This window comes from Burkholderia sp. AU39826 (assembly GCF_020419965.1).
GTDB classification, from domain to species: Bacteria; Pseudomonadota; Gammaproteobacteria; order Burkholderiales; family Burkholderiaceae; genus Burkholderia; species Burkholderia semiarida.
In genome coordinates, this window is sequence record NZ_JAIZQG010000005.1 from 1 (window position 1) to 57671 (window position 57671).

45 protein-coding genes, 2 pseudogenes and 1 riboswitch (1 of these 48 running past the window's edge) are annotated in these 57671 nt (G+C 60.6%); of the genes and pseudogenes, 22 read left to right on the forward strand and 25 right to left on the reverse strand.

Features of this window, described 5'->3' with window-relative positions; translation table 11 throughout:
- Positions 1-170: 170 nt before the first annotated feature.
- Positions 171-2933 carry a type VI secretion system Vgr family protein gene (locus LGM42_RS12660; RefSeq protein ID WP_226232332.1) on the reverse strand — a complete coding sequence of 921 codons (2763 nt, stop codon included), beginning with the start codon at positions 2931-2933 and terminating at the stop codon, positions 171-173.
- 814 nt (positions 2934-3747) lie between these two features.
- Between LGM42_RS12660 and LGM42_RS12665 the strand changes: the two genes are divergently transcribed.
- Both LGM42_RS12665 and LGM42_RS12670 read left to right on the forward strand, forming a co-directional pair.
- The gene (locus LGM42_RS12665; protein WP_226232333.1) at positions 3748-4560 is read left to right on the forward strand and encodes a hypothetical protein; all 813 of its coding nucleotides are present in this window, start codon (positions 3748-3750) and stop codon (positions 4558-4560) included.
- Between the two features lie 151 nt (positions 4561-4711).
- Positions 4712-4814: riboswitch (SAM-I-IV-variant riboswitch) on the forward strand.
- Positions 4815-4856: 42 nt separating this feature from the next.
- Positions 4857-5213, forward strand: a complete 357-nt coding sequence (locus tag LGM42_RS12670; protein WP_155644586.1) for a hypothetical protein — start codon at positions 4857-4859, stop codon at positions 5211-5213.
- Between the two features lie 433 nt (positions 5214-5646).
- Here the strand turns inward: LGM42_RS12670 and LGM42_RS12675 are convergent, their stop codons facing one another.
- Entirely contained in the window at positions 5647-7035 is a 1389-nt protein-coding gene (locus tag LGM42_RS12675) for a PD-(D/E)XK nuclease family protein (protein ID WP_226232334.1), read from the reverse strand.
- Positions 7036-7335: 300 nt separating this feature from the next.
- Between LGM42_RS12675 and LGM42_RS12680 the strand changes: the two genes are divergently transcribed.
- Positions 7336-8447, forward strand: a protein-coding gene (locus LGM42_RS12680; RefSeq protein ID WP_089465892.1) for an IS3 family transposase whose coding sequence is annotated in 2 segments (ribosomal slippage) — positions 7336-7585 and positions 7585-8447 — 1113 coding nt in all. Because the reading frame shifts where the segments join, the coding sequence is not laid out codon by codon here.
- A gap of 131 nt (positions 8448-8578) precedes the next feature.
- On the opposite strand, the gene LGM42_RS12685 is transcribed toward LGM42_RS12680, so the two are convergent.
- The 4 genes from LGM42_RS12685 to tcmP all read right to left on the reverse strand — a co-directional run bounded on the left by LGM42_RS12685 (position 8579) and on the right by tcmP (position 14402).
- Positions 8579-9190 carry a hypothetical protein gene (locus LGM42_RS12685; protein ID WP_226232335.1) on the reverse strand — a complete coding sequence of 204 codons (612 nt, stop codon included), beginning with the start codon at positions 9188-9190 and terminating at the stop codon, positions 8579-8581.
- Positions 9191-9730: 540 nt separating this feature from the next.
- On the reverse strand, positions 9731-11968 hold the full coding sequence (locus tag LGM42_RS12690; protein ID WP_226232336.1) for a hypothetical protein: 2238 nt from the start codon (positions 11966-11968) through the stop codon (positions 9731-9733).
- Entirely contained in the window at positions 11965-13143 is a 1179-nt protein-coding gene (locus LGM42_RS12695; RefSeq protein WP_226232337.1) for a hypothetical protein, read from the reverse strand. Before LGM42_RS12695 ends, LGM42_RS12690 begins: the two co-directional genes overlap by 4 nt.
- A gap of 419 nt (positions 13144-13562) precedes the next feature.
- Positions 13563-14402 (reverse strand): three-Cys-motif partner protein TcmP, encoded by an 840-nt coding sequence (tcmP, locus tag LGM42_RS12700; RefSeq protein WP_226232338.1) that lies wholly within the window; start codon positions 14400-14402, stop codon positions 13563-13565.
- A 119-nt stretch (positions 14403-14521) separates the two neighbouring features.
- Between tcmP and LGM42_RS12705 the strand changes: the two genes are divergently transcribed.
- On the forward strand, positions 14522-15787 hold the full coding sequence (locus LGM42_RS12705; RefSeq protein WP_226232339.1) for a three-Cys-motif partner protein TcmP: 1266 nt from the start codon (positions 14522-14524) through the stop codon (positions 15785-15787).
- On the opposite strand, the gene LGM42_RS12710 is transcribed toward LGM42_RS12705, so the two are convergent.
- On the reverse strand, positions 15780-16529 hold the full coding sequence (locus tag LGM42_RS12710; protein ID WP_226232340.1) for a DUF5131 family protein: 750 nt from the start codon (positions 16527-16529) through the stop codon (positions 15780-15782). The genes LGM42_RS12705 and LGM42_RS12710 overlap by 8 nt on opposite strands.
- 527 nt (positions 16530-17056) lie before the next feature.
- Between LGM42_RS12710 and LGM42_RS12715 the strand changes: the two genes are divergently transcribed.
- Complete coding sequence (locus LGM42_RS12715) at positions 17057-18196, forward strand: PIN domain-containing protein (protein ID WP_226232341.1); 1140 nt, start codon at positions 17057-17059, stop codon at positions 18194-18196.
- A 90-nt stretch (positions 18197-18286) separates the two neighbouring features.
- On the opposite strand, the gene LGM42_RS12720 is transcribed toward LGM42_RS12715, so the two are convergent.
- The 5 genes from LGM42_RS12720 to LGM42_RS12740 all read right to left on the reverse strand — a co-directional run bounded on the left by LGM42_RS12720 (position 18287) and on the right by LGM42_RS12740 (position 26277).
- Positions 18287-19732, reverse strand: coding sequence for a hypothetical protein (locus LGM42_RS12720; RefSeq protein WP_226232342.1), 1446 nt, complete (start codon positions 19730-19732; stop codon positions 18287-18289).
- Between the two features lie 248 nt (positions 19733-19980).
- A complete protein-coding gene (locus tag LGM42_RS12725; protein WP_226232343.1) occupies positions 19981-22608 on the reverse strand; it encodes a DEAD/DEAH box helicase in 2628 nt (875 codons plus the stop codon).
- Positions 22605-23567 carry a DUF1837 domain-containing protein gene (locus LGM42_RS12730; RefSeq protein ID WP_226232344.1) on the reverse strand — a complete coding sequence of 321 codons (963 nt, stop codon included), beginning with the start codon at positions 23565-23567 and terminating at the stop codon, positions 22605-22607. Before LGM42_RS12730 ends, LGM42_RS12725 begins: the two co-directional genes overlap by 4 nt.
- A gap of 341 nt (positions 23568-23908) precedes the next feature.
- Positions 23909-24244, reverse strand: a complete 336-nt coding sequence (locus LGM42_RS12735; protein ID WP_226232345.1) for a hypothetical protein — start codon at positions 24242-24244, stop codon at positions 23909-23911.
- A gap of 158 nt (positions 24245-24402) precedes the next feature.
- Complete coding sequence (locus tag LGM42_RS12740) at positions 24403-26277, reverse strand: peptidoglycan-binding protein (RefSeq protein ID WP_226232346.1); 1875 nt, start codon at positions 26275-26277, stop codon at positions 24403-24405.
- Positions 26278-26678: 401 nt separating this feature from the next.
- Here LGM42_RS12740 and LGM42_RS12745 point away from each other — a divergent pair.
- Positions 26679-26943: pseudogene (locus LGM42_RS12745) on the forward strand (c-type cytochrome); the annotation flags it as partial.
- A 112-nt stretch (positions 26944-27055) separates the two neighbouring features.
- On the opposite strand, the gene LGM42_RS33215 reads toward LGM42_RS12745, so the two are convergent.
- From LGM42_RS33215 to LGM42_RS12755, 3 genes are all read right to left on the reverse strand, one after another.
- On the reverse strand, positions 27056-27256 hold the full coding sequence (locus tag LGM42_RS33215; RefSeq protein ID WP_319001452.1) for a BPSL0761 family protein: 201 nt from the start codon (positions 27254-27256) through the stop codon (positions 27056-27058).
- The gene (locus tag LGM42_RS12750) at positions 27240-27575 is read right to left on the reverse strand and encodes a hypothetical protein (RefSeq protein ID WP_226232347.1); all 336 of its coding nucleotides are present in this window, start codon (positions 27573-27575) and stop codon (positions 27240-27242) included. The genes LGM42_RS33215 and LGM42_RS12750 overlap by 17 nt, the downstream gene beginning before the upstream one ends.
- 370 nt (positions 27576-27945) lie before the next feature.
- Positions 27946-28482, reverse strand: coding sequence for a DUF6471 domain-containing protein (locus LGM42_RS12755; RefSeq protein ID WP_226232348.1), 537 nt, complete (start codon positions 28480-28482; stop codon positions 27946-27948).
- Between the two features lie 918 nt (positions 28483-29400).
- On the opposite strand from LGM42_RS12755, the gene LGM42_RS12760 reads away from it, so the two are divergent.
- The 11 genes and pseudogenes from LGM42_RS12760 to LGM42_RS12810 all read left to right on the forward strand — a co-directional run bounded on the left by LGM42_RS12760 (position 29401) and on the right by LGM42_RS12810 (position 42529).
- On the forward strand, positions 29401-30732 hold the full coding sequence (locus tag LGM42_RS12760) for a hypothetical protein (RefSeq protein WP_226232349.1): 1332 nt from the start codon (positions 29401-29403) through the stop codon (positions 30730-30732).
- A 370-nt stretch (positions 30733-31102) separates the two neighbouring features.
- The gene (locus LGM42_RS12765; RefSeq protein WP_226232350.1) at positions 31103-32167 is read left to right on the forward strand and encodes a TnsD family Tn7-like transposition protein; all 1065 of its coding nucleotides are present in this window, start codon (positions 31103-31105) and stop codon (positions 32165-32167) included.
- A gap of 190 nt (positions 32168-32357) precedes the next feature.
- Positions 32358-32603 (forward strand): annotated as a pseudogene (locus tag LGM42_RS33345) (TniQ family protein); the annotation flags it as partial.
- A gap of 120 nt (positions 32604-32723) precedes the next feature.
- The gene (locus LGM42_RS12775) at positions 32724-33698 is read left to right on the forward strand and encodes a hypothetical protein (RefSeq protein ID WP_226232482.1); all 975 of its coding nucleotides are present in this window, start codon (positions 32724-32726) and stop codon (positions 33696-33698) included.
- A complete protein-coding gene (locus tag LGM42_RS12780) occupies positions 33695-34630 on the forward strand; it encodes a hypothetical protein (protein ID WP_226232351.1) in 936 nt (311 codons plus the stop codon). The genes LGM42_RS12775 and LGM42_RS12780 overlap by 4 nt, the downstream gene beginning before the upstream one ends.
- 129 nt (positions 34631-34759) lie before the next feature.
- Positions 34760-37108: a hypothetical protein gene (locus LGM42_RS12785; protein ID WP_226232352.1), complete on the forward strand. Its 2349-nt coding sequence runs from the start codon at positions 34760-34762 to the stop codon at positions 37106-37108.
- Between the two features lie 102 nt (positions 37109-37210).
- Positions 37211-37726 (forward strand): hypothetical protein, encoded by a 516-nt coding sequence (locus tag LGM42_RS12790; protein ID WP_226232353.1) that lies wholly within the window; start codon positions 37211-37213, stop codon positions 37724-37726.
- Between the two features lie 445 nt (positions 37727-38171).
- Positions 38172-39194 (forward strand): CBASS cGAMP-activated phospholipase, encoded by a 1023-nt coding sequence (locus tag LGM42_RS12795; RefSeq protein ID WP_226232354.1) that lies wholly within the window; start codon positions 38172-38174, stop codon positions 39192-39194.
- Positions 39194-40366, forward strand: a complete 1173-nt coding sequence (locus LGM42_RS12800; protein ID WP_226232355.1) for a CBASS cGAMP synthase — start codon at positions 39194-39196, stop codon at positions 40364-40366. The genes LGM42_RS12795 and LGM42_RS12800 overlap by 1 nt, the downstream gene beginning before the upstream one ends.
- A 7-nt stretch (positions 40367-40373) precedes the next feature.
- Complete coding sequence (locus LGM42_RS12805) at positions 40374-42044, forward strand: ThiF family adenylyltransferase (RefSeq protein WP_226232356.1); 1671 nt, start codon at positions 40374-40376, stop codon at positions 42042-42044.
- Positions 42035-42529: a Mov34/MPN/PAD-1 family protein gene (locus LGM42_RS12810; protein ID WP_226232357.1), complete on the forward strand. Its 495-nt coding sequence runs from the start codon at positions 42035-42037 to the stop codon at positions 42527-42529. Before LGM42_RS12805 ends, LGM42_RS12810 begins: the two co-directional genes overlap by 10 nt.
- 467 nt (positions 42530-42996) lie before the next feature.
- Here the strand turns inward: LGM42_RS12810 and glmS are convergent, their stop codons facing one another.
- Positions 42997-44826 carry a glutamine--fructose-6-phosphate transaminase (isomerizing) gene (gene glmS / locus LGM42_RS12815; RefSeq protein ID WP_226232358.1) on the reverse strand — a complete coding sequence of 610 codons (1830 nt, stop codon included), beginning with the start codon at positions 44824-44826 and terminating at the stop codon, positions 42997-42999.
- Between the two features lie 156 nt (positions 44827-44982).
- Between glmS and LGM42_RS12820 the strand changes: the two genes are divergently transcribed.
- Positions 44983-45474, forward strand: coding sequence for an Lrp/AsnC family transcriptional regulator (locus LGM42_RS12820; protein WP_226232359.1), 492 nt, complete (start codon positions 44983-44985; stop codon positions 45472-45474).
- Positions 45475-45542: 68 nt separating this feature from the next.
- Here LGM42_RS12820 and LGM42_RS12825 read toward each other — a convergent pair whose 3' ends face one another.
- Both LGM42_RS12825 and LGM42_RS12830 read right to left on the reverse strand, forming a co-directional pair.
- Positions 45543-46076: a methylated-DNA--[protein]-cysteine S-methyltransferase gene (locus LGM42_RS12825; RefSeq protein ID WP_226232360.1), complete on the reverse strand. Its 534-nt coding sequence runs from the start codon at positions 46074-46076 to the stop codon at positions 45543-45545.
- 50 nt (positions 46077-46126) lie between these two features.
- On the reverse strand, positions 46127-46315 hold the full coding sequence (locus tag LGM42_RS12830; protein ID WP_155634582.1) for a hypothetical protein: 189 nt from the start codon (positions 46313-46315) through the stop codon (positions 46127-46129).
- Between the two features lie 174 nt (positions 46316-46489).
- Here LGM42_RS12830 and LGM42_RS12835 point away from each other — a divergent pair, with 174 nt between their 5' ends.
- Entirely contained in the window at positions 46490-47782 is a 1293-nt protein-coding gene (locus tag LGM42_RS12835) for an MFS transporter (RefSeq protein ID WP_059640575.1), read from the forward strand.
- Positions 47783-47862: 80 nt separating this feature from the next.
- On the opposite strand, the gene LGM42_RS12840 is transcribed toward LGM42_RS12835, so the two are convergent.
- Entirely contained in the window at positions 47863-48966 is a 1104-nt protein-coding gene (locus LGM42_RS12840; RefSeq protein WP_226232361.1) for a LacI family DNA-binding transcriptional regulator, read from the reverse strand.
- 71 nt (positions 48967-49037) lie between these two features.
- Here LGM42_RS12840 and LGM42_RS12845 point away from each other — a divergent pair, with 71 nt between their 5' ends.
- On the forward strand, positions 49038-49874 hold the full coding sequence (locus tag LGM42_RS12845; protein WP_060316022.1) for an NAD-dependent epimerase/dehydratase family protein: 837 nt from the start codon (positions 49038-49040) through the stop codon (positions 49872-49874).
- Between the two features lie 28 nt (positions 49875-49902).
- On the opposite strand, the gene LGM42_RS12850 is transcribed toward LGM42_RS12845, so the two are convergent.
- Positions 49903-50223: a DUF1330 domain-containing protein gene (locus LGM42_RS12850; RefSeq protein ID WP_059579788.1), complete on the reverse strand. Its 321-nt coding sequence runs from the start codon at positions 50221-50223 to the stop codon at positions 49903-49905.
- Between the two features lie 176 nt (positions 50224-50399).
- Entirely contained in the window at positions 50400-50858 is a 459-nt protein-coding gene (locus tag LGM42_RS12855; RefSeq protein WP_059579790.1) for a MerR family transcriptional regulator, read from the reverse strand.
- 78 nt (positions 50859-50936) lie between these two features.
- Between LGM42_RS12855 and LGM42_RS12860 the strand changes: the two genes are divergently transcribed.
- Positions 50937-52169 (forward strand): NADH:flavin oxidoreductase/NADH oxidase family protein, encoded by a 1233-nt coding sequence (locus LGM42_RS12860; protein WP_104013151.1) that lies wholly within the window; start codon positions 50937-50939, stop codon positions 52167-52169.
- 94 nt (positions 52170-52263) lie between these two features.
- Here LGM42_RS12860 and LGM42_RS12865 read toward each other — a convergent pair whose 3' ends face one another.
- From LGM42_RS12865 to LGM42_RS12880, 4 genes are all read right to left on the reverse strand, one after another.
- Positions 52264-54381, reverse strand: a complete 2118-nt coding sequence (locus tag LGM42_RS12865; RefSeq protein WP_226232362.1) for a TonB-dependent receptor — start codon at positions 54379-54381, stop codon at positions 52264-52266.
- A 40-nt stretch (positions 54382-54421) separates the two neighbouring features.
- Positions 54422-55891: a PepSY-associated TM helix domain-containing protein gene (locus tag LGM42_RS12870; RefSeq protein ID WP_226232363.1), complete on the reverse strand. Its 1470-nt coding sequence runs from the start codon at positions 55889-55891 to the stop codon at positions 54422-54424.
- A 243-nt stretch (positions 55892-56134) separates the two neighbouring features.
- A complete protein-coding gene (locus LGM42_RS12875) occupies positions 56135-56620 on the reverse strand; it encodes a hypothetical protein (protein WP_226232364.1) in 486 nt (161 codons plus the stop codon).
- A 123-nt stretch (positions 56621-56743) separates the two neighbouring features.
- Positions 56744-57067, reverse strand: a complete 324-nt coding sequence (locus LGM42_RS12880; RefSeq protein ID WP_034205546.1) for a hypothetical protein — start codon at positions 57065-57067, stop codon at positions 56744-56746.
- Between the two features lie 589 nt (positions 57068-57656).
- Between LGM42_RS12880 and LGM42_RS12885 the strand changes: the two genes are divergently transcribed.
- Positions 57657-57671, forward strand: the start of a protein-coding gene (locus LGM42_RS12885; protein WP_059579804.1) for a LysE family translocator. The gene runs 618 nt beyond the window's last position; the window shows 15 of its 633 coding nt (coding positions 1-15); the start codon lies at positions 57657-57659; its stop codon lies beyond the right edge, outside the window.

The following is a 57671-nucleotide window of genomic DNA, read 5'->3' on the forward strand; positions in this document are numbered from 1 at the left end:
GCGTCCACCCCGCACCGCGGGCGGGCCGCCCGCCGACGATCTGCGGCGCCCCCGGGCGCGCCGCGGCCGCGTCGCGCACGTCGGCCTTCGCGGCGTGCTCGTTGGTGCGGATGTCCTCTTCCGGTCGAGGATCGAGAGATGACTGATTCATCCGGAATCCTGCGCTTTCGTTAAACATTCTTCTTGGTGAACTGCACCGCCAGCCTCTCGAACCGGTCGGTGTCGACCGCCGGCAGTTCCCCGGCCGTGTCGGTCGTCAAATTCGACAGCGTTCCCGAAGCCTTTCGAACCTGCCCTTCGAACCCCGGCGCCGCGTTGCCGTCCGTGGGGCGGATCAGCTTCGGGACGCGGCCGAGCGTATGTCGATCGAAGGCCGGCAGATCGGCGCTCATGCTGGCGGGGCCGTCCCACGCGTGACCGTTGGATTTCACGGTGAACTTGCCGGGGCATCCGAGTTCGATATCGCTCCCATGCAGCTTCAGATACGCGCCGCCCGCCGTGACGAATACGACTTCGTCGCTCGCCGTGCCGGCAAGCTTGCCGCCGGCCGCGGTCAACTGAATGCTTTTGCCGGACTCGATTTGCGTGTCGTCGTGCTGCGATTGAATGGCCACTTTCCCCTGATGCGCGATCGCCGATACGCCATTGCCGTGCGCGAACATCGCGACGCCATGCCCGGCATGCAGATTGATTCGCTCGCCGCTCGTGATTTGCACGTGTTGCTGTGCGATCTGATCGATGTTCTCGCCCGCATACGTGACGTGCGTTTTCGGCGTGACGTTCAGCGAACCCGCTTGCGCGCCGAACGCCATGAATGCGCGGGCGTCGCCGGTAGCGCCGGATTCGGAACTGCCGGGTTTCCAGTGACGGAACGCATCGGCGAGGGTGTCCTGGCCGGCCGTGTCGGGGGAATGCCCGCCATGCCGGCCGGCATGATCGCCGAGCGACTTGAACAGCGCCGTGCATTGATTGAGCAAATGGATCAGCTCGTCGCGATCGAGCTGACCGCCGGTTGCGTGCGAACGCGCATAGGTCGTCAACAGCATGCCTTGGGCGGCGCGCAACGCCGCGGCGGCGTCGGTGCGCAGCTCCGCGCCTTCGCCACGATCGTCCCCGTAGCCGTCGATGCGCGGCTGCGTCAGGTAGCCGAGATTCAACTGCGTGTGCGCATGTTCGCTTGCCAACTGCGCGGAGATCTGCGACGGCGTGTCGTCGAGGCGAAGCTGGTTGTGCCGGCGACCCCGGATTTCCCGCGTCTTGATGCCGGACACGTAGCGATTGCCTGGAAGCGCGCCGGTATCGCTGAAGGTCGCCGGCGGGTTCGCACCGTTGCTCAACACGCCGATGATCACCAGACGGTCCGGATCGCCCGACAGGCTCCCCAGCAGGACCTCCATGCCGACGCGCGGCAGGAACAGCGCGCCGAAGCATTCGCCCGCGAGACTCGCCGCGACGCGAATCGGCGCGCTGTCGCCGGCCAGGCCGTTCGTACCGGCGCCTTGCGTATGAGCGTGGTCCGCCGGATCGAGACCGTGAAGCTGCACACGCACGCGGCCGGCCTTGTCGCAAAACACCTGCTCGCCCTGCGTGCCGACGATCGTGCCGGTCAGCAGGTGAACCGGCGGCATGTCGATCGTCGGATCGTAGGCGGGCTTGAGCGGTACACCGCGTTGCACGCACGTGAAGCTGTTTTCGTAGCGCGTGTCCGTTTGTCCCGATGCATCGGGCGGCGGAACGGTTGGCGTCAGGTTGCGGCTTGCCGAGAACAGCCCGCTTGCGCGTCCCGACAGGTCTTTCGGCAGGTTGTTCCAGATGACGTGTCGAATCGACGTGACGACGAACCGACGGCGATCGATCGACTTCATATCCAGGTCAGGGTCGCCCGCGAGCGTGAATCCGTATCCGACCAGCATGTCGCGCACGGTGCCGATGCCTTCGAAGCGCGCGGCTTCGAACTGATGGGCCAGCATCCGGTCGTGCGCGATGCGTGCGTGATCGTTCCACGAGTCGCCGACGTGCGGGATGTCGATCGCGACGTCGGTCAGCAAACGCGCGAGATCGTTCCCCGACTCGCCCTGATCGATGTCGGTGAAGGCCTCGAAATCGTCCACGCGCGCGGTCTTGTAATCCCACGACGGGCGGCGGACCTTGCCCGCGGACAGACGCTGGTCGTACGCGAAGAGCGTCACGGTGTCGCGTTGCTCGACGCCGGCGTCGCGCGAGTGAAGGCGTACGGTGCCCGCCGGCGCGTCCGGAAGACGATGCGGATCGTCGCAGAACACGAGCGTGTGAATCGGCCGCTCGTCGGTCACGCCGCGTCTGCCGTCGACCGGGGCGGCCTTCGCAAAGACCGTGATGCCTTCCCGGCGCAGCAGGCGCCGGATGAAGCGTGCGTCGGATTCGTTGACCTGCCGCGTCAGCTCGCGTGCCGGATAGCGATCGGCCCGCAAGGTCGACAGGTCGAAATCGAACGCTCGCGCGAGCGCGGGGCTGCGCTGTTTCCACTCGTTCATCAGCGTCGCCAGAATGTCCGGCACGCTGCGCGAGCGGAACAGGCGCGCGTTCGTGCGACGATCCATCAGCGACAGGGCGTCGCATACATGCAACTGATAGACGGTCAGTTCGCCGTCGGATTGACCGGCCCGCACTTCGTGCACGATTGCGTTGATGGCCCGGATGTCGCCTCGATCGGTCGTCAGCCGGACCGATACGGGCAAACCGAGAAACAGCGCAGGCGGCAGATGATCGTAGGTGGATACGCAGGTCAATTGCCCTTCGATGCCCGACATGAGCCCCTCGCGGATATCGGCGTGATGGAGCGCCAGCAGATGACCGACTGCGCGTTGCGCCTGACCGAAATGAAGAGCGACCGGTCGCTTGTTCCGGTCGACCAGACCCGACGCAAAGTTTCGCAAAGTTGCTGCAATCGACATAACGACAATCTCGTTATTTTTTGTTCCGGATTCGGATGGGTTCGAATCCGCCTCTCAGGGTGACAAGGCGATGGTCTTTGGGATTTCGGTGCGAAGAATAGCAAGCTATTTCTATCTTTAACTGATATTTTTATTTTGAGATGGAAAATAAGTTCTTTTGAAACAATGGTTAATGTTTGTTTGGCTTGGGCGGGGATTTTGTTTGAATGAGAATATATCGATTCGACTATTCGGGATTGGTATTTGTCTCGACTCGTTTTCCAATATCGCTGAAGTAAGGATTTTTTGTCCGGACATGATTGAGTGGGAGTTTGAAAAATCGGAATTGTCCCGACTCAATGTGAGCAGCGACATGTCATGTCTTTGAGATCGATGCGAGCGGGCTTGCGCTCTGGCGCGCGATATGCCCACCCGTCGATCGAATGTTGAAAATGCAGGATGATTTGATCAGCGCCGCGCTTCACTACCGGTTGTCGAAGCGGGCGATGCGGGGATGCGTCGCCGGGCTATCGGTGGGCGAGTCGCGGCGCGAATGCGCGCGTGAATGGCGTGCCGGATCCGAACGTGTTTCGCGAGTCAGGCGATGGCGCGGGATGCGTTTGCGGATGCTCGACGGGCGCCGCCGCGCGCTTTGCGTCGGTTGTTGTCGCCAAGGCAACACGGTAGTGTTGCCCATTGACGTGCCGCCGGGCCGACAATGAATCTGTGGCAACGCGTGCCGGCATCGGCCAGTTTCAAATGGCGGATGCGTGGCCGATCATTCCATCCTATAGTGCTCGTCGTTGATTGATCTGGACGCGTTCGGGAGTTCGTCGTGTTTCACCGGAGATTCAAATTGGGCTGTTCACGCTTCGCGTGCATCGTCGCCGTGACGACAATGCTGGCGCCAGTCGCGGCGCATGCACAAGTGGAGGCTGGCGGCGCCGCGACGCACGTCGCGGCGGCTGTCGATCACGGCACGTCCGCGGCACGACCGATCGTCGGCGACGACCCGGTTGCCATCCGGGAAGCGTTGCAGAAGCTGCACGTCGATACGCTCCCCCCTTCGTTGCGTGACCGGATTCGCGGCGCGGTCTCCGGCGCCGCCGGCCGGCACGGCCCGGATCCCGACCTGGCGGCCGTCGGTCTGGATCGTGACGTGACATTCGTGGTGCCGGTGCGGTACGGGCTGAGATACCGGTCACGGCCGCACCTGCTGACGCTGGATGTCGACCTGTTCGATGCGGAGCGCGACGGCCGGGCAGGCATCCTGCTCAGAAGGGTGACGACGGGGCCGCGAGGGCGCGGGCTCGTGATTGCGCCGGAAGCGAAGGCAAAAGGGTACATCCAGCACGTCGACATCATCGAACTCGACGCCGGACAAGGCAAAAAGACCACGGTCAGGAGCCGCATGCGGCTTTCGGCCGCCGAGTACGCGCGGACGCAAGGCGACTTCGCACTCGTTTTTTCCGGGCGCCTGGTTCGGCCTTACCTGACCGAACAAACCGAACACGCCGATCCGAGTATCGAGGAGCCGACGGACATTTCGACGAGAATCTCCACGTTGCACATGGATCTCCGCGATATCTGGCTGGTGAGTCCGTCGAGCGGCGTCGTGGTGTCGAAGAAGCTGCGGTTGTCGAAGTAGCGGTTTCCGGCGGGCCGGTCATGCAGGCGCCCGGATAGGGAAGGGCCGGATCAGCGGAGCCATCCGGCCGAAGCGGCGCGTTCGGGGGCCGCTTGTTCAACGCCGGGTTTTCGGTATAATGGAACCACGTTCGGAATGTCGAACGTGAGAATTCAAGCATCCAGAGTCGGGTTTCCGACGCCAACCTGCCCTCCCGGGCAAGGTGGACGCCCTCGAGGCGATGCGGCCGATTGACGGCAACGAAACGGGAGCAGCATGGCTGGCACCGGTTCGATAACCATTCATCCGGAGCAACCATGAGCCAAGTTTCCTCCGCTTCCCATCCGACGGTCTGTGAAGACTGGTCGCGTTTTCTTCCCGGTTTCACGTTGACGCATACGGTTCATCTCGTTTCGAGACGGAATCCGGGCATTGTTTCGACCGCGGCTGCCGTACTCGAAGGTGAAACGGCGACGGTCGACCGGTGGGCCATCACCCGCTGTGGCGACGTGCTCGAGCAGAAGATCGTGCTCGGCGAGATGACGGAAGGGCAAGCGGTTCGGCTGCGTGAACGGCTTGCGGCGCTCGATGGCGTGCTCCGGACGAGGGTCGAGCATCATTTCGTTCGGGTGGGGGCGGCGGCCGCCGGACATGGGTCGAAGAGCGGCCATTAGACGATGCGTGCGAGTCGTGGCTTCATCTGCTGAGTTGCATTAGTTTTAGTTGCACGTCGCCATCAGTTCTGGTTTAACGCAGATTTCTTTGAAAAATCAACGGCTTCCTTGGCTTGCCCGGTCACACCCAAGCCGGTCGGTGTTTGCGTGCACGTCTTGAGTATCGGTACCCTCGTTTTTCCAATAGTTTCGGTTACGGCCGGCCTCGCAGAGAGCCTCGATATGTATGCGGTTCCGTTGCGGTCAAAAGGAAAATCCACCATCTGGAGGATTTTCTTATATATGACCTCTTTTCCTGGCGACGGACAGCTCGCTTCGGGCGCTCGCTCAGGGAAGGGGCGATGATGTGCTGAGTGCTGCTGTCGCTTTTGCTACTCGATAGCGTGCCGTTGCCGTACAAAAAAATGGTGACTTCGACGACCAGACTGGAAGGTCAACAGTCGGCGAGGATGTCCTTGAGCTTCCAATAGCGCTTACCCAGCTCTCGCACGAGCGAGTGTTCGTCATAGATAGCGACATCGAATCGTCGCGTTGCTGCATTGATATTTCGTCCGTCGATGGAGTCGGCATAGCCCGCCATCAATGCGTTATGGACGCCTTCCGCGTACTGCTTGGCAAGGTGGTATTGGTCGTACATCGTCAACACGCGATACTTTCTCTTGGTGTCGTCGCGGGCTTCGGCTACTTCGGCGCTTTCACCTTCCTTCGTCTTTCGGCCCCGCTCGGCGGAACTGGCATCAACGCGCCGCGCGCGAACGAAGATAGGCCACCAAGTGATGCCCTTGTCATCCTCTTCGACGAACTTGTCCCACTGCTTGTTGAAGATGTCGATGACATTGTCGTTTGCATAGAATCGGAATTCCTCGTTTGGAAACTCCTTCGCCAATTCGGCCTTCAGATACGAGAGACGGCGCAACCTCCCCACCTTTTTGATGAGTTCCGGATAGTGCTGCGCAAACAGCCACATCTGATTATCCGGGCTCTGGCCGCCGTCTTGCGGGAGCCGTTTGCCGTTGCCAAGTGCTTCCCGGTTCAGCTCAACGAGCCGGTCAAGTACCGGGCCATGCTGATGTATGAGCTTCGAAAGCATCTCGTCCAAGTGCTTTTCGGCCGGCGACTCGTAATCGTCAAGTTGACGCTGGCAATATGAAATCACAAGGCTCGCTGAGTGATTGCCTCGTTGCATTTGCGCCTCGGCCCGCTTAGCGCTACTTTCGAGCCAGCTATAGTCAAGATAGACCCAATGTTTCCACTCATCACTTTCAACTCCGATTGAGCGTCCCTTGTCGAGAGCGACTAAGGCGACGGACCATCCCTTGAAAGCCCCGTTACGGCACATCTCAATCACGGCGCTGCGATACGCTGCCAACTGCCGGTCGTTGTGAATTGACTTGTACTTGTTCTCGACGACGATTAGCGCCCGGTTTTGGGGGTCGAGAATCAGGATGTCGAGCCGTAGAAACTCAGTGATGGAAAACTCGCGCAGGACCACGGCGCCGTGAAAGCCAGACATGTTGATGCGCGCGGGCGTCCACTCGGCGAAGAACTTACTGCTTCGTGCGCTACCGATGATGTCGGATTTCTGCATGGACTTCCAAGCCGCGATGAGGAAGTCCTTGAGGATGGCGTCACCTTGCCCATGGCCCTCACGCGGATTGAGCAGCCACTGCAACATCTGCGAATGCTGGGTCTCTGAAGGCGTTAGGATGTCGAAAACATCATTCGCCCTTTTCAGCGCCTCAATGGCACGCCCGGTGTTGGGGTCGCCGACGAACTTCTGGAAATCCTCGTGCGAATACGACTCTGTCTTGCTGGCTTTCATCTGGTTAGAATCCCGAGGTCTGTCGCTGCAATTTTTTGCCGGCGCGCTGATGTTGCGACCGGCGCAGCGGGGTCGATGCTGACTGCTTTGTTTACATTCTGAAGCAACGGACAAACCCCATGTCGGTTGCGGTAGCCGCGATGCCTCCGGTAGCTACGGCGCCGTGTCGGAGTGCCTTTGTCAGCCCGCCCTGACATGGGCGAGGACGTGGGTGTTCTGGGTAGGTCGCACTGACCTGCCCTGGAATTTTCGGACCAGTTGAAACTTGAGAGAATGGCTTCCAACGGAGAAAGGGAAGTCATGAAGAAGAGTCGGTTTACCGAAGAACAGATGGTGACCATCCTGCGCGAGGCGGACAAGGCGCCGGTCGCTGAGGTTGCGAAGAAGCATGGGATTAGCGAGCAGACCATTTACAACTGGCGGCAGCATTTCGGCGGGCTGGAAGCTGCCGACGTGAAGCGGCTCAAGCAGCTCGAGCAAGAGAATGCGCGGCTGAAGAAGATGCTCGCCGAGCGAGATCTCGAGCTGGACGTGATGAGAGAGATCAACGCAAAAAAGTGGTGAGCGCGCCCGCCAGACGCCTGCAGGTCACGTACGCGAAGGCACGTGGCCTGTCGGAGCGACGTGCGTGCGCGCTGATGTCGGTTGCCCGATCGGCGCTGCATTACGAATCGACGCTGGCCGTGCGGGACGCGCCGGTGCTGGCAGCGATGAGCATCCTGTCGGCGCAATATCCGCGTTATGGTTACCGCCGTATTCAGATCTTTCTGGAGCGGCAGGGTCACCCGATGAGCGCCGACCGGGCCTGGCGGCTGTGGCGTCTTGCCGGGTTGCAGGTGCCGCGCAAGCGACCTCGTCGACGCGTGTCGGTCCATCGCCCTCGGCCGCAGCCAGCGACGACGGCACGACACGTCTGGGCGTACGACTTCGTATTCGACGCGTGCGCCAACGGCCAGCAGCTGAAGTGTCTGACGGTGATCGATGAGTACACGCGTGAATGCCTGGCAATCGACGTGGCCGGATCGATTCGTTCCGGACGTGTCATCGAAGTTCTGTCCCAACTGGTCAGCCTTCATGGTGCGCCTCGTTACTTGCGTTCGGACAACGGCCCGGAGTTCGTATCGCGGGCCATCCTGAAGTGGGCGGCACAAAACGGCATGGACATGGCGCTCAGCGATCCCGGCAAACCTTGGCAGAACGGCGCGGACGAGAGCTTCAACGGCAAGTTCCGAGATGAATGCCTGAGCCTTGAATGGTTTCGAACGCGCACGGAAGCGAAGGTTGTGATCGAGCAGTGGCGGCGTCACTACAATGCCATCCGGCCGCATTCGAGCCTGGCCTATCTGACGCCCAACGAGTTCAAGCAGCGGTATTGTTCAACTGAAGCAACCGAGGCCGTTCTCCAAGATTGAAATGGCCCGAAGAAATCAGGCAGGTCAGCACTCTTTTGGGCGAGCCACTCGGAGGCGGACGCTCGCTCAAGAAAAAGGGCAATGAAGTGATGAAGACTGCGATTGCGTTCGCGTCCCAAGGAGCCACTCGGTTATGAGCTCGACCTTGGCTCGCCGTCGCAGCGGTTTCTGACGTCGTAGCCAACCATGAACAGGGCCTTCTCAGCTAGAAGGAAATCAGATTTCCCAACAACCTGTTCGATGCAACGCGCTCCTAATCTCGCGAATTGCGCGCGCTGGAGATTGCTTATTGAGTGCAAGTTGGGGAAAGTGAGATGGGCGCAAGACGGGTCGCGTCGTCGTTTTGACTCTCGACTGGCAGGGAATCGAAATGCTTTCGGAACATGATGAGAAACGCGGCGCGCGATAAGTCCGAGAGCCGCGGTAACTCGCCCGTCGAAAATCAGCACATCTTGGGTTGGTGTGCCCCAGCCTGCAGAAAAATCTAATGCTGCGGCGGCAAAGATTTTTGTGGTTCCGGACGTCATTGGGATGTCGTCCCGAGCGAACAGACCGTCGAGAGGTGTCGTCGATGATGCGCGCAGAGCGCGCGTTGCAGATTGGATGCTTGAAATCAAATTTCCGCGCCGAGTTCGCTCGTCGAGCCAGTCGATGCGCGCCGCGTCTTCTCGGTCGCGCACGCCGCCCCAATCAAGAATTTTTCGGCAAACTACGTTCGTCAGGAGTTCATCTCGGCTTCTCATGGCGCATTGAAGCGCGGCGCCTAACTGCTCAAAGCTTCCTGCGGGGTGGCGTGTCCAGGAGTATCGATGGCCGGCTTCCCTCAAACTCGAGCACGACCAAACAGGCGAACCACCGTTTTGCTGGCGCCAAGCCCTGAAGACCGCCTCACCTTTTCCACGAAGGCTCGTTCGATAACAGTGAAAGTGGCCAGCGTGACAACTGTCTACCGGCTTCGAATCCGGTTCTGACGTTTCACATGAACAGAGCCACAAGCTCCGGATGGTTTCGATGGTCGCCGAAGACAGTCTATGGCCTCTTTCTCGATGCGTCTTGTCTGGACCGTCGACTGCCGCAACCCAACTGCTTCCGTACGGAAGCAGTCCTTTGATGGGTTCCCAATTCTGAATAGGGCCGTCCGTTTGACCTGGTGGGCCCTTCCATTCTTTCTCGAGTGCTTTCATCTCCACGTCACCCCGGTAGCTCTTCGCACCACTTGCCCGTGGTGGCTTGAATTCGTAAACGCTCATCGGTACATCACGATGCGACCGACAATACCTCGTTCAAAAGTCGTCGGGAAGGGTCTCGCTTGCCGGCATCACGTCGAATCCAAACAGCATGCGTAGCAGGCGAAGCTTGTGGGTGGTGCCTTCCAGCTTCGGCTGAATTCTAGCCTTCAGGTCATCAAGGTGCTGCTGCTGGAGGCGCAATTTGCGTGTGTACAGCGCGAACGCAAACTCACATGCTGCCTCGCCTTGTCGCCGGTTGTGCTGTTCGAAGATGTTGGCTAGCAGGTCCAGCATGAACTGGCTGGCGCTCGCTTCTCGCGAGTAGTCCAACTCGCTGGGTCGCGCGCAGCGCAAGAGTGCTGCCTGGATGGCGCCATCGTTGTACCGTGTAAAGTTTTCTGGATTGAGGATGACCTGCTGGAATGCGTCGGTGGCGAGCCGGTCACTTTCACTCGTAAATTTTTTCCCCTCTCTGGCATTCTGGAGAAGCGCGCCGGCCGTCGCCAGAACGGCAGCGTTTGTGTCTTGCTCCTCCTCGTAGAAGCCGTCCCAGTACGCGAAATCAGGGCGGAGTCGCATATCCTTAACGAGGTTATCGTCGAGCGGCATGAAGACCGCGTTCCCCAAGCCGTCCGCGGAGCCAGCGAGGCGCTCGAGGCGCGCAGCGAAATGGGCACCCAACTGCCATTGGATGTCTCGCAGCGCCTGTAACTCTTCCTGAAACGACTCGTCGATACCTTGTCCAACGGCGATGCCCGCAAATCGCTTGATTTTGATTTCGGCTCCTGTCGCCGAGTGTTCCAGATTCATCGGAAGTGCGGAGAGCTGGGCTGCGGTCTCCGTAATCTGGGCCCCAATGAAGTAGGTGCGCGCGCCCGAGTGGACGTCGCGTAAGTCACGGCTTATTGAAAGCAGGCGCGTGCCACGCCCGACCACCGCTGCAACGACCAAAATCGCGGCCTTACCATCCAGCTTGGCGTCACCAGACTCGATTTCGGCATCGCTTACCAGAGTGAGCGGAGTCGCTCGATGCATGACCTCCCGCAGCCTCGCAGCACAGTATTCCGCAATCTCGAGCGACGCTTCATCATCTTGATAGACGATGGCGCTTACCGATGCGGGGGTCTGCTGACTCACCAGCTTGTCGGCAAAATTCCTAAAGCCGGGGTTACCCATCAGCTTCCGCCCATCGAGATAAATGGGGCGGACTTTGGAGGTTGGAATCGGGCCGCGAGCTTGAACAGCGAGCGCGCCGTTTAGACCGTAGGCCTTACAGAAATCAGAGACATCTTGCAGCCGATGTTGCTTCTTTCGGAGCAGGACGGACTTCGGCAACAAGTCCTCTGGAGCGAAGCGCTCGCCGACGATTGGCAGGTCCTTCAGGTGTTTATGGTGCGGTCTCTCATCAAGGTTTGCCGGAGCCGGAAGTGCAAAGAGAGCATCCGTGGCGTCCTTCGCGTCGGCCAGCGTCAGAAGCGTGACGACCTCGGTTGCATCGCATTTCACCTTCTGTTTCCAGTCTCGCTCCAGATTCATCGACGATGATGCCGAGATGAGCGCGAACGACGTGCCATGAAGCGGCGCGTCGATTTTATCTATTCCTTCGTGCGAATGGAATGTGACTACGCGAGGCTTTGCAACGCCGAACAAGGTGCAGTACATCTCACGCAGCGCGTAGGCCACCGCAGCAATTCCCATCGTGTCGACGAAAATCACATCGAGTTTCGCCCCAACTTTCATGGCGCGATTGCAGAGCTTTTCGAGCAGAGCGAATGCGAGGAACTGGACTCCCTCAACTTCGGTCAACGCTTCTTCGGCACGCAAGAAGTGCGTCGAGCGCTTTTGAGACGGTTTGACGAAGGTGAAGCCCGGCGGCGCAACGACGGAGACGTGCTTGGCCGAAAACAGTTTTTTGAGACCCGCGTTGCGGATGGCCGCGGTCTGTCCGCGGAACAACTGTTCAAGGTCGGCAACCGGGTTAGTGAGCGCATCCACGTGCTTGATGGTCCCGTCGTGGCCAAATGAGCAGATACAAAGACAAACTTTGTTTGACGTACGGTTCGAAGCCTGGACGAGCAGCGATTGCTCGAACGCCTTCTTGACCTCAGCGGCTTCCTCTGTCTCGCAGATGATGGCGACCACGTCCGGCGGATTGATGCCTTGCAAGCCGACCTCAATGGCATCGGCCAAGTTCGCTACGTTGAATGTGCCAGGGGGTTTGAAGAGGAAATGGAAGTTTCGGACCGGCGAACTGCTTTCGAGTACCCAATCAAACGCAAAAAAGCCTTTCATCGCGACACCGCCGTCGTCATGGGAATAACAATGGAGTACGACGCGCCTGCGGTGTGGCTCAGCTCTCTCTGGTCTTCAAGCCAATGCGTTGGCTCGAATGCGCCAGTGGGTGTGTTCGAAAAATCCTGGACGAGGCAAATCCGTCCCGTGCGGAGTCGAAGATATGCGTTCAACTCGCTCAGTGTCTTGAGTACGTAGGTAAGCCCACCACCGCTCGCATTCGTGTCCTTCGTTGTCGCGTGCAGAGCGAAGCAGCGCTTAACGATGTCGACCTCTTCGTCAATGGAAAGAGCTCCTTTGGGCGGCGCACCGTATCGTGACATCCAGCGCCGGACGAGACCGGGCCCGGTGTCAAGCACCGTCAACTCTAAAAATGACGTGCGTTGGAGAGGGGAATCCCCGCCGGGCGCCGCCGCAGCGTGAGCCGCAGTATGCTCTGCGAGGTATTCGCCAAATACCGCGTCGTCGGAGACCACCTGCTCGTGTTGAGCATCTCGGTCATAGGAAATGAACTTCGCCATGAGCGCCCGTACGTTTCTTACATACGGTTTCCCCTCCTCGTCGACGGTGGCGTGCTCATCCGTGTTCTTGAACAACTCGTAAATCAATGTTCCAATCGCGGTGTTATCTTGCTCGGAAACCTTCCATTCCGCCGCAGGCGCGCATGCACTGATTATCTTTGAGGTGAGCGAGACAAAGTCCGCTCGCGAGCGCAACCCACCGGGATGCGGTCGGCTATAAAGCGGAAGGAGATATTCGTTCTTTGCCCGCGCGAAGCAACAGAGGAAGACCCCTCTGCCGCGCATCGTGTCGCGGAACTGACTCTCCTGCATGGCCTGGATTCTGCCGACGCCAAACGACAGTGCTTCCCGTGTCGATAATGGGTCTTCACGTCCCGGCACTTCGACCGAGCCTGCGAAATACGTGGACACCAGCCCGTGAGGTTCTTGCGCCAGGGCTTCCATCGGATTGCTATCGGCGTTTCCGTACAGTCGAAGCGCGGAATTCGCCTGCAGGCGCGACCAGGTCGCGACGTATTGCATCAGCGCCGATGGGACGCCAACTGCACCGCCATACCGAAGGGAGAGTGGAATCCGCAAAATCGAATCGCGGACCGCTTCATCGTACGCGGCTTCAATCTCGCGGAGGCTGACGGTCTGCTGGAACGAAATCATAGAGAAAATGTAGAACGCTCAGGGTTCAGGGTGCTGACAGCCGTCGGCTGGTAGAAGAATGCAGCCTTCGCCGCCAGTCCGATGACACGAGCATAGCGGACTTAGGAAGGCGGTAGAACGGCCATGGCCGTTGAGAGCATGTCTTTCGGCTCCCTCGGGCCGGTCAGCGAAACGCCATTCTAGCCTTCGCTTCAACAGGTTGCCTACCGAGGGCTGGCGAGGCGATGCGGGTGCATTTCCGGACCCGTTTGCCCGCTTCCAGTAGTAGTACGCGAACCCCAGCGCCCCGTCTGTCGATGCGGGGCACCTGAAACCCGACCACAGGTTGGACGACTGTGCCGTCAGGGCTCCACTGTGGAATCCTCTAGCGTCGGTCTCGTCCAAGCCACGGCGAACGATAGCATCCGTACGCCCAGTAATTACATTCCAGGCAGCGATTGCTGGCGCGAGGTCGGCAACGCAGCGTCATTCCAAAGCTTCGTAGCGAGCGGATGACGGGCAAGATGGATGAGGCGATATAGCGGCCCCTTGTTCATGTTGACGAATAGCGGCTTGGACTGGGCAACCTGCATCTTAGTCAGGTCCGTGACGAGCGATTCCCAATACTCAAGATACACGCTGACTTGTTCGCGCTTGGGAACCTCTTTCAGCCGCAAATTGTTGCGCCAACCCGGCGCGGCCGCATCCAATCTTGAACTGGCCAGATTGAAGTCGACACCGATGTTTCGCTGAACGTCCATTACGCTGAAGTGAATCAAGAGGTCGATGTTCGGCCGAGCGGCAAGCTTGCGGATAATCTCGAAGTCCAAGTGCTCGATGTTGAATGGGTCGAGGAAGGCGAAATGTAATCCCCTCGGAAGCGTCTCGAGCACCCAGTCAACGGTCTTGGATGCGGTGCCCGCGCATGCCTGCACTTTGGCGCCTGCGGCGCGAAGTCGCGAGCTACAAGCCTCCACGCTTTCAGCATCAGCATCGGCGATGTATATCTCGTTGAACGGCGCTCCACCGCGTTCCGACATACGCCAGGCAGATAACACGCCGCCATCAGAGATAACCCCCGATTCACGGTTCATGACTCGTCCTGGCCCCGAAAAAAGGTCGATAAACGAGGCATATGGCCATTTTGCGCGAGCTTTTCGGGCGGCGTCGACATAACGGGACAGCGCCACACGTTTGTCTTCCGACCAAGGACCAACCTTCATGACCGGCAGACCATCAGCCGGGTCGATGACAATCTCGTCGTCATTTTTTTTGACCATGCTTGTGTCCCGTATTTTGAGGGCTCAATGGGGATGTCAAATAGTATGCCGTTATTTCAAAATATCTACTAAAACCTGATAATCTTTCGAGAGACCAAGAGCCCCGCATTACACCAGGAATGGCAAAGACAGAAGACAAGTATTTCTGGCAGGTCGGACATCCGCCGCCGCTTCTTGACCAGCACAGCGCCGTTAAGCACGCGATTGTCGAGGAGTATGTTCAGCAATACATCGAAACCCTGATGAGTTTGCCGACCATGCCCAAACTAACTTTGACGTTGGTCGACGGGTTTGCCGGCGGTGGGGAATACCTCAACGAACAGGCCAAATCAGTTGATGGCACGCCTCTGCTCATGATGCGGGGGGCGCACCTGGCGCGAGCCGCCCTCAATGTCGGTCGGCGCACGCTGCGCGAAGTGGACACTGAGTTTTTCTTCGTGGAAAAAAAGAGGGAATCTGCAGAGTTTCTGTGTCAGCACTTGGAAAGGCGGCGAGCGGAGGGTGCCATCGCGCAACAGGACTTCGAGCGGTCGAAAGTGCTGAACGGTGGATTTCTCGGCGAGCTGCCGAGAATCGTCGAGCGCATCAAAGCACGCCGAGGCGGAGGCCGGGCGATTTTTCTGCTCGACCAGTACAGCTACAACGCCGTTCCGATGGACAAGCTTCGGTGGCTGATGACCGAACTGCCGAACGCAGAAGTCATCATGACTTTCAACGTCGACTCGCTCCTCACTTACATCAGCGACAGAGAGGCAAATCGGAAGGCTGTGCGCGGCATCGGGATTGAGCAGTACATCCCGTGGGAACAACTGGGGCAAATTAAGGCAGAGTCTGGACGAGTGGCGCTCCAACGTTACGTCGCGCATGGCATCAAAGCCGAAACAGGTGCACCGTACATGACGCTGTTCTTTGTTCGGCCCGACTCGGCCAATCCGTGGAGCTACTGGCTCGTGCACTTGTCGCAGCAATACAAGGCCCACGACGTAATGAAGTCGCTGCACTGGGCGCACTCGAGCGAGTTCGGGCACGAGCTTGAGCCGGGACTCTTCATGCTGGGCTACGACCCGAAACGGGACGAGCAATATACCGGTCAGTCTATCCTCTTCGATGCTGGTGGGGCAGAGCTCTGCATCGAGACATTGAAGGAAGACCTCGGCCGCGTTCTGTCAGGCCGGCAGCAGCCGCTCACCGTTCGGCAACTGCTCACCGACCACATTTCCAACACTATCGCAGACGAAACTCGGCTGCAAATGGTTATCCAGGGCTTGCACGCCTCAGGAAGTATTGTGGTGTCGAATAAAGACGACAGAGTGCGACGGCCGTCAAAGCACTACAAGCCCTCCGACATCGTCGAATACTCACCGCAGCGAAACTTCTTCACGTAAGCCGCACGTGGTCGGGCATATCGTCCCAGGTGCGTCCTTCGAGGAGCCGCCCATTTGCGCCCTTGGAGCGACGTACGCCATCGCTGCCCCATGTACCCCACTGCTTGAAGAAGAACTTCACGCCTTGCTCCTCGCACTGGACCTTTACGTTCTGCACCCACTCTTCGAGCATCGGGCGCGCCTTCGCACCGGATTCTCCGCCGACGATGACCCAGTCGATGTTCTCGAGATTCAGTGTTCCGAGGTCCTCAAGCAGCGGCTCGACGGACAGAAAGCGCACACCGCCTTGCACCGCGCGCAGCTCATCGATGCGAGGTACCCCATACCGGCGGTCCTCCACGGTCACACCGAGCCAGGCGTTTGCCGGAATATCACGACGGCTGCAGTAGCTCGCGAGGCGCTCAGCGCGCTTCGTGAGAATCTGGAACGTGTGCTGAGGGCACGCCCGAATCGCGTCGAATACCTGCGTGATGTAGGCATCAGGAACCGAGCGGTGGAACAAGTCGGACATCGAATTGACGAAATACACTGTCGGACTCTTGCGCTTCAACGGCTCGTCCAAGCGACTCGGCAGAATGGTCAGTTTGAAGCCGTTCTCATAGCCCGGGGTGCCCATGGCGTGCAGACGCCTTGCCATGCCTTCGGCGTAGCAGTTCTTGCAGCCCTTGGAGATTTTCGTGCAACCCACGGTTGGGTTCCACGTGCGTTCCGTCCACTCAATCTTGCTTTGCCCACCGCTCATTGTTCGACCTCTCAATTAGGTTGCGATTTTATCGGGCTTCCTGCGGCTACTACGAAATAGCCATACTTTCGTCATGTGGTCGCGACTTTCTCGATGCTGATATGAGACAAACGAGAGAAAGAACCAAGCGTCTCGGTCAAGGGCTACGGAAGTATAGGAGATTGTGCTGTATATTCATACAGCATATAGATAAATGCGATGCTGGGGGAAGCCGAATAGGCGCGCGCTATGTGTCGGGTTGGCGCGGGCAGCCGGGGGAACGAGTGTGTGGTGGGAACTTGGGGGCTGTGGCGCCGTGGTCGCAAAATAGCCGCCCCACGTCTCACTGGACATGTCCTGGCGATATTTGAGCCTTCACGAAGGAGCGGATTATTTCGGCCCCTTCGACGGCGGAGACAATCGAGGTATCCATCCTCGATGACAAGGACCGGCCTTACTACGAGCAGAAGCTTGCGGCGTGACGTCATAGCGATTTCGCTCGGCTGCTGGCATAAACTACCAGTTTTCCTCTTGTTTCATACGTAGAAATGAACCCTGACGACATTCGAGCAAGCATTCTTGATGGAACAATTAGAGCGATTTCTGTAGACACTTGTATCTTTGACGCTTCTGGATTGCGTCTCGAACATGGACAACTGAAACAGCTGGAGAGTCTGGCCGCATCCGGGTTTCGATTGGTTTTCTCTGAAATGACCCTGAAGGAGCTTCGCAAGCATCTGGCAAAGAAGACTGAAGAGGCGCGCTCCGCGCTACAGAAAGGACTCGCAGAATCAGTCAACTACTGGGCGCTCCCGGAGGAGAGGCGGCATCAGCTTTACGAAGAGATTGTTGGCAACGCGGACTTTAAGAGCAAAGCAGAAACTAGACTTACGGCGTTCCTTGAACGGTGCAAGGCCGAGCGTATAGGCGTCCGGGAAAATCTCGATGTCGACAAACTCATATCTTCATATTTTGAGCCGAAAGCACCCTTCGAATCTACTAAAGACAAGAAAAGCGAGTTCCCAGATGCGATTGTGCTTCTATCGCTAGAGTCATGGGCTACCAGGGAACAGACGTCAATCCTATTCGTCACGAAGGACCAAGGATGTCAAACGTACTGCGGGACTGCGGAGCGCCTTGCGGCAATCGACGACCTTGGTAATGCCCTAACGCTTGTTCAAGAGCGAAACGCCCATACGCGTCAGCTAACGGACTTGGTTGCTCATCGCATCGGGCAAGGCTTGTATCAGAATTTCGTTGCGGAACTTACCGAGCATATTTCGGAAAACATCCAATACTTCAACCTTATTCCCGAGGCATCCTCGGCTTTCTATTTCGATGCTGAGATTGAGGGCGAGTGCGTAAATGCGGCGAGTCTTGAAGTGGCAGAGGGAATTCCGGTTCTTAAGCCGATTGGTTATGTCGACGATGTTCTAACGGTACAAGGCAACGTTAAAGTCGACCTTGATGTAGATGGCGTCTTCTCATTTTCTGTGAGAGACGGTATCGACAGAGACATGGTGCGCATCGGTAACGGCCGTGCTGAGACCAACCTTAGCGTGAACGTCGAGGTGTTATATACCTTCGAAGATTTCGAACACGGCGAGCCGGAACTCGTCCAAATCGAAGTCGTTCCGACGACAATAGAGGTTGACTTCGGAGAGGTTGGCCCAGATTACGACTCCTGACCCGGGACTAGATTTATACGCTACTGGAAGATTCGCCCGGGCTCGCCTCGCGAGCGCCGGTAGCATCGGTAGCCATTCCATGCGCGCCACCTATCGGATTCCGTGCCGGGCGAGCAGTCGGTCGAAAAAATCGGCAACGCGGCGCTGCGCGTCGGGACCGACCTGCGGTTTCTCTCCAAGGGCCACGTCACGGAATTCGTATCCGCCGAAGCGATATACCTCGTAGCCCATCAACCGAAGCCGCCGGTCTTCCATTGCCATCTCGGCATAGAGTTGTGCGTTCGCGATGTAGCGCTCGGGAGCGCTCGGGTCTCTCACCGCGTAGTGATGGCGCCCATCTATCTCAATAACAATGCGGACGCCTTGCTCAAGCATGAGAAGGAAGTCCATGCGCTGCCGCGCCAAGAATTTCTCATCGCCTCGCTCACGGCGCGTGTACGGGTCGTAGTGCAGGTAGACCTGCGGAATCAGAGCCGGCAGTCGCTCGTCGAGAAGTTTGCTGAAGCGTTTGTAGTAGCCGTGAAAAATCGCGTACTCGCCGGCCGAGTTGGTGCCGATGACGGAATCGCGCAAACGCGCGTACAAAATCCTCGAGCCTTCAGTTTTGTCTACGCCATGAATGTCGGCGTACCAGTCACGGAGGTCGCTCCACAGCAGCATGCCCGAGCTGGGAAGCGGCCGGTCGTAGACGAGCACCTTGTCTGCATGCTTTGTGATTTCGACGTCATTGTTCAGTGCGTCGCGAAACACGAGCTCCGGTTTCTCGCCTGTCGATGCGAAAATCAGATTCTTCATCGTCCCGGCGACGCCAGCCTGAATGCGGACGACGCCGTAAATCGCATATCCCGATTCCACGGCAGTTTGCTTCAGAGTGAAGCCGTCTCGTTTCAACGCGTCTCTGATGGCACTGACTAGCTCAGCCTGTTCGACATCACGACGGGTCATCGGATGGACAAGCTTTTCGAGTAAAGAGAAGAAGCGAAACTGAGAGCACGTCAACGCACCGCACTCAATGAGCATCTCCTCACTGGTCCAGTCAGGGTTGCGAAGATAGTGCTGGTCTATCTGAGCCTCCAAGCTGGAGTTATCCAGCCACAACGACCCACCTTCGCGTAGCGCCGCAGCGCCAAAAACTTCCGCCAGGCTTTCCAGGACCGGAGCATCCCCGAACAGCGTATCAAACCGATTCAGAACTTTGAGGACGTCGCCGCGAACAAGCTTGCTCACGCGGTGCTGACTATGCACCGTCAACTCGACGAGCGCTTCCATCAAGCTCTCATCCGGATATTTGAGGAGCACCTTGCGCGCGAGCTCGACGAGCGCGTCTTCGCTCAAATCGGAGATTCTCGTGCTGACGTATGACCTTTTGCTGGCGTGCGCCTCTGTTTCGTCGCCGGGTCCAACGGACGGCTGAATTCCCAGCTGCGTGCACACGCGTGGAAGGTTGTACGATTTGACTTCGTGCAGAACAGCTGGAATCAGCGTCCTTATCGTCTCGAAGGAAACTGCCGGGAGCTTGATGCTCGAACCGACCATGAAAGATGCCTCCTGGTTTCGCACTTGCTCATCGCCTCACTCGAGGCCTACGCAAATGCGTGCCTCGATTCTGCAACAATAACAGGCGGCGAGACAGCGGGGACGCTGGCCATTGCGTCGGCCGCAGGTATCGCATCCCATGGCGAGCAGCGCGCCGGCCGCGCGTCGACAGGCGCCTGCCCAACGCGCAACGCTCAGTCTCAGCTCCCAAGCTTAGATGCGGCGAGAGGCTTGGCAGCCTTTCAATCTCAAGCTGAATATTCGATTACGACGAGACCACGTTCACGTAATTCAGCTACCACCAATGGTGATAGTTGCTGTATCAGCGACGCTGGTTGCTGCAAGAACCAGCCCCGAACCTGGTCCGAGCTCAACGACGAATCCGTAATCAGCGACGCCATTGCCGCAGCTGTGATACGTGACAAACCAAACTCGACCAGCGAACGACCGGTACGCGTCGACACTCCCAGTTCAAGAGCCAACGAGAAGTCGTAGACCTGGGTAACCATTTCATCGAGCCCCTCTTGGGCAAGAGCGTACTTCAGCAGGTCGACGTAGGCCTTCGCCCACTGGACAAGTTTGAATCGAATTGTTTGCTCGATAAGCGTGAACATGTCGCGGATGGCGCCATCGATAGCCGCCTGCGTGAGCGGCCGTTTGTTCGTTTGCTGCGCAACCGTCTTCTTATACTTCACAGCTTCAGCGACCAATTGCGTCAGCGGTTCGCCTCGCATCCACTTCAAGGCCGTAACGGTCACGTGGCTAACGTAGCCGCGCTGTCTTCTCCCTTCTTCTCCGGAAAGGTTCATGCCTCCCAGATACTTGTAGAGCCTGCGGATGATTGAGTTGTACACCGTGTACGAGTCGCCCGAAGGATTCGAAGGCATCAGTTTCGAGAAGTCGCGATGGCGCACGAGTTCACGAATCCGCTGCAGAAGGCCTGCGAGCGCGACTGGGTCGAGCATCCAGCTCGTAGTCAAAACCGAAGCCGGTAGCTCAAGACTCGCAAGCGCCTGCTCGGCCAGCTCAGTGAGGGTGTCTTTTTGCTCGGTAGTCAGCGAGAGACCGCGGCGACCCAGTAAACCGTCTAATGTCTTCTGTGACGAACGAAACAGGATGAGACCTGCAGCTGCGGTAATCCGGTCCCCAGACGCGCGGTCGCGCTCAAGTATGGGAGCCTTGTCGACGGCTGCCTGGAGTAGCTCAACTACCGCATCAAAATCCCCCTCGACTGTCTGCTTGAACGCTGCCTGCATTGCGAACGGCTTGCGCTCGGTCAGTGGCTTCGTTTCCCAGTTCTCGTAGTTTACGAGAAACACGTTGCCTACTACTTCCTCGCCAAGACGGCCGGCACGACCGGCGAAGTTCCAGAGCGAAGCTTCATCGAGCGCCGCGCCCTTACCGCGAGTCGGTGTATCAATGAAGACGTTTCGCGCAGGGAGATTCACTCCCTGAAACAGGGTTGTCGTGCAGCAGAGGTAATCCAACTCACCGCGCTTGAACGCCGCCTCAATCCCCTCACGCAAGAGGCTAGGCATGTTCCCATAGTGGAATGCGACGCCTTGCCGAACGTAAGTCGCAAGGGAGTATTGCTTGTGGATATGTTGCTCGATGAATTTCGCTAGGTCCGATAACCCCTTCGAGGTTCCGGGTTGGCGATTGAGTGCGAGCAGTGCCGTCAAATCTTCCGCGTTCTTTGCTCCGGTGGCGTAAACCAAGGACCGGCCAGAGGCACCCAGCTCAAGCGCGACCGCTGCGAGCTTCGTATCGTCGCCTAACGCAAACCCCCGCCGGAAGTGGTACGTTCCAATTGGCTCAAACCTCTTCGGCGTGACCAGGTCGAGACGCACTACGTGCTCGTCCAGGTCCGAAAATCCGACGCTGATACGGTTCTGCACCACCGGCGAAAGAGTGGTTTCCTTCACGTTGATGTCGGGCAGCCCGATGCTGTCGCCAATGAGCTGCAGGCCGGATGCCCCCGGCGCCAAAAACAGGAAGCGTGCAGCGGGATTCGACTCGCGCAATTTCTCAAGCGTGTCCTGCAAAATCATGCCGCGGCTGTCATCACCGAGGGACTGTGCCTCGTCGGAAATGACAAGGTCAATGAGACCGGAAACGGCCACCGTCGACAGAAGAAACTGCGCTCTTTCCTGCGTGAGCACGTAAATCTGCTTCGGCCGGCTCTCTGGGTCGGGCACCGGAATGGTCGTGATTCGGATGGAATCGGAAATGCTCGACAGGCGCTTTTCCAGTTTGCCGTGTATTTCGGTCAGTAACGCTCGTGTCGGTGCAATATAGATTGCGCCAAACCGCTCGGCAGCAATCGCGCGCTCGGACAGGTGCTCGAGCACGACGAAAGACTTTCCAGACGAGGTCGGCGCGGAGACAGCTGTAGCAGCGGACGAGTCCAAGCTTCGCCAGAGGTCGAGCTGGTACTCCGTTAGCGGGACCCGCGCGCCGGCCATGTCGACTGTGTTGAGCTCTCGAAGCAATCCACTGCGCATGTGGGTTTCGAAGCCGAGGTCGACAGGATGCTCGCGCTCCAGCTTACGGAGACCGGGGAAGTTGCCGAGGTCGGAAAGAATGCGGATGCTTGCTTCGCGAACGATGTCATCGCCCGAGGTCAAGCTGGCGAACACTGCAATCTGCTGAGCCAGCTCCTTACTCTCTTCGTCAGTTGCGGATGCGAACACACTCGCGGTATTGAGCAGGCGCGCCAGGGCCTTTTCGGCAAGAACGGGCCCTTCAACCCGAACCTGTTGATTTTCCTGTAGGACCGTCGACCGGATGCCGACCGCACGAAGTTCGGCAAGGTCGCTCCAGAAGCCCGGCTCCTGCCGGATTTCAATCGCAACTTCGGTGGCGAATGTGCTCATGTGTTCAACTCGGCGAAGATTCGCTTGAATTCATTTACATCAGGTATAGCGACCAAAAAAACGATGCAGCCGCCAAGGTCAACGCCTTTCGCGTCGGCTTGCTTTTTCAGGTTCTTGCTGAACGCCTTGTGTTTGGCTGCATACAGCTTCTCCAGATGTTGCTCATGAATCTCTGGCGGCTTTTTCAGGTCGCGAGGCAGCTTTTTCTCGAAGGCGCTTTCGCTGAACACGAGACTGCCGACGTGGATGTCGCGACGTCGGAGATGGCTGCCGTCACCAGTGTAGGAGTTAAAGAACGACTTTGCCGCCTCGCGTGCATCTCCCTCTAAGGAGTCCAGGTTGGACAAGTCGCTAACCAGTCGAAGTTCGTTCAGCATCCGCCCGCGGTCTGCCTGATGCTCCGCGATGGAATCGACCATTTCCCGGGACGCATCGGTTGCGCTCGGGATTAGCTTGGACTCCAGGAGGTAGAAGAGAACGGACCCGTCGTCCGCCTGGCTACCATGCAATCCATCCACCCCATGCACCGGCATTTCGGAAGACGTCTTGAGTGCCATCTTGGCGCCGAGTTGCGCAGCGCCGAGGTATCGCACCGCGACAACGTAGGCAATGAGCTCGCCAACTTCGCCGTAGCGTCCGGGGTGCTTCTGGTTGTACATGACCAGGAGTCGTTTGGCCTCACGGCGAAGCCGCGATACCGCTGCCATATCGCCGCCCGTCGCCGAGTTGCTACTCTGGGCGAAGGCCTCTCTCCGTTTGCGAAGGGGGATGACGTAATTGACGAGCTGGTCAACGAGCAACTCCGCAAGCGCATCGACTTGCGGAATGTGCTCCTGCATCCGAACGAAAAGAAGTCGTGGATGTTCAAGCGGCGGCGTTGCTGTCACTTCCTTCAGGACGTTGTCGACGCCATGAATCGGGTCCAGCAACGCGGCAAAGCTATTATTTGCCTTCGTCATTTGCGTTCCCCGGTTCGCTACTACGACCTTCAGTCGTTCTAGTCAGCACTATAGTTTCTCCGCCAATCACCATAGGGCGATGGCCCTGGCGCCCAATATATTACGTGCTATTTTAATGGTTTTGTTAAGTAAACGAATGAACAGTCGAGCGGGCCGTACATCGTAAGCAAGCGCACCCTCGCGTCTATCGAATGGTGCTTGTCACAACCGACTGCGCTAACGCGAGCAACCTAGCTCCAAGGTCATCGACGTATATATCCTCTCCTTCCAATTGGACCATGAATTTTGCGCGGCTACGGTCGAAAACCTGCGATTAAACTAACTCCATCGTCATCTCGCGCTCATGCTCGATTGCCGATATCAGTTCCAGCAAGCAGACGTTCGGTGACGTCGACGTACGATGTCACCTCGTACAGTTCGCACCACCTCGTCCAGACGTATTCGACGTTCAATGACGAGCCATGCCTGCCGACCAGCTCATAAATTCGGCCCGTTTGAGTCGTACCCTGCAGGGTGACGGGGTCGAACGTAACTATCGATGAACTGACGCGCCCCGATAAGTCGAACATATTCAAACCGACAAAATACCGGCTGCCATCCTGAATTTCGAGTATGCGCCACCGGGATAACGGAATCCTCGGCAGTTCGGAAGCAGGGCGTGGTTTCCAAATGGGCATCGCAGACTCCTGGTGGTGGAAAATCGTTCCGTTGAGTCTCGTAGACCTAGCGGAACAATTTGTAGGCCCCTGCCATGTTCTGACCGGCACATGCGTTACACCCGAGTTGAAGGAGTTGATTCGATTGGCCGCCGAGAGAGAGCACAGGACGATTCCCGCTAATGCTGCTCCATGTACATCATGAGGTCCTGCATCGAAGTTGCCGGGCTCAGGTGTTCGTGGCGCTCGTAGCGCGCTATCGCCGCAACCGTGCGAGGTCCAATGTTTCCATCCGCTTGCCCACGCAGGTATCCACGGGTAATCAATTGTCGTTGGACCGCGCGACGGACATCGGTTTCGCTTAACGTTGCAGTCGCCACTCCAGCCGGGGCCGATGTCGCGAACTTTGCGAGAAGAACGTGCGCTCGTGAATCCGTAGTGGTATGCGTCATCGCATATGAAATCGCTGGAGCCGCTGCTTCGCGCACCGTTGGCACCCAGTGCATAGCGCCTGCAGCGCCGTACAGCGCGCCACCAAAGGCCGCAATAGCCGAGAACAGGCACGCTCCTTTCAATGGCGCCCAGTTGCGCCCGCGCTGGCGGTACTCCATTGGCACCTTGCGCCGCAGAAGAGAGCTTGTCGCGGCGCTGAGCATCCAGCCCAACGGCGACACCAGTATCATGGTCAGCACTGAAATGCTGACAGCGAATGTCAGAGGTAGCAGAGCGCTCCACGGATTCGCTATCGAAAAGTTTGCGAAGTTGTTGGCCGTAACGACGAAACCAGCGACCGCCGGGAACGCAGCAACAAGAGCCCAAGCCGCCGGCGAATTTGGCGGCGAAATCTTGTCAAGTACGTGGAGGAACGCTCCACCAATCGACTCCGCTGCCTCCTTCGTGATGAAACCCTCTGCCGCGCGAGTGACCGCATGCTCGGGATTCGCTCGGGCCTGCTTGTCGAGCTTCGCCAGTGCGCGCATCGAGCGGTCCAGGACCGGCAATTCACATAGTGACGAGAAGAGCTTCTTGGCTTGCCGCCGGACCTTCGAGCGTCCCCGCTTACTATTGCTCAATGACGCAATTCGCTCTAACTCGGCACGCAGCAGCTGGTCAAACACCGGAGGCGTCACGATAGGGACGAGGTTGCTGCCGACAGCGGCTACTTTGTACGGCTTCTGCACAACGGTGAGGCTGAGTTCGACAACGTCGGCGGTGCCTTCATAGCACGCGACCCAGTTGTCATTGTCGTTGTACTCCGTACCGGTCAGTTCGAGCGGGACCAATCTCCGGGCACCGGTTGGTCCTCCTCGTTCAAGGGCTCGCACAAGCGCATCGGCAGCCAGTCCGCGGTGGGGCGGCACGTGCCATGACGGACGTGCCAACGCTTGAACACGAGCAACGTCGGTGAAGAATCCATGTCCCGCGCATGCACCGCATGTCTGCTTACCTGAGCCGCCGCAACGCGCGCAAACAACACGTCCACTGCCAATACAGAAGCCGCAGGTCTCGCGAACTGTTTGCGTGTAAGTCTCGTTACGGTTGCCGTTCCATCGGGTATGCGTGACCGTTCTATTCTTCGAGCCGATACCGCCGCAGCTGGAACAGCTGTTCCGTCCTCTGCCCGAGCAGCCTCCACACGGCACTCTGCCGCTACCGCTGCAACTCCCGCATTGTCGAAACACGGAGTAAGAGCCGAAATCGTGAACAGGATGGACTGCTGCCGATAACTCGAGTCCGTTCGCGCCGGCGACATCGATGCGCTGCATGAACGGAACGCGAATGTCGCGGTTGCGTACGGCCTTCTCGCACAACATCCGCAGGTGATTCTGGAAGTCGGCGGAGTTATAACCGAAGTGTGCGCCGGATATTGCGGCATTACCTTTCGACGTAGTCGTCGTGACGTCGTGCTCGAATCGCCAAACAACGAACGCAGTCGCGAGATAGCGCGCAGTCGACTCGTCCGTGGGTACTACGTCTTCTTCTCGAGCATGATTGCCGACAAAGAGATGCCGGAGATTTTTCAGTAGGCCGCGCCCTTGATGACTCAGTTCCACGTCGTTTGTTCCTGGTCCGCTATTGCTGCTACCCAACTCGGCAGCATTCCATTCTGGCGTATCGGCAAATCCGACAGCAACTTGAGCGGCCGACGTACGTCTTCAGTAGCGCCAGCCACGAGAACTTACGCTTTGCGTTCGAATTCCCAGAGAGCGGACTGCATACGGTAAGCACCGGTCTTGTCAGGCGCGAACACCTCGGGCATGCGCTCGCCCTGCTGAACCAGCACGCCCGGAACGTGATGGCCCAGCGCCTTCCAGATGCCGGTTTCCGGGCAGACTTGACCGGTTCGTACCGTCTGGGGGCCCGCGCCGATATCCGATGATTTTGCAGGCTCCTCGTAGCCTCTCTGGCCGGTCTCGGCATTCTCGAGGCGCCTACCACCTACGATGAATCGTTGCCGTCTCTAGTGCGAACCGGTGCCCCATTGCGCAACATTGCGCCCTGCATCTCCTGCCACGGCGGGGGACCAGAAGCTTGCCGCACCCTGGCTCGAAGGAATACCGAAGGCGTATCTCGTCACTCAGTTGAAGGCTTTCGCGTCCGGCGCGCGGCGTAACGACTCGGAAGCGCAGATGCGGAACATGGCGCGCCCGATGACAGAAAGCGAAATCGACGCTGTGGCGACGTTTTACGCGCGCAAGGCGCAACCGGGCACCCAGTAACGGCTCGAAGTTTGGGGCGCTTGTTCCGTCACATGGTCGTCGCGTCGAGCGAGCGCATCCTCGCTTCAGCAGGCGAGCTTGCATACGGGGCAGCCACGTCGCCGGACATTCATCAATGTTGAGGGGCGTCCCAGACTCCTGGCAATGCAGCGGCCGAAACTTCGAGGTCGATGTCGAGCGGATAGTGCCTGAGCAGGCGCATCGCCATCGTTTGAACGAGACCTCGGACGGTTATCTCGTCGGCAGAAGCGAGTATCAGCAAGAACTCTCGCGTGTCCACAACGGCTTTCGTGCGCTCACGTGGCGTCGTCATCAGTAGCACCGTCAAGCAGACGTTTGGTGACGTCGGTGTATGACGTGACCTCGTTCAGTTCACACCATCTCTTCCAGACGTACTCGGCATTCAATGACGAACCGTTCTTGCCGACCAACTCATAGATGCGTCCACTCCGGGTTGTACCCTGCATAGTTGCCGGGTCGAACCGCACTATCGCAGAACTGACACGCCCCGACGAATCCAGCATGTCCACACCGACAAAATGCCGGCTCCCATTCTGCGTCTCGAATATGGACCATCGAGACAGCGGAATCCTCGGCTGTTCGGCGGAGGAGGGTAGCTTCCAGATGGGCATTGCGGCCTCCTGCTGGTGAGGAGATTCATACCGTTCCAGACGTGCCGCGTCGAATTACGGACAACATCCATGAAGCGAGCATGCTCTGGCGAGCGCGCATACATCTCCGATTGGAACGACCTAGCATCCCTGCGTTGCCGGAATCCATGCGCTTGCCGCTCCCAGGCGGAATGTAGCAAAAAGACCGTATGCGCAGACGCGGGTCTTGGTGCCAAACGCTAGATGCCGTGGCAGTAACGCGACGTCCCAAGATTGGGTGGTTCCGGCGAGCCGACGAGTCTTGCCGACACCAAGATTGCGCTCAACGAATCGGAACAAATGTATCGATGCGTTCAGTCTAGTGCACCGATTGAAGAACGCAAGGACTCAGCTACTCGGGCTTTTGCGGGCGGCCGCCCATATCAACTGCGGCAGCGAGGTCTGCGAAGTCGATGTAGCTGTGTAGGCTGCAACTTCCCAGCACGACCGCGCACTGGAGAAAGAGCGAGAGTGGAATCGTCCCCGTCGAGAACTGGGACGCGAGCAGCTCCTCGGTTGTGGCAACTCCGATATCCCCGAGAAGGGCGACGAGCCGGTCCGGCGTAACCCATGGCCGTTGCCCCAATTCCGCCATAATCACTGCCTGCGCTCGCTCCTCCCACGTCCCGCGCAGAGCCAACGGTCCGAGCCAAAGGCGTGGAGCAAGGGCTTCCGTTACATGAATGATTTGTAGCAGAAGAGTGAGCTTTGCCGTACCGCGAGCGAGGCGCGAGATAAGTGCGCGTTCTGTTTCGCGGACCCCTATGGCGGTTAGCTCCTCGGCCAATCCGGCATAGGTCAGTCCTTTTCGCTCAAGCGCGACCCGGATGACGCGGGAGGCTAGTCCTCCCCACACCGCATCTTCCTCGCTTACAAGAGTCCTTGTCATCTTTGTAGAATCGACTATCTTTGTAGATACAAATGTATCGGCATTGAACTCCGTCCACTCTTGGAACAGTGTTTCCGATAACACGGCGCGCCAGGAAGGCGCGCGCTGCGCGCACCCGTCGACTTAGATTATCTAGATGGGAAGCGGCAGCGTCTACAGTCCGCGCACGAGCTGCGGTAGCTCAAATGCCGCGCTGCCCGCGAAATTCTCGCGTCGTTGGGCTCGGATGAATGCGGCATCGACACTTTGCCGGCAAGAAAAAGAAGGGAGATGCAGGCCGCCAGGGAATCCGGTGCGGCGCGGAGGACCAATGTCGCTGAGCGCGACAGACTTGCGGAAGATAGAGTGCTTCGGCTACTATCGCACCCTGTCATAATCTCGAGCTATCGGAAATCTGCCCCAGATAGTTAACAGTATATCGAGAAATGCAGAGTCCTGCAACTCAAACCAATGTCAGGCAATTTTGAGCGCATTGACGCCTTGATAGGAACCCGGTAGCGGAATACAGACCCCAAAAATAAAACGGCGTCCAAGGTTGGCCCCTTGAACGCCGTCTCACACGTGGTGCACCCCGAAAGGCACATCTACGCTCACTCACGCGCGTCAGATTGCCAGACGGAGCGCGCCTTGTCAAGTCACGCCCGTAACCGGGCGTTGAGAGGCAATTATGACGACACCCCGTTTGTCGCCGCGTATGCTTGCGCGCGACTTTTCCATCCGCTGCAACAGCAGCGGCACCGCAGCCCCGCGAACTGAAGCGTTGGGGCCGCAATCTACGTGCACTGTCCGCCGCAAGCCGGCGCAGCGACTTTCCCTCCGGTTGCGTGTGTGCTTCGGGCGGGTCGCGGTTCGTTCTTGCGCGTGCCAGCGAATGCCTGGCGCCGCCGCATGGTTTTCGCCAGCCGGTCAGGTGCCGTCATGCAACTGACCATCGATGACACGGGCGTCCTGAATAGCGCTCGACTTGCGGACATCCCAGACCAGTCCAATCCGTGCGCGCGGTTTGCCAGGGACGTGACCACGCTTGACGACGGTTACGACGCAATGGAGTGCATCCCCTCGGAGCGGCTGGGGGAGCGCGGTATCGGCGTAACCGATTTTCAGATTCCTACGTTCGAGCATGCCCGATTCGCAGTCGAACTTTTTGCCTCGGCTACCGAAAGCGCGACAGAGCGCAACTTGAACTCTGAAGAATTCAGACGCAAGACGGTCTCCGCGGCCATGTACATAAACCATTCGGCCGACCGGCATGGTCATGCATTGGAGGGTGCGCCAATTACCATCGCCAACGCTGGGCCGCGCGGCCATGTCGTCGTTATTCCAGCCGGGATGAGCCAGCAGGCGTTTCGAAAAGCCATCCAACGCATGTTTGGTACGGAATACGAAAAAATTGATATTGCGGTCCCGCAAGGTGGGACGATTCGATACACGCGGCTGCCATCTCTGACCGTGCCGTTCCCGGAAAACGGCGCGCCGCGCTCGTTTGGAAAGCTCTTCCTCCGCTACTTCGACGACGCTATGAAGATGACTCATTCAGCGCGTCTTCGCGGCCCATTTCATCGCGGGGAAGAGGAGGTCGGGCCGGCCTTGCAGGCCTATGCGATTGCAGCAAACATCGGCGTACTGATTGTGGAGCAAATCAATACGCGCAACGCAAGCACGAAGCTGGCCAAAAGCTTGTGGGCAATCTTGGCGCGTTTCACCGCAGACACCGGGATTCCGATTGTTTGCCTTGTAACGCCCGGGGCGGCTGCGGCACTCTCCGAGCAGAGCACCGCTGCTGCGCTCCTCGCCGGGAATACCTGGTACAACATTGCGTCCGCAGAACCGCACTCCGCCCAGTGGTCCCTGACGTGCGAGTATCTCTACACGACGTATCTGACGAGCTGTATGGGTTTTGGCGAACCGGAATGGTTCGCTGAAACGATGTGGTGGCTGACTTGCGGACTCAGCGAGCTTGCGGTCAAGGCGTGCCTTCATATCGTCAGTGTTAGCCGGAAAGAGGATTTCAGGCGACCTGGCAAGGACGAATTTGTGAAGTTGGCAAAAAATGCCCTTGCTCTTGAATGGCCACATCTGCGTGCAATCAGGAAACTGCGCGAAGGAGGCTCATTCACTTCAGCCAGCATTCGTCGTCACGGTGACTGGCTTCCTGTCGAACCGATGATGCAGTCGGTGCCGGGACTGGACGAGACGAATCCTGCATTCCGAATCACCGAGGTGTCGACGCCGGGGGCCAACCATGCTTAGCACCTATGTCTCCGCTACCGCCGGTGAAACAGCAACGAGTCTACTCGAGGCCGCTGCTTTTGCTACTGGCTCTGCAGCGGCTCGCCATCTTTCTGCGCGTTGCTATCGTCGTTGCGCACCACTAGTCGGGACCCTGCCGTCGCGGGCGAAGGCGTTCTGTGACGCAACGGAACAAGCATACGGCACACCCGAAGAAGTCGTGTCAAAGTTTTCGCTCGCCCCTTTGTATTCCCGGGGAATGAATCCGCTAATGCAACAGAAGCTAGTCGCCCAGTTGGTGGATGGCCCGCATTCCCGAACTTGCTGTCCTCGGCTGCGACCCTTCATCCAATGCGGAAATCGCCACGGCCTGCAGTGTCCCGAATGCGCGATGCTGGCCACCAAGATGCATGGGCGTCGGATTTCTTATTGCATGCACTGCATTGATTTCGTTAGTCGCTGTCCGATTCATGGCTGCAAGCTGGTCAGTGACGACGATTGCAGTTCCCTCGAAGAGAGGCTCGCGTTCAACGCCGGCGTCAATGCGGCGCGCAATGCATCTCGCTACGCACAGTTGGCTCATGCTATGGCGCAGGGTTGTTCATCGGAGTACACCCGGGAAAGTGTACGTCGGCGACTACGCGAGAAACAGTACCTCTCCGAATCCGGAAGGTGTCGACTGGATGCGCTACGAAGCGCATTCGCCGGGGCGTTTTCGGACGGCTTCGAAGACATTCGTCTTAACGAACTGTTGGCGAATACGGATGTTGCAGCGACCAGTGCTTATCTGTTGAACCGCGAGGCGAGAGCCATACATCCGGTCTTTTTGATACTCCTTGAGTGGCTGTCGGTGGAGTTGGACACACTGCCTATCAGGTCGCATGCAATAAGCCCTGATGTAGGCAACGCAGAACCTGCTATGGATACACGTGACGCAAAACGAACTGCGTGGTTGCGACATCAAATGCAGTGCGCAGGCATGGGGCGCAATGAGATTCGGCATCGGCAGCCAGCTCTTTGGGTCTGGTTATATCGATATGACCGTGATTGGCTCGTCAGCCATCAGGTCGCCCCTCGGCAACCCCGCGGTCGGAAGACCCGCGCCATGCCGTCGGCGCCGTTCGCACGCGCAATCGTTTCAGCTGAGCGTTCCGTGCACCGTGGCGCGATTGGCCGCGAGCCGCTTCCGTCGGCATACCAGATGCGTCTCGCCTATGGAATGAATCAATACCTGTTCGACCGTGCAACAGAAGTGTTCGATGGCGCTGGAAAAGCTGCGCAGTTGCCCGCACGTCGTGAGGTCTTCATCGCTCGCCGGCTAGCACGAGCCATTTCGGGGCTTGCGGCGAAGGGAATGGCCACTGATGTGGCGTCGGTCGCACGCGAAGCCAGATTGCGGATTTCAACCGTTGTCCGCTATCAACGCGAGGAGTCCGCTAGATATGCAAGCGAATGAAGCCCTCGCGTCCATGGTGATGACATCCATTGCCGATGGCGAGCACTTTCCCCTCTACTTCGCGCGACTTCGCAGCTTCGCTTGCGTTGACTTGACGCCAACTGCCCTGTTGTTCCCAAGCGGTATGCGCAAGCTTATCGACCAGTTTGGAGACCTGGTTGGACCGCTCGATAAGGTTCTCGGTGGCAACATGCTTTTGCCGTTATTCAATCGTGCATTGGCCCCCGACGACCAACACATTCTCAAAGCCCACTGTCTTGACGCGCCGAGACTGGGCTTACCGGCCTTAGTCGGGCTCAATGGGCCGCGTTCTGGCTGGGCGCGCGCGGCCGTCGCTTGCTGTCCGATGTGCATCAAGGATGATATCGCGCCGTGCGGCAATCCTTATTGGAGACGGGACCACCTGGTGCCTGGCGTTCTCTTCTGTGGTCGCCATCACCTGCCGTTGCACGTCCGGTGTGAGACGTGTAGCGACTTCAGGACCTATCCGAATTGGACAACTCACCCGGGCAGGCATTGTGGCTGTGGACTCAGGCCTCAGCGCCGAGCGACCACGTTGACCGACGCCCAAACGGCATCGGAAATTGAGATGGCGAAGGCCGCGTCGAGACTGCTTCAACCTGACTACATGCCGCAACTCAACCACGTGGGTTTTGCGACCCTCGTTGGAAAATCCGCCCGTCAGCTTGGACTGACGCAGGACCGTGGCGTTAACTGGCGTCACACCGAAGATTATTTTAAAGAGACCCCGCACGCGCGACTAATCTCTCGGACATCGCTTCTGGTCGGACGCGGCTACGTCGGGACCATTTTGCGTGGGAAGGGCGTATACCGCAACCCGATGCAAAACGTCGCATTGCTGATTGCGCTCTACGGAACGTGGGAGGCAGTTGAAGGTGCCTGCTCGACTATGAATTCTGAGGAGCATCAGGCTGCACCATCTACGAAAACTACGAACGCGAGTGCTCGAAGCAATTACTCGAGATTCAGGACATACCGCGCCCGATGGATGGACAAACACCACGACCGGTGGTTCGAGCACTATGCAGGGATGTATCGGGACGTTCGAAGGAAGCATCCCGACGATACCTTTTCGCAACTGATGCGTCGTCTACCTGCTACCGCAGCTCAATTTCTCACTCGCACAAAGCTGATTGCAGCCGGCGAAGACGTACCTCCGTCGCGCGCCGGCGCTTACGACTCTGCGTTGGACCGGTCATACGCCGAGCACATACGTGCGACGGCAAAGCGACTTTTCGAACAGGGTTTCCCTGGGCGAGTAACACGGCATGCCCTGATACGCGGACATCGCATGGACGTCGCTTGGTATCAAATCCGCGACCGACTGCCGCTCGCAAAACTGGCACTCGCGCAGAGTGAGGAGTGGATGCCAGCGTATAGACGCCGCCGCCTGCTGATGCTCTCAAATTCCGCGACCGTCTTGACGATGCCGCGACTGACCAAAGAACAAATCGACGAAATGGATGACGTGACAGTCCGCAAGCTGCTTAGACAAGGAGCCGCACGATGAATGTCTCCGTACCCGGCATGGATAGTGTTTCCGCGCGCAGGGAAGCACATGGCTCTCTCCCTACTAAAAACGTTGAGTTATTGCGAGTCTGGCCACCCCTAGCTTCACGACATCGTCCCACGAACGAAAAGCCGTCCGCCGGCGAGTTCAAGCTAGCGAATCTCGCGCGCCCGTTCGTCACACCGAGAGACGCCCGATTGCCGCCCACCGACAAGTACGGCTGGCCGCACGGAGTTGCATACGAAGCATTGCTCAAGGCCCGCCAGCCATCGTTGAGTACGCGTTCGACATTTCGCGGGATGAAATTCCGCCGACGCTACGAGGCGCTATCGGGAAACGAACAGCGCATCCTGTTCTCCCTTGCATTCAATCCTTACGTTATTGATGTGCGAGACCAGTATGGAATCTACGACGTCGAGGCCCTACACCGCGCGCAAAGCAAGGGCGAACTCCTGCTGCGCACAGACATGATGACCATTGATGTCATCGTTACCTACGTGATGCCAGGGAGCCTCGATTTGCATTGCCACGGAATCTCCATCAAGCCAGCAGATTACGTGCCGGACCAGAATGACCTCGACCGGGAGCACCGCGAGCAGAACGCCCTTGCATCTCGTGGCTGGACGTGGGAGTTGATGCGCGGAGATGCCGTCAGCCAGCGGGAATTCGCGAATAACTTCTGTATGTATCGAACTGTGCGCGACCAGGATGTGGCGTTGAACTACGACGACGCACATTGGTTTGCGAAAAAGCTACTTCGGAGCAGCACGCGGGGTACGATGGGCTCCGTGCTCAGGCGCATCTCGAAACGCGTCGGCATCAGCGACGATGCCGCGCATCAGCTGTTTGCCGTCGCCGTGTCGTATGGCTTCTTGACGGTCGACCATTCAAAGGACCTGCGGGTGGACTTACCACTGCACCTGCTCTGTTAGACCCGGTCAGTCACGTAACCCCACAAGTCGCCGAGGCCACCGTCTACCTGGCCGTGGCCTCGCTCGTCCTCCGATTCTAGAAACACGTTAATGACGTCGTTTTGCGTATCTATTTAATTCGAGGCAAGAATGCAACCCAACTCTTCCGATTTCATCAAGCCGCCGGTACCGAGCCCTGAACTGCTTGCACAACTGCTCGAATTCCAGTCGGCTACCTGGCCCCACCAGCTCGGTCGGTTCACCCCTTTCAAGCGGCAGCGCGATGGTGATAACGTAATCTACCGGTCCGTTGCCTGGAACCCATACAACAAATCCCTCCACGTACTGCGAGTCACTTCTGGGACCCCCAAGGATGTCGGCTCATGGGAAACGTGGCATGAGAACGCGAAAGACAAGCCGCTCGACGACATTTATCTGGTTGACGACACTATCATGCCCGTCGAGATGAAGGTGACGCGCGACAAACTGAGACCGAGCGCCGTGAAGGGGATGGATAAGCGCATGCGGATTGTGCAGGCGTTCGCGTATCTGGACCTGGTCGGAAAAGGGAATCCTTCGGATTTCATTTTCAACGACCTGGTGGTGGTGAGCGACAGTGCTCGCTCAGCGGCCCTGAAACGCGTAGTCACTGCACTTGGTCAGCCGCATGGATTCCAGACCGCTGTCAGAAAGTTGTTCCACAAATTTGTGCACAACGGCGGCCATCCGAACGCACTCGCGAAACATACGTTCCGGCAGGGGCATCCTAAAATGTCGCGGGTGGGAATAAACAGGAAAAAACCGGGGCCAAAATCAGCGAGTGAAGCCCGCGTTGCATCGAGGAACAAGGCGCTTGGTACAGACAGCCGTGCACGACGTCATCCCGTCAGGCCGAGCGACGAAATCAAGTTTATTCGCACGTTGGAACAACGTTGGGTGCGGTTACGTTGCACCATACGTGAGGCCTATGATGGCATGGTTCTCGTGGACTATCCGAAATGGCCGAAGCGCCTCATTCCTAGTCTTCGGTCGTTCCGTTATCACGCGACGAAGCGGCTCATCCCCAACCTTGACCTCAAGCGCCTGCGGAACGGAAAACGGCTATCAGCGCAGTACAACGACGCCCGCGCCGGTCAGGCCAGCCACCTCACACAAGGACTCATCGAGATTCTCGATGTCGACGGCTTCGTGGCGAAGATTGGCGTAGCTGCTCGAGTTGGCGGCCGGATTGAAAGTGTCCACATGACGGTGATGTTCGCCGTCTCACGCCCGTCCGGGGCAATTCTCGGTTACGAGCTTGCCATCAGGGGGGAGAATGCGGAGGCTTTTCGCCGGTGCATCGCATCCGTCTTTCTGCCTAAGGCCGAGCGTGCGCTGGAACTCGGGCTAACGTCGACCAAAGGGCTACTTCACGGCAACGTTGATGCGATTTTCGTAGACAACGGAGCTGGCGCTTCAGAACAAGTCATCGTAGCTGCTTGCGACGAAATGGGTCTCATGAGGATGCTGCCACCGCCTGGTCGCGGGGACCTCAAGGGCGTTGGAGAAGGCGTCAACAGTTTGATGATTCGGATGATGCTCGGCGAAGACAGCGCATACACCCGAGCGACCGACCACCTATCCAAAGAAATACGGCGACAGAGGGCAAAGAATGCGCCTATCCCCTTGGAGCAGTTTGAACGCCTGCTGCTCAAGGCAATCCAGCACTACAACCTGTTCACGAACAAAAAGCGCTTGAGGTCGTACGAGATGCGAGAGGCCCGCATTGGCGTGACCCCGGCGGCCATCTTCAAATACACCCAGGAGCAACGCCGCGGCGACGCCCGCCGCCAGCTCACCCCCCGGGAGGTATTTGAGCGGTTTGTCCCGTGGCAGCCCCGGATATGTCAGCGAGGACTGGTCAACTTCATGTCGATGCGGTACAGCTCCGATGAACTCGTTGAGCATTTCAATGAGCATGTGCGGCAGCTTGGAAAGCGCGAACCTTTACCTGTGCGAGTGAAACGCCTGGACGGACATCCACTCATCCTGCTCTGGCAAAAGTCTGATGGTGCGACGTCTGTGCTGAACCTCGTCGAAGAGGATGCCCGCAGCATTGGCTCGGTAACCTGGAAAGGACTGGAGTTTCTCAACGCGGACGATTCATGGCGCGAGGAAAAGCTCAAGCCTGGCCGCCGAGCGAGTCGCAACCGGGTTACGGCCAGGATTCACGCGAGTGCCGTCAAAGCGGAGGGCGTTCGCGCCGGAAACGAAATGGGTGGGCTCGAAGGCGTCACCGCGAGAAGCGCAAAGGCGAACGCCGAAGCGAAGCAAAACGCCCGCCGGGGCGCTGCCCAGGCAACGGCTTACGGCATCGTGGATGCTGGGGTTGAAGTACATAGGACGGAGCGCGTGCAGCTTACAGCGCCCTCTTCAGTCGCCGAGTCGTCCTACTTACGTCGGCTTGCGCAGCGTCTTTCCGCGCGGAAGTCGAATCCGGATGCACCGGAGCAGCGCTGAAGCGAGTCGGTTATTTTCGGTCGGGCGGCTCAGCTCCGACTCGAACTACGTAGACTTGGAGCCCTGCATCGGTTCGATGCGGCTCCGCACCAAGAGAATCAAATGGACGAAGTTAAAGAGGTGTTCTTTGCGCCGTCAATCGCGTGGTTCAAATCGATGGCAAAACAGTTGCGTCTGCATATCAGATGGGATGTCAAACAGTATTACGCGTCACTGAATCTGCTTGCACGGATTTACGGCTTCACTAGTTGGTTCGACTATCTTGAATATTACGGTGGAGAACACGCATACGAGACCTTCTGGGATTCCGACCTTGACGAAAGGAGCTTCGAAGAGCGCCGATACCTGCAGGCTACGGCGTTGATGCAAGCCCTGCAAATCGGCGAAAGTGAGGCCACCACAGTCCTAGACGACCTCCTCGTGTCTAGCCAGCATGGGGGCACGTCAACTTCGACCAAACGCGACCAAATCCAGGACTTTGGTTTCGCGCTGCAGGAGATGCTCGACGAACACCTCGAGTCGCCACATGCACTGAATGCGGCGCCCGCGAAGCCGGTTGTAACCTACAAGAAACGACATAGGATGACCCCCGATGTCGTGTGGCCGAGAGGGCACTAGCGACTGCTTCCCCGTTACCGGCGTCCTCATGAGGAGGCGATAACGCTCGCGTGTTCAGCCACACGTCGATGAGTCGTGAATGCAGCGCCCCCCGGGCGCTGCAACAAGATTCACCGCGTCGCTCCCATCATGACGACCTTCAAAACCGATTGCTTCCGGAAATCTGAAATACCGCCGACATCAAAAAATATGGACTCTTCTGCGGGCAAACGTTTGCGTACGTGAGACCAGGAGTGGGTCGCACCAAAGATGCGTCTGTCTACGCATCAACACTATATCTAGTGCCTTGACCGTGCATGACATGGCGCATATAGTATGGCTAGCACTTGCGGTGCTAGAGTGCCAATTCGTTGTGAGCCACGGTATTGCGTGGCGGCAGTCCCTAGTTCGTGTCAAAAAACTGGCCCGACCATTCTGGCCTGCGTTATTTGCTCAGGGATAGTGGATGGATAAGGCAAAGCCGCGATTTCAAGTCCTCGCCTTGTCCGGTGGCGGCTATCGGGGATTGTTCACGGCTCGAATCCTGGCGGAAATCGAGCGGCAAATCGAAGCACCTATTGGCTCGCGCTTTGACCTCATTACCGGTACGTCCATCGGCGGCATCTTGGCACTCGCCGTTGCGCTTGAGATTCCGGCGCAGACGATGGTCGAGCTTTTCCAACAACACGGGGAAGCCATCTTCCGCAAGCGCTTCTCCGTTCGAGGTTTTTTCCGCTCCCAGTACAGTAGCGACGCGCTGTTTCGTTACCTGTCAGGTGACGATGTTTTTGGTCAGCGCGTGATTGGCGAGTGCCTGCACCCCGTTATCGTGCCGGCTATCAATTACACGCGCGGCCTGCCGGTCGTCTTCAAGACCCCGCACCACGCAGATTTCAAGACGGACCATCGCCATCGCATAGTGGATGTCGCGATGGCGACCAGTGCGGCGCCCATCGTGTTTCCCCGTTATTTTTTCAACGACTGCCAGTATGTAGACGGCGGGCTCTTTGCAAACGCTCCCGGACTGCTTGGCGTTCACGAGGCCTATAAGTTCTTTGGCGTTTCTCGCGCGGAGAGCGACGTTCGGGTGCTTTCTATCGGAACGATGTCCTCCAAATTCACGGTCAATCCCAAACGGAATCGCTCCGGCGGAACGATGGATTGGGGCGGCTGGTGGCCGGTCAATGCACCGAAACGACTTTTCGGGCTGAGTATTTCTGCACAGGAAGCGATGACGAACAAAATGCTCGAGCATCAGTTTCCCGAAGGCAAGTACGTTCATATCGATGACGTGCTTACGGACGAGCGGGCACAGGCTGTTGCCCTCGATAAGGCCGACGCAGCGGCCCGTGAAGTGCTGCTCGGGTCGGCTGCCGAAGCTGCAAAGGATTTCGTGGGAAGCGCTGCCTTCAAGAATTTTATGGATTACACGGCAGCTTCGCCGGTCTATCACTATGGCCCTCGCGCCAACATTCTTAAGGTGGCGTAATGCTGAAACTTCATCGCTTGTTTTACTCGTCAGTGCAGACCGGAACTTTCGCCGACAACATTGCCGTTTCCCCTGAGCAACGCCGGTTTCTGGTGTCGTGCAAAAACAAGATTCGGGACCATCTGCGCCCGGCCATCGAGAAGGTCTCTACGACAGTGCTCGGTATGGACCGACAGGTTACGCCGCGGTTTCGCACTCAAGGGTCCTGGGCTTATGGAACCTGCGTGCATCCCTGCACGTTGCCGCCGCAGGAAATGGATTGGGATTTCGGAATCTACCTCCCTGTTACCGTTTGGGAAGAGAACGGTCCGCCTGTCCAGATGGCCAAGGCGTACTTCACGCTGGTGGAGCGGCTTCTGAAAGAGCTTTGCGACGACGAGGGTTGGACGCTGGACAAGTCCAAAGAGACTTGTATCCGCGTCAATGTGTCAGCTTGGGCACATATTGACGTCCCGCTCTACGCCGCGTCTGAAGCTGAATTCAAGAAGGTATATGAGGTCCGCGTGGCCGCAGCCGTGCGAAAGGCCTTTTCGATGGATTCGGCGGATTTTGCTGAAAGCCCTAATCTGGGCGACCTGGTCGGCCAATCCTGGGACGAGATGGAAGGCATCGTACTGGCGACTCGCTCTGGGGAATGGGTGGCTTCAGACCCGAACGACGTGGCCAAGTGGTTCCTGGACCGGATTGAAGAGCACGGAGTGCAGCTTCAGCGAGTCTGCCGCTTCTTGAAAGCCTGGCGGGATTATCGTTGGGATAAAAAAGGTCCAACTTCCGTATCCATCATGATTGCCGTGGCCCAGAACTTTGAGCCCGTCCCGTTGCGTGATGACTTGGCGCTTGAGCGTGCTGCACTGGTACTCGCGAAAGCTCTGTTGACTGACATTCGGGAGCCGGGTATCGACAACGGAGCCGACGATTTCAATCGACTTAAGGCGGACGAGCGCCTTGAAGCGTCTCGTCTTGCACAGGAGTTGGCAGATACGCTGAAGCATGCCCGTGAGCATAGCGTTGCGCAAGCGAACCGAGTCATCATGATTTTGCAAGCCCAACTGGGTGACCGGCTGCCGAATCAACCCGGCTGGATTGACGTCGACTCGTCAGGGGAGGACATTCGTCGGGTTCCGGCGGTAACGGTGCCTCCACCCGTGGTTGGGGCCACGAGCGCAGGCTGACCAGAGGATGCAAAGCCGGTACGGCCGTGCTCTGGCCCTGCTGACGCAATATGGGCTGCGGCCGGTCAAAGCGCGCTCTGGCGTTCGCGCATTCGAGGGGCGTCTTAAGACAGACACAGGGGGAGTTCCAATTCGATTTGAAGTTGAGGACTGGGACTTCCTGCACTACCCGCGTATCACACTGCTCGAGCGGCCAGTTGGCACGCCGCAATTGCTGCAACATGTCGACGCGCTGGGCGGCCTGTGCTACCTAGCGCCGGGCTCCGTTGTGCTCGACCGGTTTCAACCCGACGTGGCTATCCATCAGTGCCTCCACGCCGCCATCGATGTGCTGAACCGTATCACGCGCGGGCAAGGGCGAGAACAAGATATTGCCAATGAGTTCATCGCGTACTGGACCGTGGGACAGGAACCGGCGGCCTATCCTGTATTGGTTGACGAGCTGGAGCCCCAAGCCGAATCTGCACTATATTTCCTGCTGGACCAGACCGGCCAAGGCCGAAGAGCACTGATTGCGCAGGATATCTTTGCGGCGCAACGAATTGCCACAGGTGTCGACGCTGAGAGGCTGGTCAAGGGTGCCTTCACGTGCCTTCTGTTCACAAGCGAGAAGCCGCCTGGCGCGTCGGCCGATTGCCTGCCAGCAACCATCAAGCAGTTCTTTACGTGGGTTAAGCTATGGGACGGTGACCTCGCCAATGCGATTCAGCATCGTCTGGGTTCTGACAAGACGTACCTTTCTCGCGAAGGGTGTGTTCTTGCTATCACGACTCCCGTCGGGCGCCTCGGTGTAGCGTTTTCATTGGACAGGCGGCATCGCATCGGCTACGCCAATACACCGAAGCACTATCGGCACTACATGCACAACGGTGGTGGGGACGCAGCGGTTTTGCGACTTCGGCTCGACGAAATCGGCCCATCCTATATCCACTCGCGAAACTTGGAATTTCCCAGTCTGGTTGGAAAGCGGCTGACGCTCATCGGCTGCGGAGCGATTGGTGGGTATCTGGCGCAGGCATTGGTCCGGCTGGGTGCTGGCACCGGAAAGGATGGCTTGTTGCGACTCGTCGACGTAGGACAGCTTGAGCCTGACAACTTGGGACGACACGCTCTGGGATTTCCGTCTCTGTACCAGAACAAGGCTGTTGCCCTTCGCGAGGAGCTCATTCGGCAATTTCCGTATCTGCAGGTCGAGGCACAGTGGGAGGCGCCTAGATTGAACGACCAGTTTTTTGCGACGGACCTCATCATTGAAGCGACCGGGGAAGAGGCCCTGAGCAGTCTCGTGAACGCCTCGCATATGGCGCATCGGCTTGGTCCCGTTCTGTACGTGTGGGTAAAGGGGAACGGTGAGTGTGTCCAGGCGCTGTGGTCCGATTCATCGAAGTTCGGCTGTTTTCAGTGTCTGCGCCAGGGAATCGGACCCAACTATCGTCGAGACCGGTTTCCGGTCCTGACGAATCCGCCTCGGACGAAATTTCGGGGCTGTAGCTCGTTTACGCCCTATGCGGTTTCTGCTCCCATGTCCGCGGCGGCGTTGGCTGCCGATATGGTCAGTGATTGGCTGAAGGGGGTAGTCAGCCCAAGATTTCGTACGCGTTATCTGGAAACGGCCGATGCCCACCGCATCAAGAATCAGGATATCGCCCCGACGAACGGATGCCCCGCATGCCAGTAGCCATGATTCTTCGACACCCGTTCCACGATGACGCGCGAATTCTGATTGAACCGTTCGTGCTGTCGACGTTGATGGGCTTTCGGCAAACGGACCCTGCAGCGCCAGAGTCCGGTGGCATCCTGCTGGGCTATCGACGGGGCATGCACCTTCACGTGTCGATGGTGACGACTCCACAACCAGGTGACACCCAACACCGTTACGGTTTTCGACGACAGGCACATGGGCATCAGAAAATCGCCCTTGACCTCTGGAAAGCCGAGCGCGAGACAATGGACTACCTCGGTGAGTGGCATACCCATCCGGAAGCTGTCCCTACACCGTCGTCAATCGACACCGGGGAATGGCGAAAGATTTGCGCAAAAAAAAGCGACTCCATGATGTTTCTGATTCTAGGTACCCGCAATGTGCTGTGGGTCGGAGCGGGCCGACGTGGCGAACTGCGTGGGGAAACTGCCGACGTGCCTAGCGAAAGTCGAACTGAATAGCGGACGAATGCTCACCGCAATGGTGAAGCCGCAGGATGCCCCTCAAAGTGGAACATTGATTGCCGGAGGGCGTTTGGGTCATGTGATGGCATTCCCCCTCGTCCATCGCTAACTTAAGCGTCTAAACGGCATCATTTATCGCGCGCCAACGCTTCGAACCTTCCTCCATGGGCGCAGCTGCTGAAGATAGAGACTCGGTTGGCGTCGCTCGCCGAACGGCTCAAGTGGAGCCCCCTTGGCTCGACGGCGGCTTCCATGGGCTGATGCGTCGTGCAGGCGAAACCCGAGGGCCGTGCGCAAACGAAGGGCGCTAGGAAATGCTTCAGCGCCCCCTGAGGCATTAGTTTTGGTTACCGCTTGCTAGGTGCGGCTCAGCGGCCGGAAAGAGCCGCGTAACCAAAACTGAATCGAGGCTTCGTAACCGAAATTAATGCAACTGAGCACATCGGGGGACGAGGGGAAACCCCTCACTCCACCGTCACCGACTTAGCCAGATTCCTGGGCTTATCGATATCCGTCCCCCGCGCGAGCGCCGCGTGATACGCGAGCAATTGCATCGGCACCGTATGCAGGATTGGCGACAAAGGCCCGTAGTACTCGTTCAGCCGAATCACCTCGATCCCCTCGCTCGGCACCAACCCGCAGTCCACATCCGCGAACACGAACAGCCGCCCATTGCGCGCACTGACCTCATGCATGTTCGACCTGAGCTTCTCGAGCAGCATGTCGTTCGGCGCGACCGCGATCACCGGCATTTCGTTGCTGACGAGCGCCAGCGGCCCATGCTTCAGCTCGCCGGCCGGATAAGCCTCCGCATGAATATAGGAAATCTCCTTCATCTTCAGCGCGCCTTCGAGCGCGATCGGATAATGCATCCCGCGCCCGAGAAACAACATGTTGTCGCGTCGCGCGAGCAATTCCGACCACGCCATGATCTGCGGTTCCAGCGCGAGCACCTTCGACATCGCGTCGGGCAGGTGCCGCAGCGCACGCAGATGTTCCTTTTCTTCGTCGTCGTTCAGCCGCCCGCGCACCTGCGCCAGTGACAGCGTCAGCAGGAACAGCGCGACGAGCTGCGTCGTAAATGCCTTCGTCGAAGCCACCCCGATCTCGATTCCCGCACGCGTCACGAACTGCAACGCACATTCGCGCATCAACGCACTCGTCGCGACGTTGCAGATCGCGAGTGTGTGCATCATCCCGCTGCGTTTCGCGACATGCACGGCCCCGAGCACATCGGCCGTCTCGCCGCTCTGCGACACCGCAACCACCAGCGTGCGCGAATTCGGCACGCTGTCGCGATAGCGGAACTCGCTGGCAATCTCGACGCTGGCCGGCAGCTTCGCAATGCTCTCGATCCAGTACTTCGCGGTCAGCGCCGCGTGATAGCTGCCGCCGCACGCGAGCAGCAGCACCGAATCGACGTCGTTGAACACGCGCCACGCGCCGTCGCCGAACAGCTCGGGCATGATCGACGAAACGTCGAGCAGCGTATCGGCCACGGCCTGCGGCTGTTCGAAGATCTCCTTCTGCATGTAGTAGCGGTACGACCCGAGATCGGCCGCGCCGCTATGCGCGGCGACGCGTTGCACCGCGCGCTCGACGCGCTGGCCGGCCGCATCGACGATCCAGTAGCGATGCAGTTGGATATCGGCGACGTCGCCGTTCTCCAGGTACGCAATGCGATCGGTGATGCCCGACAGCGCCATCGCATCGGACGCCAGAAAATTCTCGCCTTCGCCGACCCCGACGACGAGCGGCATCCCGTCGCGCGCGCCGACGATCCGGTGCGGCTCGTCGCGGCACATCACCGCGATCGCATAGCTGCCGCGCAGTCGCGCGACCGCAAGCCGCACGGCCTCGAACAGATCGCCGTCGTACAGATGGTCGATCAGGTGCGCGATCGCCTCGCTGTCGGTCTGGCTGGCAAACACGTAGCCGTGCGCCTGCAGCTCCGCGCGCAGTTGATCGCAGTTCTCGATGATCCCGTTGTGCGACAGCGCGATGCGCGCATTCGCGTCGCTCGGTGAGAAATGCGGATGCGCGTTGAGCGTGACGGGCGCGCCATGCGTGGCCCAGCGCGTATGCGCGATGCCGGTGTAACCGGACAACGCCTGCGCGGCGATCTCGCGCTGCAGATTCGCGACACGATCGACGCTTCGGGCGCGCGCCAGCGCGCGGTCGCGGTAGACCACGACGCCGCACGAATCGTAGCCGCGGTATTCGAGCCGCTTCAGGCCGTCGACGAGGTTCGGCAGGATGTCCCGCTGGGCTACCGCCCCGACAATTCCACACATATCGCGCTCCCTAAATGTCCTGTCTGGATCAGTGAGAGCGATGGTAGAACCGGCGAAATGGAATTAAATTTCAAAAAATAGTGATGGGTGAAATTAACCGTGGATAGACTATCATGTTGAAATTAAATTTCATCCTCTAACCGGAAGGAGCAGCCGATGCCCGGCATGACCCTCGACGATCTCGACCTGCGCATCCTCGCGATCCTGCAGGAGGATGCGTCGGTGTCGAACCTGCAACTGGCCGAGCGCGCGCTGTCGTCGCCACCTACCTGCATGCGCCGCGTGCGGCGGCTGACGGAGGCCGGCGTGATTCGCCGGCAGGTGGCGGTGCTCGACCCGGTCGCGATCGGCACGGCCGTCACCGCGCTGATCGAGATCAGCCTCGACCGGCAGACGGCCGAGGACTACGACACGTTCGAAGCGTACGTGTGCGCGGAGCCGGCCGTCACGCAGTGCTACCGCGTGTCGCCGGGGCCGGATTTCGTCGTGATCGCCGATCTGGCGGACGTGGCCGAATACGACGAATTCGCGCGGCGGCTGTTCACCGGCGCGTCGAACGTCCGCAACGTGCGGACGTTTTTCTCCACGCATCGCGCGAAATTCGAGGCGAACGCGCGGGTCGCGCATGCGTTGCGCAAGCGCACATAGCGTGGGTGACCGGCAGCGCTGTCGCGGCTGTTCCGACAGGACACGGGGCTGTCGTTCACCGAATGGCGTCAGAACGCGAGCACCTGCTGCATCGGTTGATGCATGCCGCGCGAGAACCCGGCGCCTTCGAGCGACAGCAGCGCACGTTTGCGCTCGATGCCGCCCGCATAGCCGGTCAGGCTGCCCGATGCGCCGACCACGCGGTGGCACGGCACGATGATCGATATCGGATTGCGGCCGACCGCGCCGCCCACGGCGCGCGCGCCGCTCATCGGCAGCCCGACGCGCTCGGTGATGTCGCCGTACGACAAGAGTTCGCCGAACGGAATCGCGAGCAGTTCCTTCCATACCCGTCGCTGAAACGCGGTGCCGCGCAGGTGGATCGGCACCGAGAACGTGTCGCGCGCGCCGGTGAAGTACTCGGCGATTTCTTCCGCGACCTGGCGCGCGACGGGCGACATCGCGTGCGCGTCCGCTTCGGTCGCGATCGCAAGCGACGGAAAGTATTTCTGGCCGACGAAGTACAGGCCGGTCAGCGCATCGTCCTCGATGCGTACGGCGATGTCGCCCAGCGGGCTCGGAATCAGGTGAGCGGGAGTCATCGCGACACATCTCCATGAAGGCGCCGCACATGCTGTGCGGCATACGCGCGTCACGGCGCCCGGCGCGCCGCATGTGACGACTGTAAACCATCCTCGACGTCGATTCCGGCCGGAATCGGTCGTGCGTTTCGGCGGCCGCGCGGCCGCCACGCCGCGGCGGGAAAATCGGCGGAAAAACGGTTAATACCACTCTGCGAAACAGTCGTCTCTTTTCTCGCGACCAATTTGAGATGACTCATCGAAATCCCCGACTGACACGGTGCCGGTAGGCGGCCTATCCTTTGAAAAACGTTTTCCAGATTGGTTGGTGAAAGGGCCTGTGCGCGAGTGCGCGGGCCGTTCACCCCGGCGCCGGTCGCCGGTCAACGAACTTGGTGCGGCGCGACGGGCGCGACCGCGCATCGGAGACATTCATGCCCTCTGCCGTCGTCGGCGCCGTGCGCGCGGCCGCGAGCCGCTACCGCTGGACCGTCTGTGCGCTGCTGTTTTTCGCGACCGTGATCAACTACATGGATCGGCAGATCCTCGGCCTGCTCGCGCCGATGCTCCAGCACGACATCGGCTGGAGCCAGGTGCAGTACGGCCGCATCGTGATGGCGTTTTCCGCGTTCTATGCGCTGGGCCTGCTCGGTTTCGGGCGCATCGTCGACTGGCTCGGCACGCGCGTGTCGTACGCGGTCGCGATGCTGGTGTGGAGCATCGCCGCGATGCTGCACGCGGCCGTCGGCTCGGTGGCGGGCTTCGCGTTCGTGCGCGCGCTGCTCGGGATCGGCGAGGGCGGCAACTTCCCGGCCGCGATCAAGACGACGGCCGAATGGTTCCCGCGCCGCGAGCGCGCGCTCGCCACCGGCATCTTCAACTCGGGCGCGAACATCGGCGCGGTGTTCGCGCCGGCGATCATCCCGGCGATCGCGGTGGCCTACGGCTGGCGCGCGGCGTTCGTGATCATCGGCGCGATCGGTATCGTGTGGCTCGCGGTGTGGCTGGTGATGTATCGGACGGCCGACACGCGCGCGCTCGCCGCGGAATACGACGAGCCGCGCGACGAAGCCGAAGCGCTCGACGCGGCGAACGCGAACGCCGGCGCGCCGCGCTGGGGCGAACTGATCCGCAAGCGCGAGACGTGGGCCTTCCTGATCGGCAAGTTCCTGACCGATCCGGTGTGGTGGTTCTACCTGTTCTGGCTGCCGAAGTGGCTCAACGAGTCGCGCGGGATGGACATGCAGCACATCGGCTTGCCGCTCGTCTGCATCTATGCGCTGACGACGGTCGGCAGCATCGGCGGCGGCTGGCTGTCGTCGATGCTGCTGCGTGCGGGCTGGAGCGTGAACCGTGCGCGCAAGACGGCGATGCTGATCTGCGCATGCTGCGTGCTGCCGATCGCGTTCGTGTCGCAGGTGCAGAGCCTGTGGATCGCGGTGCTGATCGTCGGCCTTGCCGCCGCCGCGCACCAGGGCTGGTCGGCGAACCTGTTCACCACGGCATCCGACCTGTTCCCGCGCCGCGCGGTCGCGTCGGTGGTCGGCATCGGCGGGATGGCCGGCTCGATCGGCGGCGTGCTGTTCTCGGAAGTGATCGGCCAGGTGCTGCAGCGCACCGGCCACTACTGGGTGCTGTTCGCGATCGGCGCATCGGCCTATCTGATCGCGCTGGCCGTGATGCATGTGCTCACGCCGAAGATGAAGCCCGCGAAACTCGACGCGTAAGCGCATTCCGGCAAACGAATGCGCCGCCCTCGGGCGGCGCTTCCTTTTTGCGCTGGGGGAAAGGGCGCGTCGCGACCGCGTCAGCTCGCCGCGGCCGTCGACGCGCGCATGATCAGCCGGGGCTCGAACGTCGAATAGCTCGCGTCGGTGCGCCCGGCGAGCGCGTCGATCAGCTTCTGCATCGCGAGCTCGCCCATGTTCTCGCTCTGGATGTCGACGGTCGTCAGCGCGGGCGCCGCGTATGCGCCGTACGGCACGTTGTCGATGCCGGCGACGGACACGTCCTGCGGCAGCCGGAAGCCGAGCGACGCGGCCTCCTTCATGAAGCCGAGCGCGATCAGGTCGTTGTAGCAGATCACGGCCTGCGGGCGCTGCGGCCCGAGCATCACGCGCGAGCACGCGCGCTCGCCGGCCTCGGCGGTCGGTGCGTGCGCGTCGTGCACGTCGAGCGTGAGCCCTGCTTCGGCGAGGCAGTCGCGCGCGCCCTGGATCCGTTCGTCGTTCACGCGCGCGGTGCCGAAGCCGAGATATGCGATGCGCGTGTGGCCGAGGTTGAGCAGGTGACGCGCGAGCATGTAGGTCGACAGCCGGTTGTCGATGCCGACGCTCGGAATCGGCAGGCCGGGGCTGCGACGCAGCAGCACGAGCGGCTTGTTGAGGTCGAGCATCCAGCCGGCTTCCTCGTCGGGCATCCGCGTGCTGACGATCAGCCCGTCGACGCGCTGCGCGAGCGCCTCGATCAGCGAGCGTTCGCGCGTCTGGTTCTCCTCGGTGTCGACGAGCAGCAGCGTGTAGTCGTGTTGCAGCGCGACGCGGTTCGCGCCTTTCACGACGTTCGTGAAGTGCGGGTTGCTGATGTCGAGGATCACGAGGCCGATGGTGCGCGTGCGGCCGGTGATCATCGAACGCGCGAGCGGGTTCGATCGGTAGCCGAGCCGCTCGATGGCTTCCTTCAGCCGTGCCTCGACGGTCGGCGAGAAGCGCTGCGTGCCGTTCACGTACTTCGATACCGTCGCGACCGACACGCCGGCTTCCGCGGCCACGTCGCGGATCGTCGGGGAAACTTTTTTCATCCGAAGGGTAACGTTTTCGTTCGATAACGCCGGATTGTGGCAGAAAAAGCCCGCGCGCGGCCGGCCGCCGATATCGGGAAAATGCGGATGGCCGCGAACAGGTCCGACCATTGACGTTCGGCGCGGCGCCCGCGTATAGTTGGAAAACGTTTTCCGGTTTAGATCAGATCCAAGGAGATTCGATGAACGCCTCATCCACCGCCGCGCGCAAACCGTTCGGCCGCCTGCTGCTGACGGGCGCGGCCGGCAACCTCGGCCGCCAGTTGCGCGGCGCGCTCGCCGACTGGGCCGACGTCGTGCGCGTCAGCGACATCGCGGCGCTCGGCGACGCGGCCGCCCATGAAGAGCTCCGGGTCGTCGATCTGGCCGATCGGCCGGCCGTGATGCAGCTCGTCGAAGGCGTCGACGCGATCGTCCATCTCGGCGGCATTTCCGTCGATGCGCCGTTCGACGATCTGGTCGGCGCGAACATCACCGGCACGTACAACCTGTACGAAGCCGCGCGCAAGCACGGCGTGAAGCGCGTCGTGTTCGCGAGCTCGAACCATGCGATCGGTTTCCATCCGGTCACCGAAGTGCTCGATGCCGATGCGCCGCTGCGCCCGGACAGCCTGTACGGCGTGACGAAATGCTTCGGCGAATCGCTGTCGCGCTACTACTTCGACCGCTTCGGGATCGAAACCGTATGCCTGCGGATCGGCTCGTCGTTCGAGGTGCCGAAGAATCCACGCATGCTCGTCACGTTCCTCAGCTATCGCGATTTCATCGAGCTCGTGCGCTGCTCGCTGCTGACGAACCGCGTCGGGCACGCGATCGTCTACGGTGCGTCGGACAACCCGGTGAAGTGGTGGGACAACACGAAGGTCGGCTTCCTCGGCTTCCGCCCGCGCGACAGCTCCGAGCAGTTCGCCGGGCTGTTCCCGGTGACGGCGCCGACCGCCGAGTACGATGATCCCGCGCAGCGGTTCCAGGGCGGCGGGTTCGTCGTCGGCGAGCCGATGGAGCGCAAGGTGTCGTAAGCGCTGCCGGCGTCGCCGGCGTCAATCGTCAACGCAGGATATCGGTCGCCTTGTGCCGTTCGTCGACACCGTCGATCAGGATCAACGGGCCGCTCGCGTGGCGTGCGCGCAGCGGCTGGATCTGCCGGTACGCATCCGAGTCGTACCACGCGCGCGCCGCGTCGAGATCGGGAAACGCGATCGCGATCAGGTCGCCGCGCCACACGCCTTCGCGCACTTCGGGCCGTGCGCCGTGAATCACGAAATGGCCGTCGTACGGCGCGAGCGTGCCGTCGATCCGTTCGAGGTATTCGACGATGTCGTCGCACATCTCGACGTCGTGCAGGTGGGCGATGGCGTAGGCGGTCATGGCGGGCTCCTTGGCGGGATGCGGTGCGTGAGTCGATGGGGCCATGATCGCGGCGCGGGCGGCGCGCGTCGATTACCTGCGACGTAAGCAAATCGCGACAACCGCGCCGTGTCGCGCTTCAGGTCGCGAGCGCATCGATCGATGGACGACGCGACGCAATCCCGCGGCACACTCCATCACGCCCGCTTGCGCGCAGGCCGCACGACGGGCGCCGGTTCCAGCGGCTCGCTGGCCTGCTCGCACAGCCGGTCGAGCATCCGCTGCGCGGCGCCCGTGCAATCCTCGCCGGCCGGCTTGTTTTCGATCGCGTCGATCAGCGTTTCCAGATGCTGCCGGTTCTGCGCGAGACGCCGTTCGAGCAGCGCGATTTCATCGACCTTATGCCGCAGCGCGACCAGCAGTTCGTCGTGCGGCCATGCGCCGAGATCCGGCGGCAGCACCGCGCGGATTTCGTCGAGCGAGAAGCCCGCGCACTGCGCGCGATCGATGATCGCGAGCCGCGTCAACGCTTCCGGCCCGTATTCCCGATAACCGTTCGCCTGCCGGCGGGCCGGTTCGAGCAGGCCGCTCGCCTCGTAGAAGCGGATGCGCGACGCCGCGAGGCCGCTCGCCTTCGCCAGTTCGCCGATTTTCATGGTGGGCTCCAAAAGGGCTTGACCTTAAAGTTGACTTTAAAGTTATCGTGGGCCATCGTCAATCGAGGATGTTCCACCATGAATCTGTTTGCGCCCCTCACACTGCCCAACGGGGCGGTGATTCCGAACCGTCTGGCCAAGGCCGCGATGGAAGAAAACATGGCCGATGCGGACCACGCGCCGTCCGACGCGTTGCTGCGCCTGTACCAGGCGTGGGCCGACGGTCAGGTCGGCCTGATCCTGACCGGCAACGTGATGGTGGACGGCCGCGCGATGACGGGGCCGAACGGCGTCGTGCTCGAAAGCGACGCGCATCTCGATCGCTTCCGCCGCTGGGCGCAGATCGCGCGCTCGGGCGGTGGACACGTGTGGATGCAGATCAATCACCCTGGGCGCCAGATGCAGGCGGCGCTCGGCCAGACGACGCTTGCACCGTCGGCCGTGCCGCTCGCGCTTGGCGCGCTGTCGAAGCAGTTTCCGGTGCCGAAGGAAATGACCGCAGCCGATATCGCCGACGTGCGGCAGCGCTTCGTGCGCGCCGCGCAGCTCGCCGAGCAAAGCGGCTTCACCGGCGTGCAGGTGCACGCGGCGCACGGCTATCTGCTGAGCCAGTTCCTGTCGCCGCTGACGAACCGCCGGCAGGATCAATGGGGCGGCAGCATCGAGAATCGCGCGCGCCTGCTGCTCGATATCGTGAAGGCGGTGCGCGCGGCGGTGTCGCCGGCCTTCGTCGTCGCGGTGAAGCTGAACTCGGCGGATTTCCAGCGCGGCGGCTTCAGCGCGGACGACGCGAAGCGCGTGGTCGAACTGCTGAATCCGCTCGGCGTCGATCTCGTCGAACTGTCGGGCGGCAGCTATGAAGTGCCGGCGATGCAGGGCGAGGCGCGCGATGGGCGTACGCTCGCGCGCGAAGCGTATTTCCTCGAATTCGCGCGCGACATCACCGCCGTCGCGCGGATGCCGCTGATGGTCACGGGCGGGATCCGCCGCCGTGCGGTGGCCGAGCAGGTGGTGGACAGCGGCGTGGCGATGGTCGGCATCGCGACCGCGCTGTCGATCGACCCGAACCTGCCGCGCGACTGGCGCGCCGGCAAGGACAGCGCGCCGGTGTTGCAGCCGATCCGCTGGAAGAACAAGGCGCTGGGCGCGCTGGCGAACATGGCCGTCGTCAAGTTCCAGCTCGCGCGGCTCAGCGAAGGGCGCCGCACGCACCCGCGGGTGTCGCCGTTGCGCGCGCTGGTGCGGGAGCAACTGGCCGCGCAGTGCCAGACGCGGCGCTACCGGAAGTGGATGGCGGGCCCGCGTGCGTGACGGGCGCCTCCGGATTGGCGGCGGCGATGCCGAAGGCTGACCGGCACGCCGCCGCGCCCGTGCCGCCTTGCACGTTGCGCGGCGGCGTGCGCGCTCAGAAGCGGTAGTTCGCCAGCACCTCGAACCGCCGGTCGTTGCCGAGCAGATACTGCGTCTCGTTGTAGTACGCGGACTGCACGTAGCGGCGATTGAACACGTTGTACGCGCGCGCGGTGATCGTCGTGTCCTTGCGCGGCTTCCACGCGAGGCCGAGATCGACGGTCGTGTACGACGGCATCACGAGCTGGTTCGCGGTATCGGCGAACCGCTTGCCCACGTACTTGACGCCCGCGATGCCCGTCCAGTCTGGCGCGAAGCGCCAGCTCACCCACAGGTTCGCGAGCCGCTGCGGCACCGACACCGGCACGTTGCCCGCGCGCGACACGGTCGCGCCGCCTGACGACTGCTGGAAATCGTCGTATTTCGCGCGCAGGATCGACACGTTCGCATCGACGCGCCAGTCCTTCGCGATCTCCGCGCCGACCGTCGCCTCCAGCCCGCGCGACGACTGCTGGCCGACCTGGATCGACTGGTTCGGGTTCACCGGGTCGACCGTCAGCAGGTTGCTCTTGACGATCCGGTACGCGGCGAGCGTCCATTCGGCCTTGCCGTCGAGGAACGACTGCTTGACGCCGATCTCGATCTGCCGGCCGGTCGCGAGCGTGAAGTTCGCCTTCGATGCATTCAGCGACAGCAGCGAGCTGACCGGATCGGCCGCGACCGAGTACTGGCCGTACACGGCGAGGCCGGGCCGCACGTCGTACACGGTGCCGATGCGCCAGCCGGTATTCGCGAACACCTTCGTGAATGCGCCGCCGTTCACGAGATCGTCGCGGTTCACGCTTGCATGGTCGTAGCGCAGCCCGCCGATCACCGACCAGCGCGGCGTGATCTCGAGCCGGTTCTCCGCGAACAGCGCGTACTGGTTCGACTGGCTGCGGTACTTCGGAAACGTGCCGGCCGTATTGATGAAACGGCCCGGATCGAAGTCGAACGGATCGACCGTCGACGTGCCCGCATACGGCGAGTTGTTGTCGTGCTGGAACGTCGTGTGGTTGAACTCGACGCCCGCCGAAAACGTGTTGCGCATCCCGAGCAGCACACTGCCGACGGTGGCCGTCGTCACGTTGCCGTACTGCTCCTGGTCGTGAAAGATCTCGGTGTAGCTGCTGCGCCGGACTTGCGCGCTCGACGGCAGATACGTGTAGTACTCCGCATCCTTCCAGTGACGGTTGCTCTTCATCCGGTACAGCGTGCTCGTCACGTTCAGGCCGTCGCTCGGCTGCCAGTTCGCCGATACGGTGGCCCAGCTGTCGCGGAACGCGATGTCGGCGTCGCCGACGTTGTAGTTCTTCTTGTCGAGCGCACGATCGCGCGCACCGTTGACGAGCGGCACGCCGAAATACTGCATCGGATGCATGAAGCCCTGCGCGTACGATGCCGTCACGTACAGGTCGGGCGTCACGTCGTAGCGCAGCGCGCCGGAGACCGACAGGTTGCGCGAATTGCCGCGATCGACCCAGTTGGACGATCGGTTGCCGCTGATGTCGAAGCGGTACGACAGCTTGTCGTTGATCGCGCCGCCGCTGCCGAACGCGGCGCGCGCCGTACCCTCGGTGCCGCCGCCGATTTGCAGTTCGTTGCGGATCGGCGTGCGCGTCGGCTTCTTCGGGACGATGTTGACCACGCCGCCGATCGCGCCTTCGCCGTAGATCACCGAGGCGGGGCCGCGCAGCACGTCGATATGGTCGACCGACCACGTGTCGAACGGGAACGTGACGCCAATCGCGCCGTACGGGCGCACGCCGTCGTACAGCTGCGTGACCGACGACGCGCCGACGAAGCCGCGCGCGGCGAGCTCCGAGTTGCCGTTGCCCGGATGCGGCGACGCGCTGATGCCGGCGGCGCGGCTCACGGCGTCGATGATCGAGCTGTCGCCGCGCGTGTCGAGTGTCGCGCGGCTGATCTGTTCGACGCTCGCGGGCGTTTCGAGCGGCGACAGCCCGAGATGGCTGCCGGTGTCGAGCGGTTGCGTCAGGGCGGGCGACTTCTGCGCGTCGACGCGAATCGGTGCGAGCGTGGCGCCGGTGCCGTCAACGCCACTTTCCTGTGCCTGCCCGGCCGGCGACAGCGCCGCGAGCACGGCAGCAGGCAGCATCAATCTGAACTTCATTGTTTCGGGTTCCTTCGAATGGGGGAAGCGCTTGCATCGATCACGCCGCGGCGGCAGCCGCGCGGCCGAACAGCAGCCGGTCGATCAACCAGACCGCGACGATCGTCAGCCCCATCAACGGGAAGACGATGCCGAGCAGCACGAGCCCGGCGATCCAGCCGCGCATCGGCGGCGTGCCGCGTTCGCGCGACGGTGCGCCGAGCGTCCCGGCCGGGCGGCGCTTCCACCACATCACGGTACCCGTGACGGCCATCGCGGCCAGCCCGAGCGACAGCACCGCGCAGATGATCTGGTTCGCGAGCCCGAAATATCGGCCCATGTGCAGCGACGTGCCGTACGACACGGCTCGCGCTACCGCGCCGTAGTCGTCATAGCGGATGTCCTTCAAGACGGCACCGCTGTACTGGTCGACGTAGATCGTGCGTTCGGCCTTCGGGTCGGCCGGAAAGTACGACGCGGTGAACACGCCGTCCGCGCCGGACGGCAGCGCGAGCGTGTAGCCGCTCGTCACGCCGAGGCCGGCGACGATCGCGATCGCGCGGGCCAGCGGCAGCGGCGCGGGCGTCGGCGCGGACGGCGAATGCGGCACGGGCACGTTGCCGACCGCCCACGGCGTCTGCGGCAACGGCAGGTCGTCCATCACCATTCCCGGCATCGCTTCGCCGGAATCGTGGTGATGGCCGGACGGCGCGGCCGCCTGCGCACGCGCGGTCTCGGGCGTCGCTGCGGCGCCGGGGCGCGTCGAGCGCACCGATGCACCGCCCCACGCGCCTTCCGGCGCGCCGAGGTTCACGGTCGCGGCGAGCGCCTTGAAGTTCTTGCCCCACGAGCCCGACCACGGCAGCCCGGACAGGATGAACGCGATCGTGCCGGCCGCGAGCCAGATACCGGCCGTCGCGTGAAGGCTCTTCCACAGCGGCCGGCCGCGCAGCGACAGGTCGGGCCGCAGCGCGCGCCCGACGCGTGCCGCGCCGCGCGGCCACCACAGCGCGATGCCGGTGCCGATCATCACGAAGGTCCAGCACGCGACGAGTTCCATCAGCAACTCGCCGGTCTTGCCGAGCAGCAGCTTGCGATGCAGCATTCGGTCGACCTGCATGAAGCGGTTCTCGACGCTGAGCGTGCCGAGCACGCTGCCGTCGTACGGGTTCACGTACACGCTCTCGCGGCTGCCGTCGCGCAGCCGGAAAACGTACTCGGCGCTGCGATCCGGCGCGGTGGCGACCTGCACGGAAATCGGCGTCGCGCCGGCCGGCATCGCGGTGCGGGCGCGGGCGAGCAGCGTGTCGGCATCGAGTCGCGGCGTCGCGCGCGGCTCGACGATCAGCCGATGCGGATACAGCAGCGGCTCGATCTGCGGCTGGAAGCAATAGAGCGTGCCCGTGATCGCGAGGATCACGAGGAACGGCATCACGAACAGGCCGGCATAGAAATGCCAGCGCCAGAGCGTCCGGTAACCGGCGCTGGCGGAACGGGCGGGCGAGATGGCCCGATCGACGGTGGTCGACATGGTGTGAACTCCTCGGGTTCGTCGAGCGGCGGGAGCGGCGCGGGCCGGCCGCCGTCGACGTGCGTCACACCCGCGTGCGTGCATCGCCGCAGGCAGGCGGCGCGGCCCGCCGCGCAAACGGTGCGCGGGGCGGCGTCGCCCGCGCGAGGCGGGCATGCGAGTGAACGCGTGAATCAGGTCGGGTGAAATGAACGGCGTGAACGCGCATGCACGTCGACGTGCACGCGCCACGGGGCGGAACGTTCAGCAGAACAGAGGAGGCGCGTGGGAGGGCGGGCGATCGTCGAATATCGATCGCACGAAAGGAAGGCTGTCGAATTGAACGCGGAAGCGCCGCGGCGGCGCCGCGGGGAACAGCAGCACCAGCAGCACGAACGATGCGAGCGCGGTGAACAGCGCGGCGCCGAATGCGCACAGGCCGTCGCCGTGGCCGGAGGGCGCGGCCTTGTCGGCGTGCGCGTCATGCTCGAGCGCGTCGACGAGCGCGCGCGCATCGTTGGCCGGCGTGATCGGCGCGCTCGCGTCGAAGCGGGCGGCCAGCGCGGCGCTCGTGACGATCAGCGGGCCTTGGCCGGAACACAGCACCACCGAGCCCGCATCCGGACCGTCCGGATCGAGCATCACGGCGCCCGACATCAGCGCGCGGGACAGCAGCGTCACGAGGAGGAACCCCCACAGCAACTGTCGCGCGACGCCTGGCCGGAGCAGGAAGCGGCGAAGTGCGTTCATGGCGCGCGATTGTACCTCCGTTTGCGCGGAGGGGCAGGCGGGCCGTGCGTGTGCGTGGGGCGAATCACGCATGGCCGGCGTGGCCGCACCGGTCGTGCGCGGCCTCCGGCCGGTTGCGCCGGCTCACACCGGATACGCGTCGTCGACCTTCAGGTTCGCGAGCCGGAACAGCGTGCGCAGCGTCTGCGGATGAATGTCGCGGTGCGCGGCGAGCGACGTCAGCATGAAGTCGAGCACCTTCGCGTAGCGGAGCAGCACGAGGCAGCGTGCGAGATCGGGCGCGCGGCCGCGCATGTCTTCGGCGAGCGTGACCATTTGCGTCGACAGCGTGCGCGCCATCTCGAGTTCCATCTGCTGTTTTTCGGTCCAGTCGGGCAGCGGCTGTTCGAGCACCTTCGCGAGGAAGAGCTGGAACGACGAATCGGACGAGTTGGGCTGCGCATCCATGAAGAGCCTCGTTGCGTGTGCGTATCGTACGGGCGGATCCGTGGAGCGCCCGAGGGTGAATCATGTCCGCGCGGTATGGGGCGCGGCTTCTGCCCGAACGGAATGCAGATTCCGTACCAGCGCCGCCGAACGATTGTTGAGTAATGTTGAGACGCGATCCGGCATCGGTCGGCGAGTCCCGCCGGGACTGGATCGCGCAGGTGATCGACGAGGGTGTCTACGGGCGGGAGGTGGGCGGACCCGGGCGCCCGACGCGGCGCGACGATGCGAAATGCTTCATGTATGTAACGTAACGCGGACCTCGGGCGGGCCGCGCGTATCTGCCGGCGAACGGCCGGCATCGCGCGTGCCGTGCGGTTGCGCCACGCCCGCCGTGCGTCCGCTGCCGGGAAACGTCTGCATGGCGCGTGTGCCGCCGCGTCGCGCGAACCGGCGGCGCGCGCGCCGGTTGTTTCAAAACAGAGACGGTCCGGCGCGCGGCAATCGGTTGCATGGTCACGCAACTGGCCCAGCGAATCGCCGCGCAATTGTCCATGGGCACACGGTGCGGGTTTGCCGACAATCTCCCGATCATCTCCCGAGGTGCGACATGAACGCCCACGCC

Bases quoted from the DNA above. Each gene is read 5' to 3' on its own strand.
- LGM42_RS12810 (WP_226232357.1), top strand. From the start codon at position 42,035: ATGCCAGTAGCCATGATTCTTCGACACCCGTTCCACGATGACGCGCGA.
- LGM42_RS12880 (WP_034205546.1), bottom strand. From the start codon at position 57,067: ATGGATGCGCAGCCCAACTCGTCCGATTCGTCGTTCCAGCTCTTCCTC.
- LGM42_RS12710 (WP_226232340.1), bottom strand. From the start codon at position 16,529: ATGAGCGGTGGGCAAAGCAAGATTGAGTGGACGGAACGCACGTGGAAC.
- LGM42_RS12780 (WP_226232351.1), top strand. From the start codon at position 33,695: ATGAATGTCTCCGTACCCGGCATGGATAGTGTTTCCGCGCGCAGGGAA.
- LGM42_RS12705 (WP_226232339.1), top strand. From the start codon at position 14,522: ATGGCAAAGACAGAAGACAAGTATTTCTGGCAGGTCGGACATCCGCCG.
- LGM42_RS12735 (WP_226232345.1), bottom strand. From the start codon at position 24,244: ATGCCCATTTGGAAACCACGCCCTGCTTCCGAACTGCCGAGGATTCCG.
- LGM42_RS12865 (WP_226232362.1), bottom strand. From the start codon at position 54,381: ATGAAGTTCAGATTGATGCTGCCTGCTGCCGTGCTCGCGGCGCTGTCG.
- tcmP (WP_226232338.1), bottom strand. From the start codon at position 14,402: ATGGTCAAAAAAAATGACGACGAGATTGTCATCGACCCGGCTGATGGT.
- glmS (WP_226232358.1), bottom strand. From the start codon at position 44,826: ATGTGTGGAATTGTCGGGGCGGTAGCCCAGCGGGACATCCTGCCGAAC.
- LGM42_RS12840 (WP_226232361.1), bottom strand. From the start codon at position 48,966: ATGGTCGGACCTGTTCGCGGCCATCCGCATTTTCCCGATATCGGCGGC.
- LGM42_RS12805 (WP_226232356.1), top strand. From the start codon at position 40,374: ATGCAAAGCCGGTACGGCCGTGCTCTGGCCCTGCTGACGCAATATGGG.
- LGM42_RS12765 (WP_226232350.1), top strand. From the start codon at position 31,103: ATGCTGGCCACCAAGATGCATGGGCGTCGGATTTCTTATTGCATGCAC.
- LGM42_RS12755 (WP_226232348.1), bottom strand. From the start codon at position 28,482: ATGACAAGGACTCTTGTAAGCGAGGAAGATGCGGTGTGGGGAGGACTA.
- LGM42_RS12835 (WP_059640575.1), top strand. From the start codon at position 46,490: ATGCCCTCTGCCGTCGTCGGCGCCGTGCGCGCGGCCGCGAGCCGCTAC.
- LGM42_RS33215 (WP_319001452.1), bottom strand. From the start codon at position 27,256: ATGACGACGCCACGTGAGCGCACGAAAGCCGTTGTGGACACGCGAGAG.
- LGM42_RS12860 (WP_104013151.1), top strand. From the start codon at position 50,937: ATGAATCTGTTTGCGCCCCTCACACTGCCCAACGGGGCGGTGATTCCG.
- LGM42_RS12875 (WP_226232364.1), bottom strand. From the start codon at position 56,620: ATGAACGCACTTCGCCGCTTCCTGCTCCGGCCAGGCGTCGCGCGACAG.
- LGM42_RS12820 (WP_226232359.1), top strand. From the start codon at position 44,983: ATGCCCGGCATGACCCTCGACGATCTCGACCTGCGCATCCTCGCGATC.
- LGM42_RS12725 (WP_226232343.1), bottom strand. From the start codon at position 22,608: ATGAGCACATTCGCCACCGAAGTTGCGATTGAAATCCGGCAGGAGCCG.
- LGM42_RS12685 (WP_226232335.1), bottom strand. From the start codon at position 9,190: ATGAGAAGCCGAGATGAACTCCTGACGAACGTAGTTTGCCGAAAAATT.
- LGM42_RS12845 (WP_060316022.1), top strand. From the start codon at position 49,038: ATGAACGCCTCATCCACCGCCGCGCGCAAACCGTTCGGCCGCCTGCTG.
- LGM42_RS12715 (WP_226232341.1), top strand. From the start codon at position 17,057: ATGAACCCTGACGACATTCGAGCAAGCATTCTTGATGGAACAATTAGA.
- LGM42_RS12720 (WP_226232342.1), bottom strand. From the start codon at position 19,732: ATGGTCGGTTCGAGCATCAAGCTCCCGGCAGTTTCCTTCGAGACGATA.
- LGM42_RS12855 (WP_059579790.1), bottom strand. From the start codon at position 50,858: ATGAAAATCGGCGAACTGGCGAAGGCGAGCGGCCTCGCGGCGTCGCGC.
- LGM42_RS12695 (WP_226232337.1), bottom strand. From the start codon at position 13,143: ATGATTTCGTTCCAGCAGACCGTCAGCCTCCGCGAGATTGAAGCCGCG.
- LGM42_RS12800 (WP_226232355.1), top strand. From the start codon at position 39,194: ATGCTGAAACTTCATCGCTTGTTTTACTCGTCAGTGCAGACCGGAACT.
- LGM42_RS12730 (WP_226232344.1), bottom strand. From the start codon at position 23,567: ATGACGAAGGCAAATAATAGCTTTGCCGCGTTGCTGGACCCGATTCAT.
- LGM42_RS12760 (WP_226232349.1), top strand. From the start codon at position 29,401: ATGCAACTGACCATCGATGACACGGGCGTCCTGAATAGCGCTCGACTT.
- LGM42_RS12675 (WP_226232334.1), bottom strand. From the start codon at position 7,035: ATGAAAGCCAGCAAGACAGAGTCGTATTCGCACGAGGATTTCCAGAAG.
- LGM42_RS12660 (WP_226232332.1), bottom strand. From the start codon at position 2,933: ATGTCGATTGCAGCAACTTTGCGAAACTTTGCGTCGGGTCTGGTCGAC.
- LGM42_RS12785 (WP_226232352.1), top strand. From the start codon at position 34,760: ATGCAACCCAACTCTTCCGATTTCATCAAGCCGCCGGTACCGAGCCCT.
- LGM42_RS12850 (WP_059579788.1), bottom strand. From the start codon at position 50,223: ATGACCGCCTACGCCATCGCCCACCTGCACGACGTCGAGATGTGCGAC.
- LGM42_RS12670 (WP_155644586.1), top strand. From the start codon at position 4,857: ATGAGCCAAGTTTCCTCCGCTTCCCATCCGACGGTCTGTGAAGACTGG.
- LGM42_RS12825 (WP_226232360.1), bottom strand. From the start codon at position 46,076: ATGACTCCCGCTCACCTGATTCCGAGCCCGCTGGGCGACATCGCCGTA.
- LGM42_RS12690 (WP_226232336.1), bottom strand. From the start codon at position 11,968: ATGAAAGGCTTTTTTGCGTTTGATTGGGTACTCGAAAGCAGTTCGCCG.
- LGM42_RS12790 (WP_226232353.1), top strand. From the start codon at position 37,211: ATGGACGAAGTTAAAGAGGTGTTCTTTGCGCCGTCAATCGCGTGGTTC.
- LGM42_RS12795 (WP_226232354.1), top strand. From the start codon at position 38,172: ATGGATAAGGCAAAGCCGCGATTTCAAGTCCTCGCCTTGTCCGGTGGC.
- LGM42_RS12750 (WP_226232347.1), bottom strand. From the start codon at position 27,575: ATGCCCATCTGGAAGCTACCCTCCTCCGCCGAACAGCCGAGGATTCCG.
- LGM42_RS12830 (WP_155634582.1), bottom strand. From the start codon at position 46,315: ATGAGTCATCTCAAATTGGTCGCGAGAAAAGAGACGACTGTTTCGCAG.
- LGM42_RS12870 (WP_226232363.1), bottom strand. From the start codon at position 55,891: ATGTCGACCACCGTCGATCGGGCCATCTCGCCCGCCCGTTCCGCCAGC.